Annotated in this window: 46 protein-coding genes (1 of these 46 only partly in view); 32 read left to right on the top strand and 14 right to left on the bottom strand. The window is 37.6% G+C overall.

Annotation, left to right across the window (positions count from 1 at the left end; all coding sequences use genetic code 11):
- The first annotated feature begins 45 nt into the window (after positions 1-45).
- A complete protein-coding gene (locus F886_RS20485; protein WP_228129960.1) occupies positions 46-7,386 on the top strand; it encodes a LysM peptidoglycan-binding domain-containing protein in 7,341 nt (2,446 codons plus the stop codon).
- 9 nt (positions 7,387-7,395) lie between these two features.
- Positions 7,396-7,794, top strand: coding sequence for a hypothetical protein (locus tag F886_RS00845; protein WP_005299472.1), 399 nt, complete (start codon positions 7,396-7,398; stop codon positions 7,792-7,794).
- Positions 7,795-8,129: 335 nt separating this feature from the next.
- Here the strand turns inward: F886_RS00845 and F886_RS00840 are convergent, their stop codons facing one another.
- The gene (locus F886_RS00840; protein ID WP_005299469.1) at positions 8,130-8,780 is read right to left on the bottom strand and encodes a tetratricopeptide repeat protein; all 651 of its coding nucleotides are present in this window, start codon (positions 8,778-8,780) and stop codon (positions 8,130-8,132) included.
- Between the two features lie 14 nt (positions 8,781-8,794).
- Complete coding sequence (locus F886_RS00835) at positions 8,795-9,982, bottom strand: tetratricopeptide repeat protein (protein WP_005299467.1); 1,188 nt, start codon at positions 9,980-9,982, stop codon at positions 8,795-8,797.
- Positions 9,983-10,114: 132 nt separating this feature from the next.
- Here F886_RS00835 and F886_RS00830 point away from each other — a divergent pair, with 132 nt between their 5' ends.
- Genes F886_RS00830 through fliP form a run of 24 tightly spaced genes read left to right on the top strand, consistent with a single transcriptional unit; the run spans position 10,115 to position 27,714 of the window.
- Positions 10,115-10,378 carry a flagellar biosynthetic protein FliQ gene (locus tag F886_RS00830; protein ID WP_005299465.1) on the top strand — a complete coding sequence of 88 codons (264 nt, stop codon included), beginning with the start codon at positions 10,115-10,117 and terminating at the stop codon, positions 10,376-10,378.
- 5 nt (positions 10,379-10,383) lie between these two features.
- Complete coding sequence (locus F886_RS00825; protein ID WP_005299462.1) at positions 10,384-11,115, top strand: flagellar biosynthetic protein FliR; 732 nt, start codon at positions 10,384-10,386, stop codon at positions 11,113-11,115.
- Positions 11,116-11,133: 18 nt separating this feature from the next.
- Positions 11,134-12,207: an EscU/YscU/HrcU family type III secretion system export apparatus switch protein gene (locus F886_RS00820; protein ID WP_005299459.1), complete on the top strand. Its 1,074-nt coding sequence runs from the start codon at positions 11,134-11,136 to the stop codon at positions 12,205-12,207.
- Between the two features lie 3 nt (positions 12,208-12,210).
- Entirely contained in the window at positions 12,211-14,280 is a 2,070-nt protein-coding gene (locus F886_RS00815) for a flagellar biosynthesis protein FlhA (RefSeq protein ID WP_005299456.1), read from the top strand.
- Positions 14,277-15,002, top strand: a complete 726-nt coding sequence (locus tag F886_RS00810; RefSeq protein ID WP_005299454.1) for a flagellar hook basal-body protein — start codon at positions 14,277-14,279, stop codon at positions 15,000-15,002. Before F886_RS00815 ends, F886_RS00810 begins: the two co-directional genes overlap by 4 nt.
- A 1-nt stretch (position 15,003) precedes the next feature.
- Positions 15,004-15,759 (top strand): flagellar hook-basal body protein, encoded by a 756-nt coding sequence (locus F886_RS00805; RefSeq protein ID WP_005299452.1) that lies wholly within the window; start codon positions 15,004-15,006, stop codon positions 15,757-15,759.
- 1 nt (position 15,760) lies between these two features.
- On the top strand, positions 15,761-16,447 hold the full coding sequence (locus F886_RS00800; RefSeq protein ID WP_005299450.1) for a flagella basal body P-ring formation protein FlgA: 687 nt from the start codon (positions 15,761-15,763) through the stop codon (positions 16,445-16,447).
- Positions 16,440-17,015: a flagellar basal body L-ring protein FlgH gene (locus F886_RS00795; protein WP_005299448.1), complete on the top strand. Its 576-nt coding sequence runs from the start codon at positions 16,440-16,442 to the stop codon at positions 17,013-17,015. The genes F886_RS00800 and F886_RS00795 overlap by 8 nt, the downstream gene beginning before the upstream one ends.
- A complete protein-coding gene (locus tag F886_RS00790) occupies positions 17,012-18,115 on the top strand; it encodes a flagellar basal body P-ring protein FlgI (RefSeq protein ID WP_005299445.1) in 1,104 nt (367 codons plus the stop codon). The genes F886_RS00795 and F886_RS00790 overlap by 4 nt, the downstream gene beginning before the upstream one ends.
- A 9-nt stretch (positions 18,116-18,124) precedes the next feature.
- Entirely contained in the window at positions 18,125-18,469 is a 345-nt protein-coding gene (locus F886_RS00785) for a hypothetical protein (protein WP_005299442.1), read from the top strand.
- A complete protein-coding gene (locus F886_RS00780; protein WP_005299439.1) occupies positions 18,469-18,870 on the top strand; it encodes a flagellar basal body rod protein FlgC in 402 nt (133 codons plus the stop codon). The genes F886_RS00785 and F886_RS00780 overlap by 1 nt, the downstream gene beginning before the upstream one ends.
- 4 nt (positions 18,871-18,874) lie before the next feature.
- Entirely contained in the window at positions 18,875-19,171 is a 297-nt protein-coding gene (gene fliE / locus F886_RS00775; protein ID WP_005299436.1) for a flagellar hook-basal body complex protein FliE, read from the top strand.
- Between the two features lie 9 nt (positions 19,172-19,180).
- The gene (gene fliF / locus F886_RS00770; RefSeq protein ID WP_228129959.1) at positions 19,181-20,527 is read left to right on the top strand and encodes a flagellar basal-body MS-ring/collar protein FliF; all 1,347 of its coding nucleotides are present in this window, start codon (positions 19,181-19,183) and stop codon (positions 20,525-20,527) included.
- Positions 20,528-20,953 (top strand): hypothetical protein, encoded by a 426-nt coding sequence (locus F886_RS00765; RefSeq protein WP_005299429.1) that lies wholly within the window; start codon positions 20,528-20,530, stop codon positions 20,951-20,953.
- Positions 20,946-21,641 carry a FliH/SctL family protein gene (locus F886_RS00760; RefSeq protein WP_005299426.1) on the top strand — a complete coding sequence of 232 codons (696 nt, stop codon included), beginning with the start codon at positions 20,946-20,948 and terminating at the stop codon, positions 21,639-21,641. The genes F886_RS00765 and F886_RS00760 overlap by 8 nt, the downstream gene beginning before the upstream one ends.
- Positions 21,634-22,980 carry a FliI/YscN family ATPase gene (locus tag F886_RS00755; protein WP_005299423.1) on the top strand — a complete coding sequence of 449 codons (1,347 nt, stop codon included), beginning with the start codon at positions 21,634-21,636 and terminating at the stop codon, positions 22,978-22,980. Before F886_RS00760 ends, F886_RS00755 begins: the two co-directional genes overlap by 8 nt.
- 2 nt (positions 22,981-22,982) lie before the next feature.
- The gene (locus F886_RS00750) at positions 22,983-23,393 is read left to right on the top strand and encodes a hypothetical protein (RefSeq protein WP_005299420.1); all 411 of its coding nucleotides are present in this window, start codon (positions 22,983-22,985) and stop codon (positions 23,391-23,393) included.
- A gap of 1 nt (position 23,394) precedes the next feature.
- A complete protein-coding gene (locus F886_RS00745) occupies positions 23,395-24,033 on the top strand; it encodes a hypothetical protein (RefSeq protein ID WP_005299417.1) in 639 nt (212 codons plus the stop codon).
- 10 nt (positions 24,034-24,043) lie between these two features.
- Positions 24,044-24,457 carry a flagellar hook capping FlgD N-terminal domain-containing protein gene (locus F886_RS00740; protein ID WP_005299414.1) on the top strand — a complete coding sequence of 138 codons (414 nt, stop codon included), beginning with the start codon at positions 24,044-24,046 and terminating at the stop codon, positions 24,455-24,457.
- 5 nt (positions 24,458-24,462) lie between these two features.
- Positions 24,463-25,620 carry a flagellar hook-basal body complex protein gene (locus F886_RS00735; protein ID WP_005299412.1) on the top strand — a complete coding sequence of 386 codons (1,158 nt, stop codon included), beginning with the start codon at positions 24,463-24,465 and terminating at the stop codon, positions 25,618-25,620.
- Position 25,621: 1 nt separating this feature from the next.
- Positions 25,622-26,356: a flagellar motor switch protein FliM gene (locus F886_RS00730; protein ID WP_005299410.1), complete on the top strand. Its 735-nt coding sequence runs from the start codon at positions 25,622-25,624 to the stop codon at positions 26,354-26,356.
- 3 nt (positions 26,357-26,359) lie between these two features.
- Positions 26,360-26,674 carry a FliM/FliN family flagellar motor switch protein gene (locus tag F886_RS00725; RefSeq protein ID WP_005299407.1) on the top strand — a complete coding sequence of 105 codons (315 nt, stop codon included), beginning with the start codon at positions 26,360-26,362 and terminating at the stop codon, positions 26,672-26,674.
- A 1-nt stretch (position 26,675) separates the two neighbouring features.
- A complete protein-coding gene (locus F886_RS00720; protein ID WP_005299404.1) occupies positions 26,676-26,993 on the top strand; it encodes a hypothetical protein in 318 nt (105 codons plus the stop codon).
- Positions 26,986-27,714, top strand: coding sequence for a flagellar type III secretion system pore protein FliP (gene fliP / locus F886_RS00715; RefSeq protein ID WP_005299402.1), 729 nt, complete (start codon positions 26,986-26,988; stop codon positions 27,712-27,714). Before F886_RS00720 ends, fliP begins: the two co-directional genes overlap by 8 nt.
- Positions 27,715-27,768: 54 nt before the next feature.
- Here fliP and F886_RS00710 read toward each other — a convergent pair whose 3' ends face one another.
- On the bottom strand, positions 27,769-29,229 hold the full coding sequence (locus F886_RS00710) for a coniferyl aldehyde dehydrogenase (RefSeq protein WP_005299400.1): 1,461 nt from the start codon (positions 29,227-29,229) through the stop codon (positions 27,769-27,771).
- 129 nt (positions 29,230-29,358) lie between these two features.
- Here F886_RS00710 and F886_RS00705 point away from each other — a divergent pair, with 129 nt between their 5' ends.
- Positions 29,359-30,429 carry an AraC family transcriptional regulator gene (locus tag F886_RS00705; protein ID WP_005299397.1) on the top strand — a complete coding sequence of 357 codons (1,071 nt, stop codon included), beginning with the start codon at positions 29,359-29,361 and terminating at the stop codon, positions 30,427-30,429.
- A gap of 15 nt (positions 30,430-30,444) precedes the next feature.
- Here F886_RS00705 and F886_RS00700 read toward each other — a convergent pair whose 3' ends face one another.
- From F886_RS00700 to F886_RS00690, 3 genes are all read right to left on the bottom strand, one after another.
- Positions 30,445-31,341 carry a DMT family transporter gene (locus tag F886_RS00700; protein WP_005299394.1) on the bottom strand — a complete coding sequence of 299 codons (897 nt, stop codon included), beginning with the start codon at positions 31,339-31,341 and terminating at the stop codon, positions 30,445-30,447.
- Between the two features lie 123 nt (positions 31,342-31,464).
- Positions 31,465-33,012, bottom strand: a complete 1,548-nt coding sequence (garD, locus tag F886_RS00695) for a galactarate dehydratase (protein WP_005299392.1) — start codon at positions 33,010-33,012, stop codon at positions 31,465-31,467.
- Positions 33,013-33,084: 72 nt separating this feature from the next.
- Positions 33,085-34,449 (bottom strand): MFS transporter, encoded by a 1,365-nt coding sequence (locus F886_RS00690; RefSeq protein WP_005299390.1) that lies wholly within the window; start codon positions 34,447-34,449, stop codon positions 33,085-33,087.
- Between the two features lie 284 nt (positions 34,450-34,733).
- On the opposite strand from F886_RS00690, the gene gudD reads away from it, so the two are divergent.
- The 4 genes from gudD to F886_RS00670 all read left to right on the top strand — a co-directional run bounded on the left by gudD (position 34,734) and on the right by F886_RS00670 (position 39,821).
- Complete coding sequence (gene gudD / locus F886_RS00685; RefSeq protein ID WP_005299387.1) at positions 34,734-36,068, top strand: glucarate dehydratase; 1,335 nt, start codon at positions 34,734-34,736, stop codon at positions 36,066-36,068.
- 269 nt (positions 36,069-36,337) lie between these two features.
- Positions 36,338-37,249: a 5-dehydro-4-deoxyglucarate dehydratase gene (kdgD, locus tag F886_RS00680; RefSeq protein WP_005299384.1), complete on the top strand. Its 912-nt coding sequence runs from the start codon at positions 36,338-36,340 to the stop codon at positions 37,247-37,249.
- 30 nt (positions 37,250-37,279) lie between these two features.
- Positions 37,280-38,866 (top strand): aldehyde dehydrogenase (NADP(+)), encoded by a 1,587-nt coding sequence (locus F886_RS00675; protein ID WP_005299382.1) that lies wholly within the window; start codon positions 37,280-37,282, stop codon positions 38,864-38,866.
- 241 nt (positions 38,867-39,107) lie between these two features.
- Positions 39,108-39,821, top strand: a complete 714-nt coding sequence (locus F886_RS00670) for a FadR/GntR family transcriptional regulator (protein ID WP_005299379.1) — start codon at positions 39,108-39,110, stop codon at positions 39,819-39,821.
- A gap of 73 nt (positions 39,822-39,894) precedes the next feature.
- Here the strand turns inward: F886_RS00670 and F886_RS00665 are convergent, their stop codons facing one another.
- The 8 genes from F886_RS00665 to F886_RS00630 all read right to left on the bottom strand — a co-directional run bounded on the left by F886_RS00665 (position 39,895) and on the right by F886_RS00630 (position 49,547).
- On the bottom strand, positions 39,895-41,646 hold the full coding sequence (locus tag F886_RS00665; protein WP_005299376.1) for a tannase/feruloyl esterase family alpha/beta hydrolase: 1,752 nt from the start codon (positions 41,644-41,646) through the stop codon (positions 39,895-39,897).
- Between the two features lie 33 nt (positions 41,647-41,679).
- The gene (locus tag F886_RS00660) at positions 41,680-42,069 is read right to left on the bottom strand and encodes a PaaI family thioesterase (RefSeq protein WP_005299373.1); all 390 of its coding nucleotides are present in this window, start codon (positions 42,067-42,069) and stop codon (positions 41,680-41,682) included.
- A 40-nt stretch (positions 42,070-42,109) separates the two neighbouring features.
- Positions 42,110-42,646, bottom strand: coding sequence for a DUF3237 domain-containing protein (locus tag F886_RS00655; RefSeq protein WP_005299370.1), 537 nt, complete (start codon positions 42,644-42,646; stop codon positions 42,110-42,112).
- 57 nt (positions 42,647-42,703) lie between these two features.
- On the bottom strand, positions 42,704-43,954 hold the full coding sequence (locus F886_RS00650; RefSeq protein WP_005299367.1) for an OprD family porin: 1,251 nt from the start codon (positions 43,952-43,954) through the stop codon (positions 42,704-42,706).
- A gap of 81 nt (positions 43,955-44,035) precedes the next feature.
- On the bottom strand, positions 44,036-45,175 hold the full coding sequence (locus F886_RS00645) for an acyl-CoA dehydrogenase family protein (RefSeq protein ID WP_005299365.1): 1,140 nt from the start codon (positions 45,173-45,175) through the stop codon (positions 44,036-44,038).
- Positions 45,176-45,250: 75 nt separating this feature from the next.
- A complete protein-coding gene (locus F886_RS00640) occupies positions 45,251-47,137 on the bottom strand; it encodes a feruloyl-CoA synthase (protein ID WP_171067760.1) in 1,887 nt (628 codons plus the stop codon).
- A gap of 81 nt (positions 47,138-47,218) precedes the next feature.
- Entirely contained in the window at positions 47,219-48,670 is a 1,452-nt protein-coding gene (locus tag F886_RS00635; protein WP_005299359.1) for an aldehyde dehydrogenase, read from the bottom strand.
- A gap of 37 nt (positions 48,671-48,707) precedes the next feature.
- Positions 48,708-49,547, bottom strand: coding sequence for a p-hydroxycinnamoyl CoA hydratase/lyase (locus F886_RS00630; RefSeq protein WP_171056853.1), 840 nt, complete (start codon positions 49,545-49,547; stop codon positions 48,708-48,710).
- A 248-nt stretch (positions 49,548-49,795) separates the two neighbouring features.
- Here F886_RS00630 and mhpT point away from each other — a divergent pair, with 248 nt between their 5' ends.
- A protein-coding gene (gene mhpT, locus F886_RS00625; RefSeq protein WP_005299355.1) for a 3-(3-hydroxy-phenyl)propionate transporter MhpT crosses the window boundary here: on the top strand, positions 49,796-49,879 show its beginning. 1,149 nt of this gene lie beyond the right edge of the window; only the first 84 of its 1,233 coding nucleotides appear in the window; the start codon lies at positions 49,796-49,798; the stop codon falls past the right edge of the window.

Raw genomic sequence — 49,879 nt, 5'->3', positions numbered from 1 at the left:
ACCCAGAAGCTGAGCATTCAGGCCAATGCCCAGGCGAAGCGTGTGATGATCAAGTACTGGCCGAAGGGCAGTACCGCTACCGCGAGTAATACCCTAACTGTTGATATGCAGGCAACCACCACAGCAGGCCAGTTCGTGCTGGACATTGGTGCAATTCAGGCCAATATCGACTATAGCTATAGTTATAGCAGTAGTGATGCGACCGGTAAGGTACTGGACAGTGGCACAGGGGCGATCAAGCGCTCTGTGAATGTGGTGGATGTATTCTCGGGTGGGACGGTAAGTGCCAATCCGACTGCCACGGCGACAGGTAACAGTGTGGCGAACACCATGGGCGTGGTGGCAGTGGATGTATTTAATGACTATAAATTACCGATTACCTTGATTGGAAAGAAAGGAGAAAAAGTTACTGACAGTACCGACAAGCACGAAACTTGGGTTACAGTTTATTATGAAGAAGGGATTGTATTAGAAAAAATTCAGGTTGCTCTTCCATCACAGTTAAAAGGCTTTGGGGATGGCAATTTCGAAGTTGAGTTAAGTATCGATGGGCAGGTGTATAAAAAGAGTGTTGCAGCAGGCAGCAGTCTGGTCGAGATTGCGCTGGATAACAATACCGATAAATTCCTGGGTGGAAAAACTTATACCGTCAAGATTTATAAACGGACTTCGGCAACCACTACCGAATTGGTGATGAATACCACCAATAAAGTTACCGATAAGATCGCATCTTCAATTGCGAGGAAATCACGTTGGAGTGAGCAGCCTCCATTGTATTATGCGGAGATTGGACAGTTATTAATCTGGGAGCCTAGAACGATTGAACAGGAAGGGAGCTTAAATAATTATAGCCAGTTAATGATGAAAAATATCCCGACCGGGACCAGTCGGGTTGAGGTGAAATACAAGGTGGCTGGGGCAAGCCAGTGGAGTACCTTAACCAGTAGTGCCGCTTTATACAATAATACTGCCGGATGGTACAAAGCCGAGTTAAATACTTTAGAGAATAACGCGTTATATGACTATCAATACTTGGCGTATAACGCGAAGGGAGAAATCTTAGGAGGTGGTCAGGGGGTTATTAATACCACACTGAATCAGGCTACGGTGACTCAAAAGGCACTGGCTGCTACGGATTTGCCGAGTGTTTATGTAGACAAAAAAGAAACGATTAATAATAAACAGGATGTTGTAAAAGGATTATTTGTTGCATCAAGTGATGATAGTGGATCTGTCTCCCTAAATGGTGGTGAATATTCACCATTACCAGCGAATGCTCCAATAAAACTTAAATATAATTTTAACAATGAGATTTTAAAAAAATATGGAAATAGTTTCGTTTTAATATTTAAAAACTATAATGATGGTTATACGACATCATCACAACAGTTCTCTATAAATATAGATACTGGATCAACGGATTTTTATATCGATCTGAGTAATGAAGATTTTTTTAAACTCGAGAGCTATCGTGAATCTACGAATGAAGGGAATGTTAACTATTTTGATGTCAAATTAGCTGTAGTAGAGGATAATAAATTTATAGAAATCGGCGAAATGCGTCAGAAGACGATTTTTAAAGTTATTAATCATCCTGATACACCTTGGGGGCGAGTTGGAGTTCCAACACGTGCAATAACAGTCCCAACTGATAATCATATTTATAATTATATGGATTTAGGTGGTGAATCTTATTTAAAAGTAAATAATCAGGGTGCTGATGTAAAACTAGTTCTTCTCTATTATCGAGAGTTAGGTAGCGCGAAGCCATATAAAGTAACTTCTGCTGAGGCTTTAAAGGATGTTTATGGCCAAGAAATTAGTGGTAACTTCCAGCTTGATCTAAGAGATATAGATCCATTAAAGAAATATGAATTTCAATATGTTTCTTTTAATAATGATTATATTGTTATTAATAGGCAGCAAGGCCTTTTAGAACAAAATCCTCAAGGTGCTAAAGTTACTACTACCCCGTTAAATTATGGTGGAGATGGATTTGTTTTAAATCGAAATAGTACTGTTGAATTTATTGATCAATTTGGGCTTAAATTTAACGGAAAAGAAAAAGTTGCTCTTAAAATTCGTAAAGTTGGTACGAATGCTTGGGAGAGTACAAATGCTTATTATGGATTAATAGATGCTGGTGATGGAAAGCTTGCTTCTATTAAAGATTTTCTTATTTGGGATTATGGGAAGTTAACCGGAGATTATGAATTTCAGTTAGAGAAGTTTGAAAGCTTTGATAGTACGGAACCTACACAGGGTATTATTGGAAAGATACGTTTAAGTAGTGCTATACAACCAGAAATCTTGAGCTATATTCCTAAATCTTTTGCGCAGAACCAGATTACCTTTGCAGGCCAGCCTACCGGCAGCAGTAAAGTGACCGTTAAATATGGTACAGCAGCAGGTTTGCTGAATAAAACTGCAGTATTAATCGTAGGAAGTGATGGTAAAGCTATTCTGGATGTCACCGATCTTGCCGAACAGAACCTGTTGGGCAGTACCACAGTTTACTATAGTTACGAAACCACCGATGCAAACGGCAAACTGCTTAACCGTGCGACAGGCTATGTCAATGTAGGCGTGGGTGCCGGTTCAGGCCAACACACCAACCAGCTGAATGACAGCTGGCTTGACTTCCAGCCTGCGCAGAACAACGGTAGCAAGATGGAGCTGTTCTACCGTAAACGTCAGGTCGATGCGAGCGGCAACTTTGTTTCCGATCTGGTCAGTGCCGATATTAACAGCGATGCTTACTGGGCCAGCAGTAACCAGTTCCAGAAAGTCAGTATCACTTCTTCAAATGGAATCTATCGCTGGAACTTAAATGATCTGGTACCTAAGTCAGGCTTCGAAAACTATGAGTATTTCTACCAGCTCTATGACAGTGCAGGCAAGGTGATTGCCTTTGTACCGGGTAAGCTCAGCATTGACAGTAAGGGTAATGGTAGTAGCCAGCAAAACAAGTGGGTGATTAACGGATCCGGTGACCGTGCCAGCCAGATTGTTAAATCACAGGCTTACAATGCCTTTGGTGAAATCATTAGTGAAACGGATGGGAATGGTAATACCAGTAGCCTCAGCTACAACACCATGGGTAAACTGACCAAGAAGGTTCTCCCTACAGTGGATATCCGTAAGTCAGATGGTACGGTTACACAAGGCACCCCAACCCTTGAATATGGCTATGACTTAAGTGGCCGCTTACTGACCAGTAAAGATGCCAATGGCAATATCAACAAGCAAAGCTACTTAAACGGACGTAACCTTGAAACCGGGGATTGGCTGGTTGAAAAAGAAACCCATGCTGATACTGGTGAGGTCAGTAATTTATATGATGTCTATGGCAACCTGATTGAACAGTCCAATGCACTGGGCGTTAAAACTGGTTATAGCTACGATATCAATGGCAACCTGATCCAGATTACCCGTGCAGCACGAACTGCAGGGACAGTAGGTGCTAATCATATTACTTCGGGAGGAGTACAAACCAGCCTCATCGACACCTTTACCTACGATGAACTGGGGAATCGCCTGAGTGCAACCAATGCACTGAAGAATACTACCACCACAGACTATGATGCCTTAGGCCGTGTGGTGCAGAGTAAAACCGCTGAAGGGGTGACCACCAAAGTCGATTATGTTTACGATGCGACAATTAGCAATCTAAACAGCAGTAAGGGTGGTATTAAACGTACGGAAACAGATGGACTTGGTAAAACCGTGGTCGATGAACAAGACTACTTTGGCCGGACTATCAAGCATACCGACAAGGGTGAACATGTCTTTACCTATACGTATAACGCAGGGGGCTGGCTCACCAAACAAATCAACAGCCAGGGCCAGAGCCTTGACTATAACTACTACAGCAACGGTGCGATCAAGGAAATCCGAGATACCGCACTCAACCTGTTAACTTCTTATCGTTATGATGACAACGGTAACCGGATTGAAGAGCGCTATCAGGAACTCAATGGCAAGGTGGGCGAGCCACGGGTATTCCAGAATGCCTTGATCAACTACGATAGCTTAAACCGTAAGATCAGCGTGCAGGACCAGTCCTTCAATATTCATTATGAATATGATGGCAATGGCAATATCGTGCATATGCTGGCGAACTACCGTGATGCTGTAAATGCTGCACCGAAGATTCAGGATTTCTGGTACAGCTATGACAGTATGAACCGCTTTACCATCAGCATGGGTGTACTCAATAGTACAGCGAAGAAAGTAGAGCGCGGCAATACCGGTATTGCGATTAGCTATGACAAGCTGGGACAACGCCTGACAGCAGACTATGGTAAAGATGCACTGAACTCGACCAAGGCGCATAAAGAAAGCTATAGCTATACCACTGACGGCTACCTTGAGACAGTGAAGAATGCAGATTACTCAAGCACAGGTGTTCTAGGTACCCAATATACGGTATCTACCCGTTATAACGATGCCTTGGGCCGGGTAACTAAATATACCGATAACAATGAAAACAGTGCGACGGTCTATCAGACCACCACGACCACCTATAGCAAAGATAACCAGATTACCGAGCAGAAAAAAGAAGGTGGTACAGGTGCGGGTACAACGCTGTATACCTACCTTGCAGATAAGGCGACCCTTGATAAGACGGTGATGACACCGACCTCAGGTTCCATCCAGACCACTCAATATGCTTATGAATGGTGGGACAGTGCCAAGCAAAGCAAAATCACCACCACGGTAGATGGCTTAAAGGGTGAAACTAGCCTGAGCTATAACATCAATGGCCACCTAAGCGGTTTTGTTGATGACAAGAATGCACAGAATAAACGCGCTGCAACGTATATCAATAACTCACAAGGGATGGTGTTACAGCGAAACGAGCTGATTAATAACACCATGAACCGTTACCGTAACTTCTACTATGTCAACGGGCAACGTGTAGGTGACTTGAGTAACGATGGTCCATCGCGTGAAGACTACGTACAGAACCTGCAAAACAACCGTGCGACAGCCACTCAGGCCAAAGACTTTAAGCCGATTTCATCGGCGGACTTTGACCAGAACTTTGAGCCGATTAATGCGCAGTATCCATCGAGTGCATCGACCAGTTATGTGGTGAATAACGGAGATACCTTACAAAGCATTGCGTTGTCGGTTTGGGGTGATGCTTCGATGTGGTACATGCTGGCTGATGTAAATGGCTTGAGTGCGACGGACAAGTTAACTGCGGGACAGGTATTAACGGTTCCGAACAAGGTCACCAACATTCACAACAATAGTGAGACGTTCCGGCCTTATAACCCGGGAGAGGCGATTGGGAATACCCAGCCGACAGTACCGAGCCCGCCACCGCCACCGAAGCCGAAGAAGAAGTGTGGTGGTATTGCCCAGATTGTAATGATCGTAGTGGCGATTGTGGTGACCATTTATACCGCAGGGGCTGCATCAGCGGCATTTGGTGTATTGGCTAGTGGAGGAACCATGGGAGCTGCTGCAGGGGCTGCAGGAGCTGCCATAGCATCTGGAGCCGCATTCACTGGTGGTATAGCTGCCTTAGCTGGAGCTTCTATTGGTGCAGCCATGGTGGGTGCAGCAGTAGGAAGTGCAGCATCTCAATTGGCTGGTAAGGCCATGGGGGTTGTTGATAGTTTCTCTTGGTCACAAGTAGGTATGTCAGCGTTAACCGCAGGTGTTACTGCCGGGGTGGGAGCAGGCGTAACTAATTTAGCAAAAAGCTATAGCTGGGCTCAGACTGCGGCAAAAGCCATTAATGCTGTTCAAAACGGTCAAGCGAGCTTTACTCAGGGAATTGGCGTTGCCGCATATAATGGTGCAGTTAACTATGGGGCAAATTATATTACTAATCAAGTGTTTGGAAGTAATCAAAGTTTTAGCTGGGCGGCATTAGGTTCATCAATTGTTGGTTCTGTAGCTGCTACTGGGCTAGGTTATACTGGTGTATTCAATGAATTAGGTGCAGTGGCTGGTAATTATGCTTCTGGAATAGCTGGAGCAAATATAGCATCAGCTATTGATGATAAGTGGTTTGGTGGAACGAAACCGGATTACTTAAATGTATCAATGGCAGCGATCGCAAACACAGTAGGGCGTCAGTTTGGTGGATATATTTCAAATAAGTTAAGTGATCCAATCGTTGTAAAAGCTCAAGAACTTAAACCTGAAGAAATTTTAGTAAACAATGAAAATGATCTCCTGAATATCGAATTAGCAGGAGTATCAGATACTGATAAAAATAATTTTGTAGAAAGATTTAAATCTGATGAGTTTATGCGAGATCTCTTATTTGGAGATAAAGGCTTAATAACACTCAGTAATGATGAACAAAGAACAAACCTAATAAATGCCAGTTCAAATTACCAAAAACATCAAAAGATGATAGACGGTATGTTTGATAGTGCTGAAAATCTGAAAACTACTTTAGGTTCTTCAGCTGGTAGTGATGGAAGTACAGGCTACTTTTCATATGGAGGGGAAAACCGAACACAAGTAGTATATGGCAAAACCCTTGGTATGACTTTGTTTCAAAATGCTAGTTTAGTCAAACAGGGGATTGATACGTTTGTTAATCAAACAGGCATTGATGTAGAAAAGCTTTCTTTAGCTGCATCTATTGTAATGTTTGGTCCGGCAGCAGTAGCGAAGGATTATGCCTTAAATGGAATAATTAATTATTTTGGTGGAGATCAAATTGCTGCGGGAATGGATACTCTAACTTTAGGTATGACAGCTTGGGCTTATTCTTCTGACTTAAGTCTGATGAGATCAGGAATTAGTGCGGAAAATTTTGCTTTAGCGAAAGCAGGTTTAAATGATTCATCGGCATTAGTAAGAGAAGAGTCACAAGCTGCTATATATAGACGAGAAAGAATTTTAAAGAATCAGCAAGGAGCTGGTGATTTATTGGCCATATTGAGTCTGGCTGCAGGGGCTTCTGCCAGTGCTTATGGTATGATGAGCATTGGTTCTAAATACGCTCGTCCAACAAATGTACCGAATAGTCAATTTGGTGGAGTGGGTGATAGAGCAAAAAACTGGTCAACTTATAAAACTGATGCTGAAAGACGACCTGCAAGTGTGGGTGATAAACAATTTTTAACTTCAGATGCAGCACTTGCAGCAGCTCTAGAAAGTCGTGGAATTGATCCAACTACAGTTGAAGTTACTAAGATGTATGGAAAGAATCCAAATCTTGTTGGTCCAAATGGTCAGCCTTGGGAAATGGTGAGTGGTCTTACCAAGGAGGGGAAAATTATCGAGTTTCAACATCATGCAAATGGACACTACTTCGAGGATAAAAATCAGTTCGAGTTGCCTCATTATCATGGTCCAAATGGTGAACATTTAACTTATCCAACTGAATATGATCGAAAAAATGAAAAATAGGTTAATCAAATGACAATTGATAGAACAGAATTATATTGGTCTTCACTCTGTAGGTTAAGATCGGAATTTGATTGTTGGGTCCATATAGTTCGAAAGCAAGTTTCTTCGACCGAGAAAGGTCGATGGGGACAACTTTTAACAATCTCTATAGAAAATTATTTGGAAGGGCCTGATGGTTTTGTTTCTTTTAAAGATATAGATGCAGTAGAGATTTCAATAAATTGTCTTATGGGTGGAATGGCAAATCGACCGTTAGAGATGATTGATATAAAAGCTGAAATCTTAGAAGCCTTACAAAAGACTCAACTCTGTTGGGAAATACGTGAAAGTACTTGGGTTGTTGATAGGTTTTTTGAAGAGGAGCCTGTAACAGTGATTGCTATTTTAAATCCCTTTGATTACGGTTGAGCTGTTGCCTTGTTTATCTCACTCTACAATTTGCTAGTGGAGTGAGGCTGGATTAGTAATTTAATGAATTATCCTACATTTTATAATTACTTATTACCTTAACTATATCTTTTTATATATGAAAATAATTCCAATCTTTCCTATAAATTTTGGAATTAGGAACTTTATATTATACTAGAGAATATGAATTTAAGGATGGTAGCTTTAAAATGATTAATGAGACATTATTTAAAAGAAAATAAATATTATTTTAGATTTGTTTTTCATTAAAAGGCGGGATTCCAATTAAGGAAAAGTAAGTTTTATTTTGACTTTTCCTTAATTGATGTGCTTTGTCAATGAGGTCCATTATCCTCATCAATAGTATCTAAATAAGCACCCAAAAACCCTGTTAATGTTTTGTGTTCAGTAGTGGCATTAGTTTGCTCGGCCTGGGTTTCAGTAAAATGATTAGTATGAGCTATATCTTGATTATTCGATTTAGGAATAGATGAATTTTGAGCTGTATTTTCAACTTGAGCGATTACACGTTTAATATCATTACTTAAAGCATCGTTTGAACAAACAGCAATTCCTTCTTGGAAATGATGAACAGCATTAGGGATTTGTTCTTTAAATAAAGCTAAATAGCCAAGTGAAAATGCTGTAAGGGCAGGATCATGTGAGCTTAGAGATAGGCCACTAAAAATTTGCTCAGCTTGTAGTATTTGCTGAGTTTGTAAATATAAAAGTCCGAGTTGAAATTGAGCGATATCAAATGTTGGATTAATTTCAACAGCGTGCTGTAAAGTTGTGATTGCCCGCTCAAATAGACCAATTTCTGCATATTGCATAGCGAGAAAATAACAAGCCGCCCCATGATCAGGTTGGATATTTAATAATTCAGTTAAATAACGAATAGCAGAATGAGTATCTCCATGTTCACTTGCATGGATTGCAAGTTTTAAAGTTTCATCTGCATCAAAAGGAGATAAGAAATTCTTCATCATTGTCTTCTATTTTAGTTTAAATGTTTTTGAAAGTTTGGATGATTGTTTAACCAGTCTTGGACTAACACTTGACCTGAGCTTTGGCTACTTGGAGCTCGTCTCATCAAAATATTGTTCATTTTCTGTTGAGCCGCATCTACTTGGTTTGCATTATTCAATAAAACATACTCAGCATACTGTGCTGCCATACTGTGTTCATCAATATCATAAGCCTGTTGAATGAGTTGTTTCGCCTTTGAGGTATTATTTTTCATAGCCTCAACAACTGCTAAGCCCCCATAGCTATCGGCAAATTCAGTATTTAATGGTAAAGAAATTTCAAAAGCTTTTTCAGCATTAGCAATATCCTGCTTAAGGATATAGCACCAAGCTAATACATGCCATGTACCAACGTGATTATTCATATATTCTACGGCTTTAAGCAAATGCTGTTCAGCTTTCTCAAGATTCATTTCGTAAAATTCGAGTTGACCTAGACCAGACCATGCACGTCCTGCTTGAGGATAGTGTTCTAAAGTTAAATTAAAAGTGTTTTGCGCAGCAGAAATACTTCGTTCATTAAGTTGTACTTCACCCAAGGCTAATAGTGCTTCAAACTGATAAGGGTTGATAGCTAAAGCTTGTTGAGCTGTTTCTTTAACGTTTAAGTAATCTGAAAAATTATTATTAGTTTCATATTGTAATAACGCAAGGTTGCCTAATGCTTCAGCATGTCTTGGATTTAAATTAATAGCATTTCGTAAAGATGCTATTGCTCCAGCAGGTTGTTCTAAATGATGTAATATTCTTGCATATAACACATAAGTATCTGCTTCTACTAATGCAGAAGAACTCATTAAGGGTTGTAATGTTAAATATGCTTGTTCGTATTGATTCATATAGAGTTGGGCATAAGCGAGATTGTGTAATACAGTTGTATTTTCAAACTCAGTACCTAAAACATGTTGGCTAAAACTGATAGCTTCTGGAAATTTACCTAACTGTAAACTTACTAAGCTAGCCATCCGGTTTACTTGAGGATCACTAAGTTGTTGTTCTTTTATGTGGTCCAACATGTGTTGAAGTACATCAACATTATTGACTATTAAAGCAGACTCAAAAATAGAATTAATTAAGTGGCCGTTTTGAGGGTCCTGCTCTAAAAAACTTAACCAACGTTTAAGTTGTTCTTCACGTTCGAAATCATTCGTTGTTATCATAAAATTAAAACACCTGCTTTTTATAATTATAGAATAAGATAAATATATGAAATTGAGAAGAAATAATATTATTAAATATATTTTTTTGTTTGAATGTTTCAGCTAAAATGTACCCACTGTGGAGTACATGTAATGAACCAAGATCAGCTCTTATATTTATTAAAAGAAACATTATTAACAACAGCAATGGTCGCAGCACCATTATTATTAGCAATCATGATTGTTGGGCTATTGGTAAGTATTTTACAAGTTGCCACTCAAATTCAAGAAATGACTCTAACATTTATTCCAAAACTTATTGTTTCAGTGGTGATGCTATTGGTTTTAGGAGGGTGGATGATAAACCACTTACGAGCTTTCGCAGTTGAAATGTTTCTAAAAGCAGCCAATTTTTAAAGTATATGTTCGGTTTTCTTGAGTTTACGACAGTTCTCTTATTATCATTACGTCTGCTTCCAATTTTTGTAGTTATGCCTTTAACTATTTTTACTCGCGCACCTATATTTTTTAGACTTATCATTGTCTTGGCAATCTCAGTTATTTTGTCTGGATTAGTGCCGATTGAGCATAGTGTAATCACAATTTCCTTGATCGTAAGTGAATTTCTTTTAGGCACAGTTCTTGCTTTTGGGTTTCATACAGCCTTTGCAAGTTTAGATTTGGTTGGGAAGTTGCTGGATTTACAAATTGGTATTAATACAGCGGGTGTTTTTGATCCTTCCTCTAGTCATTTAAATGGTGTCATTTCAGATTTGCTCATTGCCATCGCTGGAGTTTTATTTTTTATACTTAATTTGCATTACACCTTATTAAATGGATTGGTTGCATTATTTAGGGTGGTACCTTTAGGATCTTTTAACTTCCAGTTATTAAATATAAAAAAACTAATCAGTTTAATGGGAGAGCAGTTTATTTTTGCTTTTATTATATTGTTACCTGTCATTTTAGGGGTGTGGTTGGTAGATATTGCTTTCGCCATAATGTCTAGATCAATGCCTCAAGCTAATATTTATTTTTTGGCTCTCCCAGTTAAATTTATTGCTGGTTTGGTTTTGCTGATGTTAGCTATGCCAATGATTGTCCAGAATGTACCTCGACTTTTTGATGAACCTTTAAAACTGATTCTGTTTTAAAGATCTGGGGTTAAAATAATGGAAGATCAACAAGAAAAATCTGAACAAGCTACACCTTATAAGTTAGAGCAAGCTCGGAAAAAAGGTAATGTACCTAAGAGTATGGATTTACTTTCTTTTGTAGTAATTTCAGCTTTCCTTGCAGGCTTCATAGCACTATCAGGCGATATTGCTTCAGAAATATTCAGGCTTACTCAGTGGTGGTTAGGTCATACAGATATTTTAGTTCAAAACAACTTAGCAAGCGTGCATTATTGGGCTAACAAAAGTGTATCTAAAATATTAAATGTACTTGCTCCATTAATTTTAATCATTATGGTTTTTGCGGTCGCTATAAACCTTGCTTATAGTGGTTTTGTTTTTTCTTTCGCAACTTTAAAACCTGATTTTAAAAGATTAGATCCAGTAAAGGGACTTAAGAAAATATTTTCTAAGCGGATGTTTGTTGAGGTAGTTAGAGTTATTGTCAAAGGCCTATTATTTTTTGTGGCTACATATTTTTCAATAATTTATATTATCCACCAATTAATGAGTAATCTAACAAGAACTCCTCAATCAATCGTATTATTTTTTAGTAAATCTATAGTTGTCTTGGTACTCAGTTTACTAGCTGTAATGGCAATTTTTGCAATTTTTGATATGTGGTATGCCAAACGAGAATTCTCACGTCAAATGCGTATGAGCCATAAGGAAGTTAAAGATGAATATCGTCATAGAGAAGGTAGTCCAGAATTAAAATCAAAGAGACGTAGAAACCAGCAAGAGTTTTTTAATAAGGTGAAAGCAATTTCTCAAGTTAAAAAAGCTGATGTTGTTATTATTAACCCTACTCATTATGCAGTTGCATTAATCTATAAACCTGAAAAAATGCATGCACCTATTGTTTTAGCAACAGGAACAGGTATGCTTGCCTCGATGATTAAACGAGTAGCTCGTAAGAATCAGGTGCCAATATTACATCGGCCAGTTGTCGCAAGATATATTTATGCCCATTGTGTAGTTAATCAATCAATACCAGATGAAATACATCATGATGTTGTTGATATATATCGCTGGGTTATTGCATTACCAAATTCGAAGTTGAAGTTTTAAAAGATGATTGATAAGAATAAATTGAAATTCGAGTTTTATAATCTCGCATTAGTGATTGGGGTAATAGGTATTTTATTGGTGCTATTTACTCCAGTACCTACGTGGTTACTAGATTTTCTGTTATTAACAAATTTTACAGTAGCTTTAATTATTTTGTTATTAGCACTTGATACAGAAAAACCGCTAAGTTTCTCAACTTTCCCATCGTTATTGCTCATTACAACACTATTTCGCTTAGCACTAAATATCTCATCAACTCGCTTGATTTTAGATCATGCTGATGCAGGTAAAGTAATTGCTGCCGTTGGTAACTACATGGTGGCTGGTAATCTAGTAGTCGGTTTTGTTGTTTTCTTTATCCTAATTATTGTCCAATATATTGTTATCACTAATGGTGCTCAGCGTGTTGCAGAAGTTGCAGCTAGATTTACCTTGGATTCATTACCTGGTAAACAAATGAGTATTGATGCTGATCTAAATATGGGGTTAATTGATTCAGATGAGGCAAAGTTACGTAGACATCAATTAGAGCAAGAGTCAAATTTTTATGGTGCTATGGATGGTGCTTCTAAATTTGTTAAAGGTGATGCGATAGCAGGTGTTGTAATCATCATTATTAATATTATCGGTGGACTATCGATTGGTATGCTTCAAAAAGGCATGGGATGGTCTGAAGCTTTACAGCACTATTCACTATTAACAATTGGTGATGGAATTGTTACCCAAATTCCATCATTAGTAATTTCAGTTGCTGCAGGTATTATTATTACACGTGCAGCTACCGATACTAAATTAGGTCAAGCATTAGGTAATCAGTTTTTTGCTTATCCTCAAACGATCATTGTGGTTGGTGTAGCGTTAACTTTAATGCTGTTTTTGCCTGGTCTACCGGTTTTGCCAATTTTAATGTTGCTTATAATATTAGCGGTAGCGGTTTGGTATTCTATTAAAAATAAGAAAAATCAAATTAACAGTAATGAAGGCGAAAATGAAACTGAACAAGGGAAATTAGAGCAAAAAGATCTAAATACTCTAAAGCCTGCTCCATTTGAGTTAAAAGTAAGTGCCAATTTAGAGCCTTTTATTTTGGATAATGCAAGTTCTCTTACTCAAAGATATGCTACTTTACAGAAACAGCTTTCATTAGATTTAGGTATTTTTCTGCCTAAGTTATCGATTAATGTAGATAAAAGATTAGCAGAAAATCATTATCAAATTCTCATTTATAGTGCTGTAGTGGCAAGGGGGAGTGTCAACTTTTTAAAGGTTTTAGCGATTAATTCTGGCAATGCTTCGATGAGTAGTATTCAAGGAGATGAAACTAAGGAGCCTACCTATGGATTACCTGCACTCTGGATTGAAGATACTCAGAAACAACAAGCACGTACCTTAGGGTTTACTATTGTTGAGCCAGAGACTGTAATTGTGACCCATCTATCAGAAATTATTAAACGCTATTTAAGTGAGTTTCTAACACGGGCAGAAACTGAAAAATTAATACAACTCCATAGAGATAGTATGGGAACCTTGTTAGATGAACTTATTCCATCTGTTCTAACTTATTCTGATATTCAACGTGTATTACAGTTATTGTTAAAAGAGCAGGTAAGTATAAAAAATATGGAGAAAATTTTAGAAGTACTTATTGATATTGGGCGTATTAATAAAGTACCTGAGGATTTAGCTGAAAAAGTTAGAGAAAGATTGGGGTCTATTATTTATGAGAAATTCTTGAGTAGCGATGGAAATTTACAGGTTATGACAATTGCTCCTGAAATTGAGAGTCATATGTTGGCTATGGTGCGTGTAAATAATGAAAGTATCTTACCTCCGCAATATATTGACAAATTTCTTAGAGGGATTGTAGAAGAAACAGAAAAACAATTAGCAAATAATGTGCAACCAATTTTATTGTGTTCACCTTCTATTCGTAGACCTCTTCGTGCCATGATCTCACGAGCCATTCCGCATGTGGAAGTTTTGTCGATTTCTGAGTTGGGGCAGTATGTGCAAGTTTCTTCAGCTGGAATTATTTCTATTCCAGAATTTCATGCAATGGAGATGAGCGCATGACAGATCCGATTATGCAATTGTCTCAAGTTATTCAGCAAGAGTTTAATGCCTTAAAAACGGTTTCACAGAATACAGCAAACGTAAATACGGTTGGTTATAGAAGCGAAGGAGTGTTTAGTACTTTAGCATCGCCATCATCAAATAATAGAACTTTTTCTGATATAGAGCAGAGGCAGACTTTATCCTATATTAATTCAAACAATGGATCATATGTAAATACAAATCGAGCGCTAGATTTTGCATTATCAGGTAAGGGGTGGTTTGTCGCTTTGAATAAGGATGGTTTTTTAATAACGCGTGATGGACATTTTCAAGTTGATAAAAAGGGTTACTTATTAACGCAACAAGGTTTAACTGTTTTAGGTAAAGAAGGGCAGCCAATTATTATTGATGAAAAAGATTTAGATTCATTAAAAGTTGATAATAAAGGTTATATCTATGGTTTAAATAATGATATAATATTAAACCAAATTTTAGTAGTGCATGCTGAAAGTAATGATATTAAGGCAGAGGGTAATGCCTTATATTCAGCTTCGCAAGTAAGACAAATAGACTCTAATGAGTATCAAATATTTCAGGGGAAATTAGAGCAGTCAAATACGATGATGAGCCAAGATATGGTGAAAATTATGGAATTATCTCGGCATATTGAAAGCTTACAAAGAGCTGTAAACACTTACGATAATTTGTTAGATAGTGGTATTAATCAATTAGGAAAATAAGATGATTGACGCAATAAGTATTGCAAACTCTGGATTAGCAGCGCATCAAAAATGGTTAGATACGATTTCTAGCAATATATCAAATATGCAAACTATGGGGTATAAAAAAGAAACTGTTCAATTTTCCAACCTTATTGCTACGAATAATATTAATAATACTGTATCTCAGCAAGGCATAGGTGTTTCTTTGGAGAATACTTATACTGATTTTAAAAATGGCGATGTGCAAACCACAAATCAGCCTTATGATTTCGCTATACAAGGTAAGGGTTTTTTTGAAATTGAGCAACCTGATGGAAGTTTAGCTTATACTAGAATTGGGCAGTTCCATGTGAATTCCGATGGCCAACTTGCATTAGCAAATGGTCAAGTTCTAACAACAGATATTCGTATTCCACCTGATGTTGAGCGTGTGAAATTGTCTGCGAATGGTATTTTAAGCGGTAAAGTGATCGGTACGGGTGAAGAGTTAGAACTCGGTAAAATAGAGTTGGTGAATTTCAATAATGATAGTCAGCTTAAAAAAATGGGTAATGGTTTATATTTACCTACACAATTAAGCGGTGAGCCACAATATGGCGAAATGAATACAGAAGGTATGGGGACGGTTTTACAAGGGCATTTAGAAATGTCAAATGTTGACTTAGTGAGTGAGATTTCTAATTTAATTATGGCGCAGAGAGCCTATCAATTAAATGCAAGAGTATTACAAGCGGGAGATCAAATTATGGAAACAATTAATAATTTGAGACGTTAGAATGGGTTTTAGGCTATCGCTTATATTTTTATTGATTATTTCTAGTTCTACAAATGCATGTTTAGATTCAAGTTATGAACAACTTATTGTAAATGCGAATAGATTAGTCTCAGAAAAAATAGAAAGCGATAGTGGGTTGTCATCTCAACTATTTCCCTTATTTAATGTTTCTAATCATTCGTATTCTCAACTTAAGCTTATTACTTCTATTTATCAGCCTAGAGTCGGGTTTGAAGTAATCGATTGTGATCCTAAGAGTGAGACACAGAAGTTAAAAATCTTATGGTTTCGTCCAGAAATTAAAATTAAAGCCTGGGTATTTAAGCAAAATGCGATGCGTAATCAGTTACTTTCACAAGTTGAAATAAATTATGAAGATGTTGATCTCATTAAATTTAAGGTAACTAAGGAGGCGTTAGCTGTTGGACCGTTTGATGGAAATATATGGATTAGTGAAGCAGTAAAAATTAATACTCCCATTCTAAAAAAGAATTTAAAGGTGGCTCCTATGGTTGCTAGGAATCAATTAGTTAAGGTTGTTGTAGTTGCTGATAATGTTGTAATTGAAACAAAAGGTGTAGCACAACAATTTGGGCAATATTTGGAAAAGGTGAGTGTACGTTTACCTACTAACAACCAGCTCATTAGAGCTACAGTTATAAAAGAAGGAACAGTTAGAATTGATTAATAAAATTGTTCTTATGATGAGTATCTTGTTAACTACACATCATGTGTTTGCACAAACTAGTTTAATTGATACTGAGAGTTATCAAGCTTTAACAAGTGATAGGCGTGCAATTAATGTTGGTGATATTTTGACTGTTCTTGTGGCTGAATCTACTTCAGCCAAATCATCAGTAGGTACTAATGCCAAGAATAAAACAAATTTATCTTTTTCAGCAAACACTCTAACTGCTAAGGCAGATGCTGGTCTTGGAATGGAAGGCGGCGCAAGTGGTGAGGGTAATACATCAAGACAAGGCCAATTAAAAACAGTTGTTTCTGTGCAAGTTGTAGAAAAGCTAGCAAATGGATATTTAAAAGTAATAGGTAACCAAGAAGCTATTATCAATAATGATAAACAGCTTATTCAGGTAAGTGGTTATGTAAGACCAGATGATATTAGCTATGATAATACTATTTATTCGTACCGTTTAGCCGATGCTAAAATTCAAATTAATGGTAAAGGTGTAGCAAATGATGCTCAAAAGTTAAGTGTTTTTTATAAGCTTTTTCATTGGTTAAGATTAATATGAGAAGAATATTAATTGGTTTAGTTGCTCTAGTTAGTTTAAATGCTGCTATTGCTGCTGGAAATACAGTTAGATTAAAAGATTTAGTTCGCGTACAAGATAATCGAGAGCATGTATTAATTGGGTATGGATTAGTTGTGGGGTTGGCTAGAAGTGGCGACTCAGATCGAAATAGTACAACTAGGCAAGCATTAGTAAATACATTGAAGCATTTCAATGTCAATATTAATGAGCATGATTTGAATTCGCGTAATACAGCAGCCGTGATGATAACTGCGAAAATGCCACCATTTAGCGAAGTAGGTGATAAATTCGATGTAGAAGTATCTTCTATAGGCGATGCTCGGAGTTTGTTGGGAGGTACTCTAATATTAACTCCGCTATATGGGCCTGACAATAAACTATATGCCTTAGCTCAAGGGCCACTAGCTACTGGAGGTTATGCTTTTGAAGCTAATGGAAATTCTTTCCAAAAAAATCATGCAACAGTTGGACGTATTCCCAAAGGAGCATATTTGGAGAAAACTGTAGAAAATGAGTTACCTCAAGATAAGTTGGTACTTATTTTAAATCAACCTGATTATACAACCGCAAATAGAATTGCTCAGGTTATATCTCGTCAAGGTGTAATGAACGTAAAAGTAGTACATGCGGGAAAGATAGAAATTTTTGTTAGTCCTTACACTCCAATACCAAATCTCATTGCAAATATTGAACGTTTAGAAGTAGAACCAGATCAAGTGGCAAAAATTGTAATTAATGAGAAAACGGGAACAATCGTTGCTGGAGCAAATGTACGTATTGGAGAAGTTAATATTTCACAAGGCAATTTAAATATTAAAGTAGATACAGAATATTTAGTTTCACAACCAAACTTTATTGGACGAAATTATAATAGCAATATTTCAACAGAAGTTGTTCCTCAAACAGATCTAAAAGTAACAGAGGAAAAAGCCAATTTTGTATCTCTGCCTAAGGGAGCAACAGTAGCTGGATTAGTTCAAGCTTTGCAGAAAATACACTTAAATACGAGAGATATGATTACAATTATTCAGGCAATTAAAGATGCTGGTGCTTTAAATGCTGACTTAGTGATTCAATAGAGGTGTTAAATGAATGATATTAGCAGTATTAGCAATACACTTTTAAGTGCTATGAATATACAAGATATGAGAGTTAAAGTTGCATCGACAAATATTGCAAGTTTTAATTTAGTAGATAAAAAAGGAATAAATTTTGACTATAAACGTTTATTAAAAGATATATCAACTCATAACTTAGATTATAATAAAGTAGATATTGAAAGATATAAATCTAATATCCCTAAAAGCTTAATAAAGCTAGATGAACAAACTTTTGAAGCAGTTTCAGCAAGTGGTCGTTATCAAGGTATCGCTGAAATGTTAAATAGGAATTATGGATTAATGCAATTAGTCATACAAGGAAAAGAAGTGTAATGCAATTTTCTTCCAATTTATCTATTCAAGACATTGTTTCATTTGGTTTAAAGCATGAAAAGGCTCGAGTTGAAGCTGCAAGTTATAATATGGCAATAGCTAATGTTGCTTTACCTAATAAAAAAGCAAATTCGGTCTTGCATGTTAAAACTAATCTGTCTTTTTTAAATGATATACAAAATAGTATTCATATAGAAAGTATACCGAACGCTAATACTAAAAGTGTATATGAACCTAGTCATCCCTTAGCTGATAAAATGGGAATGGTGTTTTATCCTGAGGTTAATACAGCGACAGAAATGGCTACCTTAGTTTCTGCAAGCAGAGCATATGATGCAAATATTCGTATTTTTAATACGATTAAAGATATGACCACTAAAGCATATGAGATTGGAAAATAAGTAAATGTATAGTCTTGAACCAATAAGCTTAGATAAAGTTACATCACTTCCAACTTTAAAAAGCTCTTTTGTTTCTTCTATGGAACCAAAACATTTAAGCTTTTTAGATATTCTGAATCGAAATGATGCTTTGTATCAAAATGCAACTGATAAAGTAATGAAATATGCAGCAGGTGAAAATATAGCTGTACACGACGTTATGGTTGCTATGGAAAATGCAAAACTATCGTTTCAATTTGCTATTCAAGTAAGAAATAAGTTAGTTGAAAGCTATCAAGAAATTACACGTATGCAAATCTAAGCAACTAATTTGAGTAAGAAAGAGATGAATTTCTGGGGTAAAAAATCCGTTTTTTTTATAAGCGGACTATGCATTATTATTGTCGGTTTTATTGGTGCTTGTTGGTGGTTTTTGAAACCAACATATGTGCCTTTATTACAACAAAATGATAAAAATATTCAGGCAAATGTTATTAATATCTTATCTACATCAAATATTCCATATGTAATTAAGAATAATACAATTGAAGTGGAAGAAAGCAAAGTTGGTGAAGCAAAAATCGCTTTAGATAAGGGCGGGTTAAGTAATCCAGATACGGTTGGTTTTGAATTGTTTAATGAAACTGATTATGGTATGTCTGATTTTGCTCAAAAAATTAACTTTCAACGTGCCTTAGAGGGTGAATTAGCACGTTCTATTATGACTATGGATGGAATGAAATATGCTAGAGTCCATCTGACACCGGAAAAAGATAAAATATATGAGGTGGATAAAGCTACAGCTAAGGCATCTGTGGTTATAGAAACTTTAAACAATAATCGGTTAAGCAAAGATACTGTTGAAGGAATTCAAAATTTAGTTTCCTCTGCTGTTAATGGATTGGAAGCTAAGAATGTTGTACTTTTGAACCAACAAGGAGAAATTATTAGTAATAATTTAAATACTTCTTCTTCATTGAAGCGTTCAGATGATTTAGAAGCAAAAATAGAAAGTAAAGTAAGAAATATCTTATACCAGTCTTTTAATATCAATAAAGTCAGTGTCTCTGCGCATGTTCAAGTAAATTTTGACAAAAGAAAAGTAGTACGTGAAAAACCAATTTTATCTGATGCTGGAATCTTATTGTTAAAAAAGAAAGAAACCTCTTCAACTACTTTAGGGGGAGAAAATACAAATTCTTCTCAAAAGGATAGTTCACAAGATAATGAATATGCCATTGGTAAAGAAATTTCAGAAATTGAATATGGTTCAGAAAGAATTAGTAATATCAATGTAGGTGTTATTGTTCCGAGTACATTAGACTTTACACAATTACAGAATATTCAACAAGTTCTAGAAGCTGGATTGGGTATTGATAAAAAACGTGGAGATCGTTTAGTTTTGGTTAGCAGTATGGTTCCTGTAGAACCCATATCTGATCAAAAGCCAAAAAGTGAATTATTAAAAGTTAATAATGGAAAAAATGATATAGTTGAAAGTAATCTATCACCATTTATGATTATTGTTATTTCTTCTTTAGGAATGATAGTTTTATTTTTAATTTTAAAGTATTTACGCAAAACTCCAATCAAAGGCGAAATTGAAACAGACTCCTTGTCAGATGAAGAAAGAGAGAAAATTCTAGTTAATTTAAAATACTGGTTGGGTAAAAATTAGATGAAAGATAAAGATATTGCTTTACGCAGTTGGATATTAAGATTTTCTAGTCTAACTTCTAATGAGCAAGAAAAAATCCGTCTAAACTTAAATGATTCTGAAGTCGAAAAATTAGATGAACTATTACAACAAGTTCAATCTCTTGGCATCGATTCTAAAAATTTATTCATTAAGGATTATATTGAAGCTGATTTGAAAGACTGTGACTCATATTCTGTATTATTAGATAAAATGATACAGAATATATCTCCAGTTTGGTGTGCTTTGATTGATGATAATCTTTTCTCAGAAATATCTTTAAAAAAAGATCATGCTTATTACAGAGAATATATTAAATATAAAGAAATATTTAATCAATTTGAGTTGGCACCAAAAATGAAGGCTTCTTTGAATAACTATTTTTATGAGAAAGTAATATATGAATGATAGTGGTGTATCAGCTAGATTACAAAAAGTGATAAAAAGTGATAGAAAAGTCACTTTAGGTACTATGATTGAGAAGGTCATCACTCCAAAAGAAATCTTAAAAGTTGCGGAAATAAAAAATGTTGTGCCAACAAAAAAAGAACAAGTGGAAGATTTAGTAGAAAAAGAATTATCTATTTTAAAAAGACAATATGCGGATGAATATAAAAAAGTCGTTGAACTTGAAAAGGCAAGACTAAAAGATATTCATGAGAAAAAAATGTTGTTACTGGAAAGTCAATTTAAAGCAAAAATAGATTCTCTAACTTCGTGTATTGTTGAATTTACAAAGAAAAATGAGGTTTTAAATTCATCTTTAGAACTTATTGCAATAAAAACTATAGATGAAATCTTAAAGAAAATGACTATAGATTTGACTGAACATGAGGGTTTTATTGCAGAAATTATAAAGAAAGCTTTGGTTGAGTATAATTTGGGGGAGGGTTTTACCCTAAAAGTTAATGTACATGAGTATGAGCTAATTAAAAAAATTATTTCTGAAAATGTTTTTCTAGTAAATTATAATATAGTCGTTGAGAAAGATAATTCTTTAAAATCTGGTCAATATTCAATTGATCTAAAAGAATCTATGTTGGATATTGGGGTTAAACAGCAATTTGATAAAGTTAGGCAATTATTAAATGACTGATAGTGTAAATAATATTGTCAATAATATTCTTAAAAAATTAAATACCTCTTCCTTTTTACAATCTTCAGGAAAAGTTAAAGAAATTAAAGGTGTGAGCATTGAAGCAATTGGCTTAAATGTTAGTATTGGTGAAATTGTAGAAATAATTCATCCTAATAAATTGAATAATATGTTTGCAGAAGTAATTTCTGTTGGTGAACAATCTTTTACTTTAATGCCTTTTGGTGATATTCATGGTTTAAATCTTGAGTGTAAAATTATATCCTCAAAAAAAACAATTCAAATTCCTGTTAGTCTCAACATGCGTGGTAGGGTTTTAGATGCTTTAGGAAATCCAATTGATGGTAAATCTTTACCAGAAAATGTAGAGTTTATCTCCAAAAACTTAATACCAATAAATCCATTGCACCGAGTTCCTATTACTCAAAAATTAAATACAGGGGTTAAAGCACTAGATTTATTTACTCCAATTGGAATAGGGCAACGCATAGGTATTTTTGCTGGAAGTGGAGTAGGGAAAAGTACTTTATTAGGTATGTTGTGCAAATATGCAACTGCAGATGTGATTATTGTTGCTTTAGTTGGAGAGAGAGGAAGAGAGGTTACAGACTTTATTTCTAATGTACTGGGTGAGAAAGGTCTTAAAAGATCAATTATATATGTCGCTACAGCAGAACAGCCAGCTGTTTTCCGAAGATTTATTGCTTATACCGCAACTACAGTAGCTGATTGGTATAGAGCAAAAGGTTTTAATGTACTCTTGGTAATGGATTCTATTACTAGATTTGCTTATGCTCAAAGAGAGATAGGTTTAGCTGCTTCTGAGCCAACTGGATTAAGGGGATATCCAGCTTCGGTTTTTTCTCAATTACCCCCTTTGGTCGAGAGAGGGGGAGCTTTACTAGGACAAGGTTCGATAACATCAATTTATACTATTTTAGTCGAGGGGGATGATTATAATGAACCTATATCCGATCATATGAGATCTATTTTAGATGGTCATATTATTCTTGATCGTACCTTAGCCGATAAAGGGCATTTTCCTGCAATCAATGTATTGAAAAGTATTAGTCGATTATCTAGCATTTTACATACGAATGAGCAAAAAAAACTTATTGCACAGTTAAAGAAATACTTGGCTTTATATAATGAATATTCTGATATGATTCAACTTGGTGCATATCAGTCAGGGCAAAATAAGCTACTCGATTGTATTATTCAATATAAACCAGAAGTTGATGAAACTTTAATTCAATTGGAGAATGAGCATATAAAACCAGATAGTGTCTGGATAAGAATGCAAAATATTATCACTAAAATTGATTCTTTAGGTGAATAAAAATGACAATAATTTCCAATTTAAAGAAAAGAAAAGAAATAATGAAAATTCTTCAGTATCAATATATGGCACTAAAAATAGAAGTGGGAGAGTTGAAGGAAAGAAAGCTGAAATTGGATTCTATGAAACAAAAAAATGAATATGAATATTTAGGTCTATTAGCAAACTTTTCTGAACTTAAAAAAAAATTTGGTCTTGCATTAGATAATCAGATTTATGAAGAAAATTTTATTGTAATCAATAAAAAATATAATGCTTATATTGAAAGTGACAAAGCTAGTATTGCTTTGTACGAGTTGTTAAAGGAAAGATTAGATGCGTTGGTTCTTCATAAAAGAAAAGTTGATCATCTAAAAGATGCTATTGAAAAAGATGAATTAAATATACTTTTTGAAGATATTTGTGAGAAATAGAATGGAAAATATTAATTTTGATCATCGTTTGAAAACAATTTACGATGAACAAGGGGAAAGGTCTAGTATTGCCCCAAAACGAAAAAAGGAAAGTAGTGATTTTTTAAAAGATATTAAGGGAGAATTTAATGATAATGAAAAAAATGGAAAACTTACTACCCAAAAAAATAATATCGAAAAAAAGACTATGAATTTCTCTAAAATTTATGATTTTGGTAAAACAGCGGTCAACCATTTATCTTATTTGAATAGTATTGGAAATAATATTTCATATCAAAAGTACAATTCTTTATTAGTTCAATATGAAGATTTATCTTATGAGTCATATGAGAATAGAGAAAATAACTTTATAAGCAAAAAGTTAAGATTAGATCGATCTGATACAAAAATAGATTTGGCCTCAAAAAACGAAGATATCTTTATGGGAAATCATATATCAAAATTGAATGCTTCTGTCAAGCAGACAGTATTTACCTCACCATTGCTGTTAAAAAAAAATATTATTCTTACAAGTTCTGAGATATTCATAAGAGATTATGATGGTGATCAAACTGAGCTTTTAGAAAATATTAAGAGACAACTACCTGATAATATTGATAGAATATGGCTTAACGGAAAGATGATTTGGTCTAAAACCTAAAGAGATAATTATGGCTATAGATGCTCTTGGTAATAGTTTAAATACTGCAAGTAGTGAAGTAAGTCGAAGTAATTTAAGTCAAAATGATTTTATAAAACTATTTATGACAGAGCTTACTTTTCAAGATCCGCTTGAGCCTATTAATAATAGGGAATTTTTAGCTCAAATGGCTCAATTTACAAATTTAGAGCAAGCTAGGCTTACAAACGATAATATTAGTAATCTAGTTTCTATTAATGCAACCTTACAATCTTTAGGTATTATTGGAAAGCAGGTGGAAATTGTCACTAATAGTGGTGCAAATATAACAGGAACAGTTTCAGCTGTTAATTTTTCACCTGAAGGTTCATTAATTAGTGTAAAACAAGCAGATGGTAATTTTTTGACCGATATAAAGCTATCACAAATTAAAACAGTAAGGTGATATAAGTGACTCAAGCACATTTTAATGGTGTAAGTGGTTTAATTGCATTTTCTACTCAATTAAACACTGTTTCTCAAAATATTAGTAATATGAATACACCTGGATATAAGGGCAAAGATAGTTTTTTAAAAGATGTTGAAAATAATAATGGTTCAGGTTTGGGTGTGAGTTATGAGGGTACAAGTACTAGAACAAAAAATGGTGACTCCAAACAAACAGGTAATCAAACGGATTTATATATTAATGGTAAAGGATATTTTATATTAAAGGACTCTAAACAAGATGTTTTTTATACAAGAGCTGGTCAATTTAAATTTGATGAAAAGGGGAGTTTAGTTGATCAGTCTGGTACTTACCATGTTATGGGATTTGATGGAGAAAGTTTAGTTGAGATTAATATAAATAATTATTTATCTTTGCCACCTACACAAACTACTATACTTGATATTAATGGAACCTTAAGTACATCTGAGACTACTCCGTATAAGTTAAGTAATGTTAATATTTATGATGCAACAGGTTCTTTAAGAAAGTTAACTGTTAATTTTGAAAAACAAACTGGTGGCACAACAACCGTCGGTAGTAAGTGGTCATATACCGTAATTGATGAAAATAATAAAACATTAAATACGGGGGTCATAAGTTTTACTTTAGCTGGCACTGTACAAGAACAGTTTTTAGATGTTGATCTAGATTTTGATAGTGGTAAGCAAAAGATAAAGCTAGATTTAGGTGGAGTCAGTGTAGTTTCAGTTGGTAGTAGTAATATACAAGCTACAGCGACTGATGGCGGGCCTAGAGCTGGTATTATAGGCTATAATTTTGGTGAAGATGGTGTTCTTGAATTAAGTTACAATAATGGTCAGAAGAAAAAAACAAATCAAGCTGTCGGATTAGCTAACTTTTCTGATGAAACAAAACTTGTGCAAGATCAAAATGCCTTTTTTCATAAACCTGAAAATATAAATGTCAAATATAGTAAACCTGATTTAGAATATTTTGGAAAAATACAAGGTGGATATATTGAATTAGCTAATATCGATTTAGCACAGGAGTTTGGTAATATTTTAATTATTCAAAGGGGATATCAAGCTAGTTCAAAAGTGATGAATGTGGCTAATGAAATGTTAGAGCAACTTTATAATTCATCTCGTGGTGGCTAAGATGCAATATGCTTTAGGTTTTTTAACTAAGAAACAAAAAGAGCAGTTAATTAATAAGATTAACGAGCCAATTTATAATTGGTGTCAAGATTGGATAGAGCGTGAAAAGAAACCAACAATTTTTCTTAAAAACTTTTCTGATTATTATCAAAGTTTTGTAACTAATAATGGCGTTTTTGCTATAGATGAAATAAATTCAGTATTTTTTTTGGTAAAAAGCCCAAATGATTTTTTGAAGTTTTTTTTTAGAGAAATGGGAAGTTGTCTTCCTTTAGATAATATATCAAATTTTTTAATTGAGAATGCAATATCTGATTTACTATATAAAATTGATAATAATAAAAAAGATATTACTGAATTGAAAAATATAACAGATATAAAGTTTTTAGGAATTCCTGTTGTTATTGAAATTAATTTAGATTTTGGTAGTGTTGAATTAATATTAGATTCTAATGTGCTTAAAAATAATAAGCAGTTAGATCAATTAGTTGCAGATAATATTTTAAACCCCGTTACTATTAACAATGAAGTTACTTCATTATCTATTAGTTTTTCATTAGATAAACTTTCAATAACTGACTTTCTTGATTTACAAGTAGGTGATGTTATTAAATCGAAACATTCAATTTTTGAGCCATTCAATGTAATGAGTGGAGATAAGGAAGTGGCTGTGGGGTTTTTAGGGCAATCGGAAAATCAATTAGCAGTTTTGTTAAGATCCAAAGAAGAGAAATAGACAGTGACAACACAGATCAATGATATAAATTTACCTAGTTTAGATGGGCAGAATAATGAAAGCTCTAAAGACTTATTAGAAAATAAACTATCTATAGTAGATCATGTCGAAGTTGAATTAGTTGTAGAAGTGGGGAGTGTAAAGTTAACTGTAAGTGATTTATTTAATTTGAAACAAGGCAGTACTATTAAATTAGATCAGTCAGTTGAAGAGCCTTTAAAGCTTTATCTTAAAGATCGTTTAATCGCATATGGAAAGCTTGTTGCTGTTGACGATGTATTGGGTTTTCAAGTTACTGAAATAGTAAATAGTCTTTGATATGATGTTTAAGCAAGACAATATAATTTCCTCTGAATATATATTATATGTATTGGGAATTACGATAATACTATTGTTAGCTACTTATTTAATTTTATTTTTTTTCAAAAAGAAAATTATTTCAAAATTTGAGCTAAATTCGGTGCTTAATCGTAAATTGGAAGTCCAAAAAATATCATCGAAAACCACTTTATATATCTATGATAAAATAGATTATGATGTGATTATTGTTGAATCAGATCAAAAAGTTTCTGTTACACATGTTCCTAAGCGCATTGAAAATAAAGTCTCAAATGATGAGCAGAGTACTAATGTATAATCAATCATTAAGTAAAGTATTAATCGCTTTGCTCTGTTCATTTTTAAGCATAAGTTGTTTTGCTCAAGAAAGTTCTAAGCAAGTTGATATAGCTAACTTAATGAATCCAACATCAACATTTGTTTCTTTAACACTTTTAAGCTTTATTCCTCTAGCAATGATAGCGACAACTACATTTATTAGAAATGTAATTGTATTGTCAATCATGAGGCAAGCTTTAGGATTGCAACAAACTCCACCCAATATTGTATTAATCTTATTATCATTTTTCTTGATGATGATTGTGATGGGCCCTTCATTTGAAGTAATTAATAATACAGCCTTTCAACCTTATCTTGAAAATAGAATATCATTGCAAGACTTTTTTATGAAATCGTGGGAACCTTTAAAGGCTTTCATGATTACTCAAACTCATCAATCAGATATTAAATTAATTTATGAGCTGTCCAAGTCCTCACTTCCAAATGATATAGCTGCTATTTCACCAATTAAATTAATACCTGCTTTTATGTTGAGTGAACTCAAGATTGCTTTTCAAATAGGATTTGTAATTTTATTACCATTTTTAATTGTAGATATTATCGTTGCTTCTATACTTATGTCTTTAGGCATGATTATGGTTCCACCAGTGACTATTTCATTACCTATAAAATTACTTCTTTTTCTATTAATTGATGGGTGGAGTCTTCTTTTTGAAGTGCTGATTAAAAGTACTCATTAAAAGATATTTTCTAAAGTTGGAAAAAGCCTCGTTACGAGGCTTTTTCTATAATGATTACTTAATATTTGGATCGCCTTTTTTTAAGAAGAAGCGAATCGCTAACTTCTGTAGGAATGTTCCATAAGGAGGATGGAAAAGCTGAGTCGGAAAAAACCGATGACGTATAAATACAGTTTTTGCATGTGACAGTTCACGGAAACCTTCTTCGCCATGATATGACCCCATGCCTGAGTTTCCGATACCACCAAAAGGAGCATCATGGTTGACTACATGCCAACCCCAATCATTAATGGTCACGCCACCCGAATGAGTTTCACGTAAAATACGATCACGTTCTACCGAGCTATGTGTAAAGAAGTAAAGTGCTAAAGGTCGTTCATCCGATTTCACATAGGTAATTGCATCATCTAAAGAATCATAAGCCACCACAGGTAAAATAGGGCCAAAGAGTTCTTCTTTCATAATGCGCATTTCTGGTGTGCAATTCAGCACAATCTGTACAGGCATCCTGCGACCTTGTTGGTCAAAACTATAAGTATCGCAAGGAATAACTCGAGCACCTTTTTCTTGTGCATCGGTCAAGATATCTTGAATACGTTTTAAATGACGGTCATTTACAATCGATGTGTAATTCTCATTGGTTGTAATGTTTTGACCAAACATTTTTATAAAGCTTGATTTCGCAGCATCTACAAATTCATCAATACTTTCTTTCGGAACCAACGCATAGTCAGGTGCTACACAGATTTGCCCACTATTGGTTGCTTTACCATGAGTAATACGTTTTGCAGCATCGGCAAGCGGGTAGTTACTGCTTACAATTGCAGGTGATTTACCACCTAACTCAAGTGTAACAGGTGTTAGATTTTCAGCAGCAGCTCGCATGACGACTTTGCCAATCGCAGGCGAGCCAGTGAAGACAATATGGTTAAATGGCAACGAGGTAAATCTTGCTGGGTCTGTAATTTCTTTACCAAACACTGCTACTTCATCTTCATTGAAGACTTCAGCTAACATGCGTCGTAGCATTGCATTGGTATTTGGGGTAATTTCAGGCAGCTTAATCATGACTCGGTTGCCCGCAGCTAAAGCAGCAATCAGGGGGCCAAGCGCTAAATAAACAGGAAAGTTCCAAGGCACAATCACACCAACCACACCTTTAGGCTGATATTGCACACTTAAACGGTTTGATAAAAATAAAAGCTCGGTACGGCGTTTACTTGGACGCATCCAGCGGCGTAAATGATGAATCGCATGATCGGCTTCCAACACGGAGCCAAGCAAATCGAGTAATTTGGATTCATCAAGTGATCTTGAACTAAAGTCAGCATTAATCGCGGCAGCTAAAGCATCTTGATAACGAATAATTTGTTTTTTGAGTTGATGTAGCTTTGTGCGGCGTGCCTCAAGACTCGGGTAGGGATCTGCCTCAAAATTGGCACGTTGTTTGGAAAAAATAAGTTCCATATGTTCAGTGGCAGAGCCGCTATATTCTTTTAAGGTGGACTGTTCCATTATTATTCCTTCCATACTTTTGCTTATCATACTTTATGCTTGAAGCGTCGTATGGTCGATGTTAAATTGAGACAACAAGAGGTAGTTTAGTGCCATTATGCACGTCACTCTAGGGATGGTGTGAGTTAAATGCCTAAAAATCTTTATAAAAATGCAAATAGTGTTATTGAAGAAAATTATGATAATACACTCTTAGGTGCCAATACATATTTGCTGGGTTTGACCAGTTTATTTGATGAAATGGGGTTGCAAGGCCATTCAATATCAAATGTTCTATCTGGCACAAATATTTCGCCAGATACGATGAATCAATCCTCTTTATATATTTCTCAAGTCCAAAAAATTCAGTTATTTCAAAATATACAAAAACTATCTCACGATCCTTTAATTGGACTACGCGCAGGACAAAAGCAGCGGCTGTCAGATTTTGGGGTGTATGGTTATGCGCTATATTCTTCGCGTAATTTTAGACAAGCAGTTGAGCTTGGCATCCGACACATTAAGCTTGCAGGACCTATTTTAAAGAAGTCTTTTTATATTCGAGATGATGTTGCCATTTTTGAAGGGCAGGACATTATTGCACTGGGTAAGCTTCTACCTTTAGTGTGCGAGTTTTGGTTTAGCTCCATGCAAACCTTAATTGAACGCGTGCTTGAAGGACCATTTCAAGCGAAGAAGCTTTTATTGCCATACCCAGCGCCTGACTATGCGGAGGAATATGAAAAAGTGTTTCATTGTCCTGTTCAGTTTAATGCTGGGGTGATGCAATGGCACTTTGATTTGAAGTGGCTCGATGTACCTTGCCCAAATGCCAACCCGATTACCGCTGATATGTGTAAATCGTTTTGTGAGCGGATGCTAGGTGCTGCTGAACTTGAGGAGCCTGAGTTGGTGAAAACAATCCGTTTAATATTATTGGATGGGACAGGGCTTTTTCCATCAGCTCAAGAAATGGCCGAACGCTTACATATGTCAAAGCGGACCTTACATCGTCGGTTAGCAGGGTTGAATTTAACCTATCAGGAGTTATTAGATGAAACTCGGCGCCGTCTTGCGGATGAATATTTGCGAGAAACAACTTTAACCGTAGACGAAATTGCTGAAAGAATTGGCTTTTCAGATACCTCTAATTTTAGAAAAGCCTATCGTCACTGGACAGGTATTTCACCAAATGAGTATCGAATACAGTACCTAAATTAGATTAAGGTTTGTTTGTTATTTAAATCGAGAAAGTAACTTTTTCTGCAAAAATGGATTACAGAGCAAAATCGCAAATAAAATAATAAATATACCGATAATACTGAATAGATCCGGTAATTCATGCCAAAAAACAAATCCCCATATCCCTGCAAAAATAATGGCAATGTAATTCATGGGGCCAATTTGTCCTGCTGGCGCTAGGCTATAAGCATAAGACATAAACAATTGGCTAATATTAGCTAAAAGTCCTGCGGCAATGAGTAATGCTAGTTCATGCCAAGTGAAAATACGCCAATGCCAAAACATTGGAATAGAAGAAATCAAACTACCAAAAATACAGAAATAAAAAACGATACGCTCAGGCGGCTCTGTACTGGTTAAAGCTCTTACAGTCACAAAAGCCATTGCTGATAAAAAGCATGCACCCAAGCCAATAAAAGACAATGCGTTAAATAGACCTTGGTCGGGTTTGGCGACAAATAAAACCCCAACGAGCCCAATAACAGCAGCAAAAATCATCGATTTGGTAATTTTTTCTTTTAAGAAAAGCCATGCAATCAGTGGAATAAAGATAGGAGATGAATAACTAAAAACCATGGCATTTGATAGTTTTAAGTTCGCAATGGCATAGAAAAAACCATACATTGCAGCAAGACCCACTAGACTTCGCCAAGTGTGCATCCAGAGTTTATCGGTTTTAACGAAGTCTAAACCCTGTTTAAACAGCATCGGAATAAAAATAAATAAGCCGACAGCATTTCTAAAAAATACGACGGTCGCGTTGTCTACCGTTTGTGAAGCAAAACGAATGCACACCCCCATAATGGAAAATAATAATGCTGATGTCATAAGACAAAGCAATGCTTTTCCAAGTTGAGTTGAGGGGAGATTTTGAGCAGTCTGATTTTGCATAGAGAAATACAGTTCTTAATTTTCGATGTTATTTTAGCAGCGATGTTAAGTTTTGGTGAAATGTGTCGTAATTAATAACTAGAATGTGAAAAGATGAGGGGTGTCCTCATCTTTTAAATCTGATTAGGTCACAGGTGCGGGGTTAAATACAGCAAGTGAGTTATGAATACCCCAACGGTCCGACCACGTTTGTTGTTCACCACTCGCCACTTGTAAAATCAGTTCAAAAAGTTCCCAGCCCACTTCTTCAATAGTTTTCTTCCCAATGGCAATATCACCAGCACTGATGTCGATCAGGTCATACCAACGGTTTGCAATATTGTTTCTGCTTGCCATTTTAATGACCGGCACTGCTGCTAGCCCGTAGGGTGTACCGCGGCCTGTGGTAAATACTTGAACAGTAATACCAGATGCCATTTGCTGCGTACCACAGATAAAGTCACTCGAAGGGGTTGCCGCAAAAATTAATCCTTTTTTTGTCGGTCTTTGGCCTGGTGCGAGAACTTCTACAATCAGTGAGCGACCCGATTTGGCAATTGATCCCATCGCTTTTTCTACAATGTTATTCAGTCCACCTTTTTTATTACCCGGTGTGGTATTGGCACTTCGGTCTACTTGGCCTGCTGCTAAGTAGTCATCGTACCATTTCATTTCCCGAATTAGATCTTTGGCAACTTGTTCATTTGCTGCACGTGGAGTAAGTAGGTGAATACCATCGCGGACTTCCGTAACTTCAGAGAACATGACTGTACCGCCACATTGCACAATCAGGTCAGCTGCGAAACCAACGGCAGGGTTAGAGGTGACTCCAGAAAATGCATCACTCCCACCACATTGCATGCCTACAACTAAATTAGAAGCTGGAACTTCTTCTCGAGTACGTTGATTAAGCTTTTCAAGATGTTGTTCTGCCACAGTTAAAATATGGTTCACCATACTTTCAAAACCATGATGACGTTCATCTTGTAACTGAATAATATCTTCATTTGCTAGAGGAATATATTTGTTTTCTTTAGGAATGTTTAAAAGTCGTTCGGGTTGCATTTTTTCGCAGCCTAGACTCACAACCATAATTTCTCCACCAAAATTAGGGTTGAGTGCAAGATTATGAATTGTACGAATAGGAACAATTGCAGCGGGGGCATCGATTGCCACACCACAACCATATAAATGGTTTAATCCGACTACACCATCTACATTTGGATATTTTGGAAGTAAATCACGTTCAATAATTTTAACGACATAATCGACAATACCTTCAACACAGTTAACACTGGTTGTAATACCTAAAATATTCTTTGTGCCGACACTGCCATCTTTATTTTTATAACCTTTAAATGTATATCCGCTAAGCGTAGGGAGCTTTGGATCAGGACGAGTTGCTAACTCAAGATCATCTAGCTCAGGTGCCTCAGGCATTTGGGTAACGGCTTCATTTACCCATGAGCCTGCGGATAAATCTTTATTGGCATAACCAATAATTTCCCCATAACGAACAATTGCTTCACCTTGCTTTAATGACTTTAATAAAACTTTATGTCCCTGTGGCACATGATCAACCAAGGTCAGGTGGTATTCTTCAATATGTGTAGAAGGTGGTAAACCGCCGTCATTCACTACAATGGCTACATTATCGACAGGACTAATTTTTATGAGGAGAGGCTTCAGCATGATCGTTCCTTGTATACATTTGAAGAGAGGGCTATAACGCATAATTCGTTTAAGCGTTATAGCGAAGCATTTTTAAGACGTAGGTTTTAACTCAAAGCGCTGGATTTTACCGACCATAAAGAGGTAGCAAATAATTGCGATGACTGCATGTATACCTACAAAAACCAGTGCACCATTGAAAGAACCTGTCGAGTTGATGATATAGCCAATCACAATAGGGATAACAATGCCTGCAGTATTGCCGAAGGTATTAAATAATCCACCCGACAAACCAACCATTTCTTTCGGTGCAACATCAGACATCACTGCCCAACCTAATGCACCAAAACCTTTGCCAAAAAAGGCGAGCGACATAAACAACAAGATGGCTGTTTGCGAATCGACATAGTTACAAACCACAATACTGGTTGATAACAACATGCCAAAAATAATGGGAAATTTACGGGAAAAGGTTAGAGACTTGTTCATCTTGATAAGTTTATCGGAAATTACTCCCCCTAATACGCCACCAATAAATCCGCAAAGTGCCGGTAATACAGCCGCAAAACCAGCTTCTAAAATTGACATGTGGCGTTCTTTTACAAGGTAGACAGGGAACCAAGTTAGAAAGAAATAGGTTAAGCAGGTAATACAATACTGAGCGATAAAAATACCTAGAAGCATACGAGAAGAAAGCAGCTTTTTAATATTTTTAAAATTCATCTTGTTGTTTTCATCAGCAACTTTAAGCTGATTTTCACCCATGCTAGTAATAGCACCGCCTGCTTGTAAATATTTGAACTCATTTGTGTTAATAGTAGGGTGTTTTTCTGGGCTATAGATGACTTTTAACCAGATAAAAGCAATCACAATACCTAGTCCACCCATAATCCAAAACACAGATTGCCAATGAATATGGGCAACCAGCCATCCCATGAATGGTGCAAATATGACAGTTGCAAAATATTGAGCTGAGTTAAATATTGCTGCGGCGGTCCCACGTTCTTTGGTTGGGAACCATGCTGCTACAATCTGACTATTTCCTGGAAATGCTGGGCTTTCAGATAATCCAACCAAAAAACGTAAAAGAAATAATGAGGCGATAATGAGAGGAATAGAACCTAAAATATCAACAAAACCCAAGAGAATAGTGAAAAAAGACCAGAGCATGATGCTCCAGAAATAAACTCTTCGAGCACCGAACTTGTCGAGTAACCAGCCACCTGGAATTTGGCCAATAACATAAGCCCAGCCAAACGCAGAGAAGATATATCCCATGGTCACTGAGCTTAATCCCAGCTCTTGAGACATCGGGGCAGCAGCCATAGAAAGTGTTGCCCGATCACCGTAATTTAATGAAGTAACTAAAAAAATCATCGCTAAAATGTAATAGCGGGTTTTATTATGCTTCGCTCGTTGCTGATTTACAGCAGCAAGATTTGTTTGCAGATTATCCATATACAAACTCTTTTAATAATCGACCTATTTGCATATCCGTGAAATAGGTGACGTCATGTCAAATTCATCGATAGAATAGATGAGAAAACGGAATTTTGTATCTACTCTATAGTCCTAGTTCTAAAACCGCGTCTTTAGATGTATGACATCATATGATTAAAAATATTATTTTGGCAAGTGGGGCCGAAAAATAATTTTTATGCGGGTTTATATTGACAAGTTGTCTGATGTCTTATAAGTTTTGGTGATGAAAAAATAGTATCAGAATGCCAAGGAGTATTTTAATGGCGACCTCTACACCTATCGTTAAATCAATTCGAGCAATTCCTGTTGCTGGACATGACAGCATGCTGCTCAATTTGAGTGGTGCTCATGGACCTTATTTCACTCGTAATATACTCATTATCGAAGATAACTCTGGAAATATTGGGGTAGGCGAAATTCCGGGCGGAGAAAAAATTTTAGCGACATTAAATGATGCTAAAGCCTTGATAGAAGGCCAACCGATTGGTGAATATAAAAATCTACTTAAAAAAATTCAGCAAACTTTTGCTGATCGTGACAGTGGCGGACGAGGCAACCAAACCTTTGATTTACGGACCACAATTCATGTTGTAACTGCTTATGAGTCGGCATTGCTTGATTTGCTTGGTAAGCATTTAAATGTGAATGTCGCAAGTTTACTTGGTGAGGGTCAGCAACGTAGTGAAGTTGAGGTTTTAGGATATTTATTCTTTGTTGGTGATCGCAAACAGACATCTCTTGATTATGCGACCTCACCACATCTGAACCATGACTGGTACAAAGTCCGCCATGAAAAAGCGTTAACACCTGAATCAGTGCAGCGTTTAGCAGAAGCATCTTATGACCGTTACGGTTTTAAAGACTTCAAATTAAAAGGTGGTGTATTACACGGAGAACAAGAAGCTGAAGCTGTTACAGCTATCGCTCGCCGTTTTCCAGAAGCACGTGTGACGCTTGATCCAAACGGAGCATGGTTTTTAGATGAAGCAATTGCTTTAGGCAAACATCTTAAAGGCGTGTTGGCCTATGCAGAAGACCCGTGCGGTGCAGAACAAGGTTATTCAAGCCGTGAAATTATGGCCGAGTTTAAACGTGCCACAGGTTTACCCACTGCGACCAACATGATTGCTACCGACTGGCGAGAAATGTCACATAGTATTCAATTGCAAGCCGTTGATATTCCTTTGGCTGATCCACATTTTTGGACATTGGAAGGCTCGGTTCGAGTTTCACAGCTCTGCAATATGTATAACTTAACGTGGGGTTCGCATTCTAATAATCACTTTGATATTTCACTGGCCATGTTTACCCATGTTGCTGCCGCCGCTGTAGGTAACGTTACGGCAATTGATACACACTGGATTTGGCAAGAAGGTACAGATCAGCTAACGAAAGCGCCGCTTGAAATTAAAGACGGTAAAATTCAGGTGCCAACAGCACCGGGACTTGGTGTTGAACTGGACTGGGACCGAATTAATCAAGCCCATGAGCTCTATAAATTAAAAGGTTTAGGAGCTCGTAATGATGCCGATGCGATGCAATTTTTAATACCAAACTGGTCATTTAATAATAAAAAGCCGTGTTTGGTTCGTTAATATTTTATCGATATCTTTGAAAAATTCGCTTTTTTAAGTTTTCTTAATGCTTTGCTGTCCATACGGGCAGCTTTTTTTTTATGTCTAAAGATTAGCTATAAAATTAAGAAATTTTAACTATATTTTATAAAACAAATAGTTAAGTGATTTTTGATAAAGAACTTTTATCTTTTTAAAAATTTTAGATTCCCAGAGGAAAAATATATTGATTAAAATAAAATTTATGATGTAAGATGTCTGACAACATAAACATGTATGGATATTTTCTAATGGATGCTCTTGAGTTAAAAAACATTGTTTCTGATGGCCTTCTTTCTTTTCCGGTTACTGACTTTGACCAAAATGGGGACTTTAACAAATCTTCTTATGCAAAACGTCTTGAATGGTTAGCGCCTTATGGTGCAAGTGCATTATTTGCTGCGGGTGGTACAGGTGAGTTTTTCTCGTTAACTGGAAGTGAATACTCTGACGTGATTAAAACAGCTGTCGATACTTGTAAAGGTAGTGTACCGATTATTGCTGGGGCAGGTGGTCCGACACGTCAGGCGATTGAACAGGCAAAAGAAGCAGAGCGCTTAGGTGCACACGGTATTTTGTTAATGCCGCATTACCTAACTGAAGCAAGCCAAGAAGGTTTGATCGAACACGTTAAGCAAGTATGTAACTCAGTAGACTTTGGCGTAATTTTTTATAACCGTAGCGTTTCAAGATTAAATCTCGATTCAATCCAAAAGTTAGCCGAGATGTGTCCGAACTTAATTGGCTTTAAAGATAGCTCTGGTCAAATCGATATGATGACGGCAGTGACCCAAACTATGGGTGATCGTTTGTCGTATTTAGGTGGCCTGCCAACAGCAGAAGTTTTTGCAGCGCCATATAAAGCCCTAGGTTGCCCAGTTTATTCATCAGCTGTATTTAACTTTATTCCAAAGACTGCAATGGAGTTTTATAACGCGCTTCGCAGTGATGACTTTGAAACAACCAATCGTTTGATTAAAGATTTCTTCTTGCCATTGATTAAAATTCGCGACCGTAAATCAGGTTATGCGGTAAGTATGATCAAAGCAGGTGCCAAAATTGTTGGGCACGACGCAGGTCCAGTGCGTCCACCATTAAGTGATTTAACTCATGCAGACTATGAAGATTTGGCTACTCTCATTGCGACACTTGGTCCGCAATAATTCTAACTGTTTAGGTATTGGAGCTTTAAAATGAGTAAAAATAATGGTCGGCAGTTTATTAATGGTCAACGCGTTGCTACAAATGCACCAGCTCTAGAAAGTATAGCTGCAAAAGACTATCAGCCAACAGGTTATGTATTTAGTCAGGCAACCCTTGACGAAGTGGATCAAGCTGCTCAAGCTGCACATAACGCTTTTTTAGTTTATAGCCAAACTTCTCAAGAGCAACGTGCCTCTTTTCTTGAAGAAATTGCTCGCCAAATTGAAGCATTAGGTGCGAACTTACAAGAAGTCGCTTCACTTGAAACAGGCTTACCACTTGCTCGTCTTAAAGGAGAGACAGGCCGTGTTACTGGTCAGCTTCTACTGTTTGCTGAACTTTTACGCCGTGGCGATTTTTATGGTGCTCGTATTGATGTGGCATTGCCAGAACGTAAGCCTTTACCGCGTGTTGATTTGCGTCAATATAAAGTTGGGGTAGGACCGGTTGCTGTGTTTGGCGCGAGTAATTTCCCACTTGCATTTTCAACAGCAGGCGGTGATACCGTAGCTGCTTTAGCAGCAGGGTGTCCGGTTGTCTTTAAAGCACACTCTGGACATATGGCAACTGCTGAGCTTGTTGCAGAAGCCATTGAACAAGCAATCGAAGTTTGTGATATGCCTAAAGGCACATTTAACATGATTTTTGGCGGCCGTATTGGCGCAAACTTGGTAGAACATCCACTGATTCAGGCAGCTGGTTTTACGGGTTCTCTTGAAGGCGGAATGGCACTTTATAACCTTGCGCAGAGCCGTCCTCAGCCAATTCCATTCTTTGCTGAAATGTCGAGTGTGAACCCTGTAGTGGTTTTATCTCAAGCGCTGAGCTCTCGTGGTGAACAGATTGCACAAGATACAGTTGCCTCATTTAATATGGGATGTGGTCAGTTCTGTACAAAACCGGGGTTAATTTTAGGTGTACAAGGACCTGAATTTGACAGTTTCGTAGCAGCTTTAGCTGAAAGCACGCAAAAAGCTGTGCCTCAGGTCATGCTGAATGAAGGAACTTTAAAAAGCTACCGTCAAGGTATTGATGCTCTAAACAGTGAATCTGGTTTTGAAGTAGTTGCGACAGGTCAAGAGGCCGAGCTAGTTTCTCAAGCAAAAGCACATCTATTTAAAGCGGACCAATCTGTTTTACTGTCAGGCAACCCAAAACTACAACATGAAGTTTTCGGGCCGATGTCAATTGTGATTGGCGTGGAGGATGAAGCGACTTTGTTAAAAGGGATCGAGGCTTTAGGTGGACAGCTCACGGCAACGATTATTGGTGATGAAAATGAGTTGTCCGAAGCAGGCGAACTTCTTCATTTGCTAACTGGTAAAGCTGGCCGTGTATTGTTTAACGGTTTCCCGACAGGAGTTGAAGTGTCTGATGCGATGGTACATGGTGGTCCTTTCCCTGCAACCAGTGATGCACGCGGAACTTCGGTAGGTACGGGAGCAATTGAACGCTTCTTACGTCCGGTATGTTTCCAAAATACGCCACAAGTATTATTACCTGATGCACTAAAAGACAGTAATCCGCTACAGATTACTCGTTTGATCAATGGGCAGTTAACTCAGACTCAAATTTAAAAATTGTGCAGCTTAATCAAAGGTATTGAGCTGCATATTTTTTAGCTTATTCAACGCATTATTAAATATTGAAATAAGCACAAGTTGCTCACTTTTTAAATATATGTGAGTGTTTGATAAGGAGGATAAAATATTTTAATTTTAATAGCTTAGAGGCATAAAAACCGAATATGACTATCGTCTAAGTTTATAGTAAAATGAATTTTCTAATTTTTTCAACATTTCATGAGTTCTTCAGATTATGTCTAGTGCAATTAAACCTAGATCAACAAAAAAACTAAGCCAGATTATTGTAGAACAACTGATCGAAAAAATTCAGTCTGGAGACTTCCAAGTTGGAGAGAAAATTCCGACCGAACTTGAATTAATTGAAACTTTTGAAGTAAGCCGTTCTGTTATTCGAGAAGCAATCACTGAGTTGCGCTCTTTAGGGTTTGTCGAAACTCGTCACGGGATTGGTACTTTTGTAAAAGAGCAGACTATTGAACAGAATTTTTTGCTATCTAATGCCAGTTTAGAAACGATTAACGATATTGTTTCTTTACTTGAGCTTCGAATTAGCCTTGAGTCTGAAGCTGTTTTTTTAGCCTCTGAGCGCCGTAAGCAAATCCACATCGATAAAATGAAAGCTGCACTTCAAGACTTTGAACGCCATATTTCATCAGATGCAAATGATGGCACAGTAAAAGCTGATTATGATTTCCATATTGCCATTGCTGAAGCTTCTGAAAACCAATATTTCGTTGATTTTTTAAAGTATCTGGGTGAAAAAATTATTCCGCGTGCACGCTTAAAATCTATTGAGCAGAGCCCTGAAAACCGTGAAGAATATTTAAAAGCGGTTCACCATGATCATGTCAATATTTATAATGCAATTGTGGATCAGGACGGTTTATTGGCCCGACAAATGATGCGAGCTCATCTGTCTAAAAGTATTAAAAAATTTAAGCAGTAAAGCTTGAGCTAAGATTAGGCAGAGTAAGATAAAAAGAGAGCTTATTTAAGCTCTCTTTTAATTTTATAGGGTGTTATTTACAGCTAAAGTTTTCAGCTTTTTCGCTATCGCCTTGACCGTTGTAACGGGCAATCAGTGGGTAAGGGCAAAGTGGGCGGGTACGGTCTGGTGCCCAATCTTGCGGAAGTTCAGTATTCACTTGACCACTTGGGTTACCTGCGCCGCGTGCGGTCGCAATGATTTTGTCAGGTGCTTGCCCGTATTCAACCCAGTTGACTAAAGCAGTCAATGCATCAAATTGATCGGTCGCAATGCCATCACGGGTATGGTTCATGCCCGGAACTCTAAAGAAACGTGCAAATTCAGGTGCTATACCTTTTGCATCATTTTTATAGTGTTGGAGTAGTTGATCGTACCAATTTTGGGTGTCATCTACAGAGAAAACGCCATCTGCTGTGCCTTGTACCACAATCATTTTTCCACCGTGATTACGGAGTTTATCTAGATTAAGTTCATCGGGTGGCATCATGAAAGACATCGAACTTTCTGTGTATACATCATTGGTTGCCGATAGTTTTGGATAGTCGGTATCGAAGTTAAAATTAAAGGCAAATTGTCTAGAATTTTGAGTCACGGTTGGGTCTGGTGGAACCTGAAAAAGAATGCCAACGGCAACGGGGTCACGTGCTGTTCCCACCGAAGATTCGAATTTCCAGCTTGCCCAGTTGCTTCCCACTAAACCGGGGTCAAAAGGTTGGGTTGCATAGAGCGCTTGTCCAGCCGAATTTATAGGGCCGCGGTAAATGTTGGCTAATACATCAATTTGTTCGGTGCTTAAACAAGTACCATCTCTTGTGCTTGAGCAAACGGGTACATCTTTGTGAATATCAAAAGCCTTACGGCAAGATTCGACATCTTGAACCAGTCCATCTGCAACACCGTCTAGAGCATCGCATCGATCTAAAATCGCTTTTGCTAAAACTTTACGCTCTGGAAGAGTAAGAGCGGTACTTAGGTCATTTTCATCTGTTGCGACACGACGAAGCTGCTGCGCTGTGTAGAGTTGAGCCGCGGCTGCACGAGGTAAATGAAAACCCGGTGTACTTGCTAAAATTCCATCATATTGGTCGCCTAAACGAGTTGCGGCAATCATGGCATGACGCCCACCATTAGATGTACCGCCTGCATAGGAGCGGTCTGGCAATTTACCATATGCGGCTTTAATTAGGTTTTTTGCCATAGGCGTGAGTTTGGTAATTGCACCATAACCGTAGTCAATTCTGGCTTGAGGGTCTAGACCAAACATTGGATTTTGTGAAGCATTATGTCCAGCATCGGAAGAAATAACAGCAAAACCATCATGTAGAGCATTGGTCAGGGGACCACCGCTGCCGACCTGACCTGTTGCAGGCACTAAGTTACCATCGGTTCCACCATTGCCTTGATAGAGAAAACGGCCGTTCCAGTCAACCGGTAGGCGCATTTCAAAACCAATTTGATAGGTTTGTCCATCAACAGGGCTTACACGTTGGTCCATATAACCTTTGACTAAACAATGAGCGCCAATCGGTTTGTTGGCGACAGTCAAGGTGCCTGCTTCTTGAAGGGTAGCTGAGCTAATGACCGTATTGTTGTATTGAAATCCGAGTAAGTCCGTACAGCTTCCTGTCATTTTTACGCCCATAGCAGGAGACAACTGCGGTGGTTTGGTTGTTGAGGGAAACGTTGTGTCATCACTATCACTTCCACAGCCTGTCAAAGCACCAAGCATGGCAAGTACTAAAGCGGAGTGGGTCAAAATTCGTTTATTGTTGGTGTAATTCATTTATTCATATCCTTATTGAATGAATGTTTGCAATTAATCTAAAACCAGAAAATTAGCTGTGCTTCGTGCAATCATTTTGTTGTTTTGCCAAGCTTCACTTTCGAGATTCAGTACGGTTTTGCCTTGTTTAATGAATCGGCATTTTGTAAGGACTTCGCCAACGGCACAGGGTCTTAAAAAATCCATCGTTAAGTTAATTGTGGTGGCGGGTTTACTGTCATTTGCAAGAAATGCAAAAAGCCCCATCACGTCGTCGAGCATGGCGCAGATCATGCCACCTTCAACGGTACCGCGTGGATTGGTAAAGCTTTCTAGCGCCGTGTAGTGGATGGTGAGTTCAGTGTTTTTGTCATTCCAATGAATATTGTGTCCACCCAAATGGTGATGAATGGGGGGTAAGTGTTCTAAAATTTTTTGATCCATAGTTAAGGGTCCATCCTTTTTGTTGGTGTTATAAAAATTATTATTTCAGGGTATAGGCATCATAAATAACCGCTTTGCCCAAGCGCATTGCACTACCTACCGCAACGGTCTGGTTAAGGCATGAGTATTTAGGTGAGCTGGTTTCAAACTGCATGGTAATTTTGAAATAGTAATTTTTCGGGTCGACATCTTTGCCTTGAGCAAGCTGTTTTAGTGTTTCTGCTGAGCCATGTCGGTAACCTTTGGTTTGAAGATAAATGAGAGCACCGTCATCGGTTTCTAACAAATATCGCGTATCAATAATGGCCAGCCCTTTACTGTCGACAATTTGCCAATCTGCACCATTATTTAAAATGCGGCCCTTAAGTGATTTCCCTTCAAATGTCCCACCTGTAATGGGAATAATTCGGCGTTTACCAGCATCACTAGTTGTGCCTAATTCCCAAACAGGCGCATTTAAATCCACACTAAATTTTGCTAAAGGCTCTAGCTGAATGGGCGGTGGGCTATATTGAGTTTCGGCATGAGTCAGGGCAATCAGACTCATTCCACAGAGTAGCGTTACAACTTTCTTCATGATGAATTTCTCGAAATAAAAAGAGGTTCTATGTGTAACTGAACCTCTTGTTTTGAATTATTTAAATTTCCATGTGTAGTCGATGTTGATACGGGTTTCGTTTACAGGCTTGATGTTGGCAGTGGAGAGCATGTTGTTGTCATACATTGCATAGCGCGCGCGTAGCCCTAGATTTTTTAACCAGCCACTTTGAACGGTGTAGCCTAAATCAAAGTCGGTTTCGCGTTCTTTTAGATTGGTGCCACCTAAGTTGGGTGCATAAATATTGTGACCTGTGGTGTAACGGGTCATGAAACGTAAACCTGGAACGTAATCTTTAAAGTCATATTCATAGCGGAAGCTATAGGCTTTTTCTTTTGGGTTTAAAAACTCGCCCGGCCATGTATCAATAAGTAGGCCAGTTTCACCTCCAGTCAAATACGGAAATGCGGTGTCGCCGTGATGTTGGAAAGTACCAAAAATAAATTTATGGTTTTGATGTTTTAATTCAAAGTGAGCATGATAAAGATCATTATCGACTAAACCAGCCTTCGCTTGTCCGTCATCACGGCTGCGGTAGTACCGTAACTGCGAGCTAAGATTAGTAGTGTCATTAATTTTGTGTTGGTGTAAGGCACCGACCATGGTCTGGTTATAAAGATCATCAACATCCATATAGAACGCAGTGAGTTTGATTGTTGGATCAAGCTGATAGTTCCCACCTAAATAATAGAGTCCATCAGTTTCCGCACTTTTAAACCGTCCATTCACTCCTGAAATTTTAATTTTTTCATAGTTGGTCGAATCACGATGATTCACTTTATCGAGATAGGCTGCCTGTAAGTCAAAATCTTTAATATCTTTACTGGTCAGTGAAATTCCTCGATAAGTTTGAGGTAACAAGCGAGCAGGCGAAGCTACTAAAACAGGATTCATCGGCATTAAAGTACCAATGCGTAGTTCGGTCTGGCTCATTTTGGCTTTTGCTGTGACCCCAATTTCGCCATAAGAGTCGGCAGGTTCATTGGTGCGCGTGTCTCTAGGTAAGTTTCCTGTACCTCCATGCTCTGCGTCGGCATCGAGTTTAAAACCCGCCGTTGCAAGCACATCCAGCCCAAAACCGACAGTCCCTTCAGTATAACCTGAATTGGCTTTGAGAATAAACCCTTGTGTCCAATCCTTGGCAGCAGGGTAGGCAGATTGCTCTTGGTAGTCGCGGTCAAAATAGAAATTTCGCGTGGTGAGTTCTACTGAACTGTTATCAATAAAACTGCCAGCCCACACTGAACCTGAAAGCATAAGGGTAGAGTACATCCATAATTTCGACATAGCATTTCTTCCTGAAATATCATTTCTTGTTTTCAACAAGGCATGGTTGTTCTGTCTGCCTTATTTGGTTTTTAAATCAAATTATTTTCCGAGCAGTTCTCGGGCCACGATTTCCTTCATAATTTCATTGGTTCCCCCATAAATTTTTTGTACCCGTGCATCCACAAAAAAGCGTGAAATCGGGTATTCCTGCATGTAACCGTAGCCGCCAAAAAGTTGAAGTAACTGATCAATCACTTCGCATTGGACATCGGTGATAAAGCATTTCAGTGCGGCAACTTGAGTGACACTTAACTGGTGTTGTTGATACAGCGCTGCACATTGGTCTACAAAAGCTTGGGCGGCTTTCGCTTTGATTTGTGCATTTGCGAGCACAAACCGTGTGTTTTGCATTTGACTTAAAGGTTGCCCGAAAGCTTTACGTTCCAGCACATAGTCTGTGGTGATTTCGATGGCACCTAAAATTGACCCCAAAGCCATCATGGAAATACTTAAACGCTCACGCGGTAACTCTTGCATTAAATAGGCAAAGCCTTGTCCTTCTTCACCTAAACGCTGGGTTGCCGGAACATAGACATCATCAAAAAAAAGTTCGGCAGTATCTTGGGCATGTAGTCCGATTTTTTGTAAAGAGCGGCCTTTTTTAACGCCGTCTAAAGCAGCATCAACTAAAAGAATCGAAATGCCTTTTGCTTTGGCTTGAGGATTGGTTTTAGCCACAAGAACAATCAGGTCGGCATGTAAACCATTTGAGATAAATGTTTTTGAACCATTTACACGATAGTGATCATTTTCTAAAACGGCTTGAGTCCGTATGGCCTGTAAGTCTGAGCCTGCATTGGCTTCGGTCATCGCAATTGCGGTGACCACTTCACCAGTCACCATTTTCGGTAACCAATAGCGTTTTTGCTCTTCAGTTCCAATATTTTGCAGATAAGGAGAAACCAGCTCATTTTGCCCGCCAATTGCAACAGCCAAAGATGCAAAGCCAGCTTGAGCAGTTTCTTGAACTAGCATGAGAGAATAATGAACAGGAGCGCCATAGCCGCCATATTCTTCGGGCACATCTACGCACAAAAAGCCATTTTCCCCAAGACGAAGCCATAGATCACGTGGGATCAGGCCATCGTGTTCCCACTGTTCGTAATACGGAGCAACCTGTTCTTTTAAGAATCTGCGATAGCTGTCCCGAAATAGTTCAAATTCTGTATCGTGTGGCATGTTGAACCTTTTTTTAGGCAAAAGTGAGGCTATAGCCCAAACCGAAGTTTGAGCTTCCTTTTCTATTTCAATTGCTTATTGCTTTAAGGTAGGCACCCGTATAATCAGCGGGTTATCATTCTGCTTTTGATAAAGCTCATCAATTAAAGCTGCACGACGCTTGGTAATATTGCTTTGATTGAGGTTGCCTTTATCAGTCACTTCACCTGCATCGAGTTGAGGTGGCTCGGTCATTAAATAAAGCATTGAGACTGTATTTGAGCTACCAGTCGCATCTTTATTAAAAGTGGTTAAAAATTGGCGGAACCATTGCTGGACTTTAGGATGCTGTAGTATCTCTGCTGGAGAATGTTCGCCCAGCTTAAGGCCAGCTTGTTGAGCACAAGCATCTAGTTTTGGAAAAATCAAAAAGCCAACCGCATTTAGGTTTGAACCTGTAATGCAGACATCTTGAACCAGTAAATTACCTTGAATGAGCACTTTATTGCGTAGTGTGCCCACATTCACAAAAGTGCCTGTATTGAGTTTAAAGTCTTCGGCAATTCGTCCATCATACATCAAGCCTTTGGTCGGATCATTGATATCGACTAAACGAACAGCATCGCCCGTATGGAAAAAGCCTTCATCGTCAAACACAGTGCTTTGTTGGTCTGCCTTTAAACGCCAATAACCTTTCATGACATGTTTGCCACGAACACAAAACTCTAGTTTGTCACCACATGGCACTAGCTTAATTTCGCATCCCGGAGCAGGGTAGCCAATAAAGCCAGCCATTACGCGTGGACCAGTGGTAAAAGCACAAGAGGGAGCAGTTTCGGTCATACCCAAGCCGCTCATGATGCGAATTTTTTCTCCGCAATGTTGCTGAGCAATTTTATCAAGTCTGTTCCAGCCCGCTTCGGAAAGCGCTGCACCTGCAAAGAATAGAATTTTAACTTTGGCAAAAAAGCGGTCTCTTAATTCTTCATCTTTTTCTAAAGCTTCTGTGAGTTCTTCCCAACCTTTTGGCACATTTAAATAAACGGTTGGAGAAATTTCTTTGAGATTACGAATAGTTTCGTCAAATTTTCCTGCAACGGGTTTGCCATCATCAATGTAAATGGTACCGCCGTTATAGAGTGCGATGCCGACATTGTGACTGCCACCAAACGTATGGTGCCAAGACAGCCAGTCGAGTAGGACAGGTGGTGTTTCTTCAAACTCAGGGAAAGTTTGTAATAACATTTGCTGATTAACACACAACATTAAATGCGTGGTTGGTACAGCTTTAGGTAATTTGGTTGAACCTGACGTAAATAGAAATTTAGCAATCTGGTTTTCATCAAGGGTTTGATAAAACTCTTGAACATTTGAAACTGGTGTATCTAATAGCGACTGAAAAGATGTGCAAATCTGATCGCTCACAATTCCTTTATTGGTCACCACTTCAATATCAGGTGTAATACATGCTTGAATGGCTTTAGCAAAGGCTTGTCCATCGCTGGCATAGACCATGCCAGGGGTAAGTACTTCAAACACATGTTTGAGTTTGCCAAAGTCTTGAGAAATAAGAGAGTAGGCAGGGGAAATAGCAGAGAAAGGCACACCCGCCAGCATGGCACCCATAGACAGTATTAAATGTTCGAGATCATTACCACTTAAAATGATGAGTGGTCGTTCTTGGCTTAAATTACGGTCATGCAAAGCTTGAGCAATGTGCCATGCGCGTTGTAGAACTTCTGCATAACTCAGTTTGATCCATTCGCCTTGAGCATTGCGTTTTGCTGCAAAAATATGGTCGGGTTTGGTTTGTGCAAAATGAATTAACCGATCTGTCAGTTTTTGTGGATACGGTTTTAATTGCTCTTTTGGGCTGATATAGAGCGTGTCATCTTTATGGTGATAATGAATATCATGTTGCCCTAATTTTACGAACCGTTCGCGGTCTTGTGATTGAGTGGCATTCATTTGCATTTCTTTCACTCCATGGAAAGCGCATCACTGCGCTTTATTTTTTGCATCATGCAATTTTTATTTAGTATGTTGGTATTCGTATTAGCCTGACTAAATCGGGTAATGACGTGATTGGGTTTGAATGGTAATCCAGCGTAGTTCGGTAAATTCGGCAACAGAGACTTTACTACCAAAACGTCCGTAACCACTCGATTTTGTTCCGCCAAATGGCATTTGAGCTTCGTCATGTACGGTTGCGCCGTTAATGTGACAAATACCCGAATCAATCTGCTGAGCGACTTCTAATGCCTGCGAAATATTTTGGCTAAACACTGCTGAAGAAAGACCGAACTCGCTGTCATTTGCCAGTGCTATGCCTTCTTCAATGCTTGAAAAACGTTGAACTGTGCATACAGGCCCAAATGATTCTTCGCGGTAAAGCAGCATGTCAGGTTTAATATTGAGCACCAGCGTCGGTTGCATGGTGGTGTCTTCAATATGAATGCCTAAAGGTAAGTCAGCACCTTTGTTTTGAGCATCTTCCAGCAAATGTTGAATACGGTTTGCAGCACGTCGACTTTCTAAAACACCGAGTACATTGTCTTTTGAGGTTGGATTACCTGCCCGAATAGCGCGGGTTTTTTCAATCAGTTTTTCAATAAATTGGTCAGCAATATTGTCTTGAACCAAAACACGTTCGGTCGACATACAGATTTGACCCTGATTAAAGAATGCTCCAAAAGCGACTGCTTTTACAGCTTCATGAATGTCAGCTTCATTTAAAACCACGACAGGGGCTTTGCCACCGAGTTCGAGTAAAACTGGTTTTAAATATTTAGCAGCAGTCTCGGCAATAATTTTTCCAACTTTGGTTGAACCCGTAAAATTAATGCGCTTCACAGCTGGATGAGACACTAAGCGCTCCACGATTTGTGGTGCATCTTCAGCGGCATGCGTAATCACATTCACCACGCCTTCACCAAGACCTGCTTCATGTAATACTTCACCAATGAGACGATGTGTTGCTGGACAGGCTTCCGATGCTTTTAACACTACCGTGTTACCACAAGCCAAAGGCATAGCAAGCGCACGTGTTGCCAAAATCACAGGGGCGTTCCAAGGCGCAATGCCAACAATCACACCACAAGGAACTCGCACACCCATTGCAAGATTGCCCGGCACATCTGACGGAATGAGGCTTCCGTCAATTTGTGTGGTCATGGCTGCGGCTTCACGTAACATGTTGGCAGCAAGGTGAACGTTAAACCCATACCATGTTGCAGTTGAACCTGTTTCTTGCATTCCAGTTTCAATGAATTGCTCAGTCTTTTGGTCCATTAAATCGGCTGCTTTTAATAAACGTAAGCGACGTTCCGTAGGCGAGAGTTTCGACCATATTTTAAAAGCTTGTTGTGCCGAGTCTATTGCACGATCAACATCTTCCAATGTTGCAGCAGCAGCTTTAGTTGCCACTGATCCATCAATGGGGCTAATACGCTCAAAAGTTGCCTGATTTGATGCATCAACAGATTGACCGTGAATAAGTAACTGTACATTTTGCATGGGTTGTGTCCTTACATTGCCATTAGAGAATCAAAAGTTAACCAGTACGTTTATAGCTCTGTAAACCCGGTTTAATTGATTTTTCATCTAAAAATTGTTTCAAACCTTCTTGACGGCCATTTTCTGTATCACGGTGGATACATTGATCAAGTTTGGCATATAAGTAGTCTTCGTTTTGATCCCAAGTCAGTTCACGACAACGCTTAAATCCATTTTTAGCGGTACGAAGAACCACAGGGTTTTTCTCAAGTAGACAGTTTGCAAGCTCAGTCACTTCAGCTTTTAGCTGTTCAAGCGGTACACTTTTGTTCACAAGGCCCATGGTTTCAGCTTCTTTACCACTAAAGGTTTTACCCGTCATGATGTAGTACAAAGAGGCACGGTGACCAACAGTGTCTGCCATTGCTTTGCTTACAAGGTTACCCGGTGGGATACCCCAGTTAATTTCAGATAAACCGAAAGTTGCTTCATCTGCTGCAATTGCGAGGTCACAAGCCACTAAAGGTGAGAAACCGCCTCCAAAGCACCAGCCGTTGACCATAGCAATGGTTGGTTTTGAATACATGCGAAGAAGTTGCCACTGCCAACGGCATGAGTCGCGGCGGATACGCTCTTGATAAATTTCAGGCTGCGTATCGACTTCACGGAAATATTCCTTTAAGTCCATGCCTGCTGTCCAAGAATCGCCTGCACCTGTCAACACAAGCACACGTGCATTTTGATCAAGTTCTATCGCTTCAAGTACATCAATCATTTCACGGTTGAGTGTTGGGCTCATGGCATTTTTCTTTTCTGGGCGGTTTAGTGTTACCCATGCAATTCCATCTTCAACTTTAACATCTACTGTTTCCCAGCGGTTTTCATAACTCATCTTCATACTCCTTGAATGATTTTTAGCTGTTCTGGGATTTAATTTAATATCAGTTAAACTTACATTCAAGTCTTTTTTATAAAATTTCATAAATATTTTATAATTCATTGTATTTTAAATATTAATTAATTTTATTGTTGATTTAATATAAAAATATGTTGATTTTTTAGTAAGTTTAACTGATATTTTTGGTGTGTTTAAACAATAATACACAAAGGGCTAAATGGAACGACTAGTCAATAAGGGATAACACAATGGAAAAGATATTAGGACAGTCTGCAAGGGCAAAAATCACGTTGCTATTATGCTTTGCAATAGCAATTTTTGAAGGTTTTGAT

It is taken from the genome of Acinetobacter sp. NIPH 542 (genome assembly GCF_000369825.1).
Taxonomy (GTDB): domain Bacteria; phylum Pseudomonadota; class Gammaproteobacteria; order Pseudomonadales; family Moraxellaceae; genus Acinetobacter; species Acinetobacter oleivorans.
This window is presented reverse-complemented; position numbering and strand designations above follow the sequence as displayed.

What these genes read in the sequence shown, in the direction of transcription:
- F886_RS20485 (WP_228129960.1), top strand. Translation starts at nt 46, where the DNA reads ATGATCAAGTACTGGCCGAAGGGCAGTACCGCTACCGCGAGTAATACC.
- F886_RS00845 (WP_005299472.1), top strand. Translation starts at nt 7,396, where the DNA reads ATGACAATTGATAGAACAGAATTATATTGGTCTTCACTCTGTAGGTTA.
- F886_RS00840 (WP_005299469.1), bottom strand. Translation starts at nt 8,780, where the DNA reads ATGAAGAATTTCTTATCTCCTTTTGATGCAGATGAAACTTTAAAACTT.
- F886_RS00835 (WP_005299467.1), bottom strand. Translation starts at nt 9,982, where the DNA reads ATGATAACAACGAATGATTTCGAACGTGAAGAACAACTTAAACGTTGG.
- F886_RS00830 (WP_005299465.1), top strand. Translation starts at nt 10,115, where the DNA reads ATGAACCAAGATCAGCTCTTATATTTATTAAAAGAAACATTATTAACA.
- F886_RS00825 (WP_005299462.1), top strand. Translation starts at nt 10,384, where the DNA reads ATGTTCGGTTTTCTTGAGTTTACGACAGTTCTCTTATTATCATTACGT.
- F886_RS00820 (WP_005299459.1), top strand. Translation starts at nt 11,134, where the DNA reads ATGGAAGATCAACAAGAAAAATCTGAACAAGCTACACCTTATAAGTTA.
- F886_RS00815 (WP_005299456.1), top strand. Translation starts at nt 12,211, where the DNA reads ATGATTGATAAGAATAAATTGAAATTCGAGTTTTATAATCTCGCATTA.
- F886_RS00810 (WP_005299454.1), top strand. Translation starts at nt 14,277, where the DNA reads ATGACAGATCCGATTATGCAATTGTCTCAAGTTATTCAGCAAGAGTTT.
- F886_RS00805 (WP_005299452.1), top strand. Translation starts at nt 15,004, where the DNA reads ATGATTGACGCAATAAGTATTGCAAACTCTGGATTAGCAGCGCATCAA.
- F886_RS00800 (WP_005299450.1), top strand. Translation starts at nt 15,761, where the DNA reads ATGGGTTTTAGGCTATCGCTTATATTTTTATTGATTATTTCTAGTTCT.
- F886_RS00790 (WP_005299445.1), top strand. Translation starts at nt 17,012, where the DNA reads ATGAGAAGAATATTAATTGGTTTAGTTGCTCTAGTTAGTTTAAATGCT.
- F886_RS00785 (WP_005299442.1), top strand. Translation starts at nt 18,125, where the DNA reads ATGAATGATATTAGCAGTATTAGCAATACACTTTTAAGTGCTATGAAT.
- F886_RS00780 (WP_005299439.1), top strand. Translation starts at nt 18,469, where the DNA reads ATGCAATTTTCTTCCAATTTATCTATTCAAGACATTGTTTCATTTGGT.
- fliE (WP_005299436.1), top strand. Translation starts at nt 18,875, where the DNA reads ATGTATAGTCTTGAACCAATAAGCTTAGATAAAGTTACATCACTTCCA.
- F886_RS00765 (WP_005299429.1), top strand. Translation starts at nt 20,528, where the DNA reads ATGAAAGATAAAGATATTGCTTTACGCAGTTGGATATTAAGATTTTCT.
- F886_RS00760 (WP_005299426.1), top strand. Translation starts at nt 20,946, where the DNA reads ATGAATGATAGTGGTGTATCAGCTAGATTACAAAAAGTGATAAAAAGT.
- F886_RS00755 (WP_005299423.1), top strand. Translation starts at nt 21,634, where the DNA reads ATGACTGATAGTGTAAATAATATTGTCAATAATATTCTTAAAAAATTA.
- F886_RS00750 (WP_005299420.1), top strand. Translation starts at nt 22,983, where the DNA reads ATGACAATAATTTCCAATTTAAAGAAAAGAAAAGAAATAATGAAAATT.
- F886_RS00745 (WP_005299417.1), top strand. Translation starts at nt 23,395, where the DNA reads ATGGAAAATATTAATTTTGATCATCGTTTGAAAACAATTTACGATGAA.
- F886_RS00740 (WP_005299414.1), top strand. Translation starts at nt 24,044, where the DNA reads ATGGCTATAGATGCTCTTGGTAATAGTTTAAATACTGCAAGTAGTGAA.
- F886_RS00730 (WP_005299410.1), top strand. Translation starts at nt 25,622, where the DNA reads ATGCAATATGCTTTAGGTTTTTTAACTAAGAAACAAAAAGAGCAGTTA.
- F886_RS00720 (WP_005299404.1), top strand. Translation starts at nt 26,676, where the DNA reads ATGATGTTTAAGCAAGACAATATAATTTCCTCTGAATATATATTATAT.
- fliP (WP_005299402.1), top strand. Translation starts at nt 26,986, where the DNA reads ATGTATAATCAATCATTAAGTAAAGTATTAATCGCTTTGCTCTGTTCA.
- F886_RS00710 (WP_005299400.1), bottom strand. Translation starts at nt 29,229, where the DNA reads ATGGAACAGTCCACCTTAAAAGAATATAGCGGCTCTGCCACTGAACAT.
- F886_RS00705 (WP_005299397.1), top strand. Translation starts at nt 29,359, where the DNA reads ATGCCTAAAAATCTTTATAAAAATGCAAATAGTGTTATTGAAGAAAAT.
- F886_RS00700 (WP_005299394.1), bottom strand. Translation starts at nt 31,341, where the DNA reads ATGCAAAATCAGACTGCTCAAAATCTCCCCTCAACTCAACTTGGAAAA.
- garD (WP_005299392.1), bottom strand. Translation starts at nt 33,012, where the DNA reads ATGCTGAAGCCTCTCCTCATAAAAATTAGTCCTGTCGATAATGTAGCC.
- F886_RS00690 (WP_005299390.1), bottom strand. Translation starts at nt 34,449, where the DNA reads ATGGATAATCTGCAAACAAATCTTGCTGCTGTAAATCAGCAACGAGCG.
- gudD (WP_005299387.1), top strand. Translation starts at nt 34,734, where the DNA reads ATGGCGACCTCTACACCTATCGTTAAATCAATTCGAGCAATTCCTGTT.
- kdgD (WP_005299384.1), top strand. Translation starts at nt 36,338, where the DNA reads ATGGATGCTCTTGAGTTAAAAAACATTGTTTCTGATGGCCTTCTTTCT.
- F886_RS00675 (WP_005299382.1), top strand. Translation starts at nt 37,280, where the DNA reads ATGAGTAAAAATAATGGTCGGCAGTTTATTAATGGTCAACGCGTTGCT.
- F886_RS00670 (WP_005299379.1), top strand. Translation starts at nt 39,108, where the DNA reads ATGTCTAGTGCAATTAAACCTAGATCAACAAAAAAACTAAGCCAGATT.
- F886_RS00665 (WP_005299376.1), bottom strand. Translation starts at nt 41,646, where the DNA reads ATGAATTACACCAACAATAAACGAATTTTGACCCACTCCGCTTTAGTA.
- F886_RS00660 (WP_005299373.1), bottom strand. Translation starts at nt 42,069, where the DNA reads ATGGATCAAAAAATTTTAGAACACTTACCCCCCATTCATCACCATTTG.
- F886_RS00655 (WP_005299370.1), bottom strand. Translation starts at nt 42,646, where the DNA reads ATGAAGAAAGTTGTAACGCTACTCTGTGGAATGAGTCTGATTGCCCTG.
- F886_RS00650 (WP_005299367.1), bottom strand. Translation starts at nt 43,954, where the DNA reads ATGTCGAAATTATGGATGTACTCTACCCTTATGCTTTCAGGTTCAGTG.
- F886_RS00645 (WP_005299365.1), bottom strand. Translation starts at nt 45,175, where the DNA reads ATGCCACACGATACAGAATTTGAACTATTTCGGGACAGCTATCGCAGA.
- F886_RS00635 (WP_005299359.1), bottom strand. Translation starts at nt 48,670, where the DNA reads ATGCAAAATGTACAGTTACTTATTCACGGTCAATCTGTTGATGCATCA.
- F886_RS00630 (WP_171056853.1), bottom strand. Translation starts at nt 49,547, where the DNA reads ATGAAGATGAGTTATGAAAACCGCTGGGAAACAGTAGATGTTAAAGTT.